Below are 57,193 nucleotides of genomic sequence, written 5' to 3'. Positions count from 1 at the left end.
GATGCACGTCATTCAGAAAATCTGTAACCGGGTCGCCGTCATGGAAGCCGGGAAAATCGTCGAACAAGGACCGGTCGCCGAAGTCTTCCGTCATCCGAAACAAGCGATGACAAAAGAGTTCGTGAAACAGTTGACGTCTTCGTCAGAAAACGAATTGACGTTTGCGAAATTACGGGAACGGTATCCGACCGGGAAAATCGTTCAGTTGACGTTTGTGGGTTCAACTGCTGAAAGCCCGATTCTTGCCGAAGTCATGAAAGATTCGACCTTATTATTTAATATCATTGGCGGGAACGTCGGACAGACGCAAGATGGCGCCCTTGGGACGCTGTTCATTCAGTTGATCGGTGCCGAACATGAAACACAAGCGGTCATCGCCAAACTTCAAGCGAGTGACGTTGAAGTGGAGGTGGATCACCGATGAGTACATTTTTTGCAGATGTGGATTGGGATATGGTCTGGGAAGCAACCGGTAGTACAGTCTATATGACGGCTGTTGCAGGGCTCGCGACGTTTATCCTCGGATTGGTTATCGGTCTATTGTTATACGCGACAAACGAAGAATTGTTATTCAAGAACCGAGCATTGTATTCTGTCCTCAGTTTTTTAGTCAATATCTTCCGTTCGATTCCGTTTATCATTTTATTAATCTTGTTGATCCCGATTACGAAAATCATTGTCGGATCATTTTTAGGACCGACCGCTGCGTTACCGGCGTTAATTCTGGGTGCAGCACCGTTTTACGGCCGGATGGTCGAACTCGCTCTTCGTGAAGTTGATAAAGGGGTCATTGAAGCTGCCGAATCGATGGGCGCAACGAAGTTCCAAATCATCTATAAAGTCTTGATTCCGGAAGCTCTTCCGGCAATCGTTTCAGGTATTACCGTAACACTCGTCGCACTCGTCGGTTACACGGCAATGGCCGGGTTAGCCGGTGGTGGTGGACTGGGCGACATGGCCTTCATCGAAGGCTTCCAGCGCTCACAAAATAACATCACCGTTATCGCGACACTGCTGATTCTCGTCATCGTCTTCATTATTCAGATTATTGGTGATTTGCTCGTCAAAGCAATCGATAAACGATAATACTAACTTTAATTCATTGGAGGAATCATTCATGAAACTTTGGAAAAAATTTGTCGGCACAGCAGCAGTATCGGTCTTAGCAGTCAGCCTTGCAGCATGTGGAGAAGAATCTTCATCAGGCAGCGGCGATTCAAAAACACTCGTCATCGGAGCATCAAACGTTCCCCATGCTGAAATCTTGGAGCACGTTCAAAAAGAATATGAAGCAAAAGGCTACAAACTCGAAATCAAGAAATTCCAAGATTACGTGTTACCGAACAAAGCACTTGCTGAAAAAGAAATCGACGCGAACTACTTCCAACACGTACCGTATCTTGAGCAACAAGAAAAAGAAAACAAAGACTATAAATTTGAAAGTGCCGGCGGCGTTCACGTTGAACCACTCGGTGTCTATTCTAAGAAGTACAAGTCACTTGACAAATTACCAACAGGCGCAACGATCTTAACGAGCTCAAACGTCGCAGAACGTGGACGCGTTTTGACATTCCTTCAAAACGAAGGACTCATCAAACTAAAAGACGGTAAAACAACAGATGCACAATTGAAAGATATCGTAGAAAATCCAAAGAAAATTAAATTTAAAACGAACATTGAAGCATCACTCTTGCCGCAAGCCTACAAAAACAACGAAGGCGATGCTGTCTTGATCAACACGAACTACGCGATCGACAATGGGTTGAACCCGCTTAAAGATACAATCGCGCTTGAAGACGAGTCTTCGCCATACGTCAACATCATCGTGACGCGTGACGGCGACGAGAAAGACAAACGTGTCACGACGCTCTTAGACATTCTTCATGAGAAAGAAACACAAGCTTGGATTAAAGAAAAATATAAAGGTGCTGTCGTTCCGGTCAGCAAATAATCTGCTCAATCGATGCATTCTTCCTATATAATGGAAGGATGCATTATTTTTTTGTTTAAAGGGGGGGATCTGCATGCAACGTTTGAAACAGCTTCATCCATTGACGATCGGGGTTTTGCTCGGCACGTTTTTCGCCCGGCTCGGGACATTCATCACGATGCCGTTTTTTGCGATTTACTTATCCGTCGTCTTAAAGTTCAGCCCGGTTGATGTCGGTTGGATTCTCAGTATCTCGGCCATCGCGAGTCTCGTCATGAGCTTCATCGGCGGAACGTTATCCGATCGGTATGGCCGGCGGACGATGATGCTGAGCGGAACCTTTGGATTTGTCCTCGTCTTCATCGGACTGGCACAAGTCGAGACGTTTTGGGCGTTTTTTGTCTTAAGTGCTCTGAACGGCGTGTTCCGGTCCGTCTTCGAACCGTCGGCGCGGGCGTTGATCAGTGATACGACGGAGGAAGAGAACCGGCTGTTCGTTTTTAACATCCGTTATACGTGCATCAACATCGCAGCCGCAATCGGACCGGGGATTGCGTTGTTGCTCAGTGCCGGAAATACAGCGATTACCTTCTATATTACAGCGTTCGTCTATCTCGGCTACGGCGTCGCCACTTTCATCCTGTTCAAGCGGTATCCGATCACAGAAAGTCATGGCGGGAAAAAAGTGTCGTTCGGCGCAACGGTCCGTCTGCTGAAGACGGACATCGCCTTTACGTTCGCGCTCGCCGGCATCATCTTCGGCGTCTTCGGGTACAGTCAGTTCAACTCGACGTTGCCGCAGTTTTTGACGACGACGACGTTATTGTCAGGCGGGACGAGTTTGTTTGCCTTATTGATTACGATTAACGCGATCACCGTGCTCGTCGTCCAGTACCCGATCATGAAGTTCGGCGTCAAGACGTCACCGCTCGTGTCGATCACGGTCGGCATTGCGACCGTCGCCGTCGGTTTGTTCGTCATGGGAACAGCCGGTACGGTCTGGTTGATGATCGGCGCGATGTTCATCTTCACATGCGGGGAAGTGATGATGTTCACGATGACAGATATCTTGACCGACAGCTTTGCGACGCCGGAATTACGGGGAAGTTATTTTGGCGCGATGGGCTTGACGTCAATCGGACAATCGGTCGGACCGGTCGTCGGCGGTCAATTGTTACTTTATTTTGGCGCAGATCGACCACTGCCGATTTTTGGTGCCTTAGCGCTCTTGACATTACTCGGTATCCCACTGCTCTTACTGTCACAGCGGGTTCACCGACAATCGAAAGTGGAAGAAGAGAAGGAAGTCGTCTCACTTTAAAGTCATTCTCAGTAAAGACGCTTGTTTTGAGAAAAAACCATGAGCGATGACGCTTGAATAATGTGGTATGATTCATTAAGATTAGAATGATACTAAATTAGTAACTCTCGTGAACTGAATCGTCAGACACGAAATGAATAGATGGAGGGATTCTACATGAAGGCTTCACACTTGAAGATTGAAGATCTACACGTCGCAATCGACGGCAAAGAAATCTTGAAAGGCGTCAACTTAGAAATCAAAGGCGGCGAAATCCACGCGGTCATGGGGCCAAACGGGACTGGTAAATCGACACTTGCATCAGCATTGATGGGTCACCCGACTTACGAAGTAACGTCTGGTTCAGTCACACTCGACGGCGAAGATGTCCTCGAGATGGAAGTCAACGAACGCGCACAAGCAGGTATGTTCCTCGCGATGCAATACCCAAGCGAAATCAGTGGTGTCACGAACTCAGACTTCTTGCGTTCAGCAATCAACTCACGCCGCGAAGAAGGCGATGAGATCTCACTCATGAAATTCATCCGTCAACTCGACGCACAAATGGGTCTTCTTGAAATGCCGGGCGAAATGGCACACCGTTACCTCAACGAAGGTTTCTCAGGCGGAGAGAAGAAACGGAATGAAATCCTCCAAATGACGATGTTGAAACCAGCCATCGCCATCCTTGACGAAATCGATTCAGGTCTTGATATCGATGCGCTTAAAGTCGTCGCAAAAGGTGTCAACGAAATGCGTTCACCTGAATTCGGCTGCTTGATCATCACGCACTATCAACGCCTCTTGAACTATATCGAGCCAGACTTCATCCACATCATGATGGGCGGAAAAATCGTCATGTCAGGTGGAAAAGAACTGGCACACCGTTTAGAAGCAGAAGGTTATGACTGGGTTAAAAAAGAACTCGGCATCGAAGAAGTCGAAATCGAAACAAAAGCGTAAGACGAGGGAGGAAGCATGATGACTGTAGAACTGAATCTTGCAGTAAATCGCGAGGCAGTGGCAGAACGTGCGACTCGCTTAGGGGAACCCGCTTGGATGATCTCTAAGCGTCAAGACGCACTGGATCTTGCCCCAACGCTCGCATTGCCAAAAGTAGAAAAAATCAAAATCGGTGGCTGGAACTTCACAGAGGGAACAGCAGATCTTGAGACAGTAACAGGTCTGACACCGGATATCGAAACATTGATCGGTGAAAACCGTGACCATATGCTGATCACGCGCAACGGACAACTCGTTCACGCGCAAAACAGCGAAGCGGCGAACGGTGTCATCTTCACGACACTCGAAGACGCAATGAAACATCACCCGGAACTGATCGAGAAATACTTCATGACAGAAGGCGTCAACGTCAATGAAGACCGTCTCGCAGCACTCAACGCGGCACTCATGAACGGCGGTACGTTCCTTTATGTACCAAAAGGCTTGAAGTTGACGGTTCCGATGCAAGCGATCTATACGCTGGAGCAAGCAGGCGGTGCACTTTACCATCACGCAATCATCGTTGCGGATGCGGACAGCGAACTGACGTATATCGAAAACTTCGTCTCTTACGGTGAAGAAGCACACAACGTCAACGTCGTCACGGAAGTGTTCGTCGAAGACAACGCCAAAGTCCTCTTCGGTGGTGTCGACACACTCAGCAAAGGTGCTGTCACCTATATGAACCGTCGCGGTGTCGTCAAACAAGGCGCGAAGCTCGAATGGGCACTCGGTCACATGAATGACGGAAACACGATCACAGAAACGAAAACACACCTCGTCGGTAACGATTCGTTCTCGGACACGAAGGCCGTAACGGTTGGTCGTGGCGATCAAAAACAAAACTTCAACGTCCGGACAGACCATTTTGGTAAAGGTTCGGAAGGTTTCATCTTGATTCACGGTGTTCAAAAAGATTCAGCAACATCGATCTTCAACGGAACATCAATGATTCACCATGGCGCTTCAAAATCAAACGGTGTGCAGACGGAACGTGTGCTCATGTTGTCTGAAAAGGCACGTGGTGACGCGAACCCGATCCTCTTGATTGATGAAGATGATGTCATGGCAGGACACGCGGCATCTGTCGGCCGTGTCGACGAACTCCAACTCTACTACTTGATGAGCCGTGGTTTATCACGTAAAGAAGCAGAACGTCTTGTCGTTCATGGTTTCTTACAACCGGTCGTTTCAGAACTCGCGATTGACTCTGTCAAAGAACGTCTCGTTCAAGTGATCGAAGGGAAAGTAAACTAATATGGGAATCGATGCATCCATCCGCAATCAGTTTCCGATTCTTGACCAACAGGTTAATGACCGGAAACTCGTCTATTTAGATAGTGCGGCTTCTTCACAAAAGCCGCTCGTCGTCATTGAGGCGATTGACAACTACTACAAGACGGTTCATTCGAATGTGCACCGTGGCGTCCATACGCTCGGAACACGAGCGACGGATGCGTACGAAGGTGCGCGTGAGAACGTACGTCGTTTCATCAAGGCGCAACACCATGAAGAGATTATCTTTACCCGCGGGACGACAACGGCGATCAATATCGTCGCGTCGAGTTACGGAATGGAGCATGTCGAAGAAGGGGACGAGATTGTCGTCACGTACCTGGAGCACCATGCGAACTTGATTCCGTGGCAACAAGTCGCGAAAAAGAAAAAAGCAAAACTGAAATATGTCGATTTGACAGCGGACGGTCGTGTGACGATCGAAGCGGTCAAAGCACAAATTTCTGATCGGACGAAGGTCGTCGCGATGGCGCATGTCTCGAACGTCCTCGGGACGATCAACCCGATCAAAGAAGTGACACAGCTGGCGCACGCAGTCGGGGCCGTCATGGTCGTCGACGCAGCGCAAAGTGCACCGCACCAACAAATCGATGTCACGGATCTCGATTGTGATTTCCTGGCGTTTTCGGCACATAAGATGTGCGGGCCAACCGGTATCGGCGTCCTGTACGGCAAAAAAGCATTACTCAATGCGATGGAGCCGGTCGAATTCGGAGGCGAGATGATTGACTACGTCGGGCTTGAAGAGTCGACGTTCAAACCATCACCGTATCGCTTCGAAGCAGGAACACCGATCATCGCAGGAGCTGTCGGCTTGTCGGCAGCAATCGATTTCCTGGAACAAATCGGACTCAGTAACATCGAAGCCCACGAACGTGAGCTTGCCCAGTACGCGATGGCACAAATGCGTGGCATCGAAGGACTGACGATTTACGGTCCGGAAGAACGGGTGGGTCTCGTCACCTTTAATCTCGGGGATGTCCACGCACATGATGTCGCGACCGTACTCGATATGCAAGGCATCGCCGTACGTGCCGGTCATCACTGTGCCCAACCACTGATGCGTTGGCTCGGAGCCAGTTCAACAGCACGAGCAAGCTTTTACCTGTATAATACAAAGGAAGAAGTAGACGCTCTGGTGACAGGACTTCACCAAACGAAGGAGTATTTCAGTCATGGATTTTAACAATCTCGATCACTTGTACCGTCAAGTGATCATGGACCACTATAAAACGCCCCGCAATCGTGGTGCGATTGACGGTGGTGTGACGATCGATATGAACAACCCGACTTGTGGCGACACAATCCGTCTGCAACTCGCGATCGAAGACGAGATCGTCAAAGATGCGAAGTTCGACGGCGAAGGGTGTTCGATCAGCATGGCGTCTGCGTCGATGATGACACAGGCCGTCAAAGGAAAAACAGTCGAAGAAGCATTACAACTCGCTCATGTCTTTTCTGAGATGGTTCAAGGAAAAGACTACGACGATGAGAAATTTGATCTGGGAGACGCGGAAGCACTGTCTGGTGTGACGAAATTCCCGGCACGAATCAAGTGTGCGACACTTGCCTGGAAGGCGCTCGAACGCGGCGTCGAAGAAGGGAAGTAAACTTCGGTCAGTAAGTAAGAGGAGGAAACGAACATGGCTAAGAACATGCCTGAAATTGGCGATTATAAATATGGTTTCCACGATCGCGATATCTCGATCTTCCGTTCTGGACGTGGCTTGACGACAGAAGTCGTCGAGACGATCTCGAAAATGAAGGAAGAACCGCAATGGATGCTTGATTTCCGTCTGAAATCACTCAAGATTTTCAACGAACAAGCAATGCCAGCATGGGGCGGCGATTTATCAGATCTTCGTTTTGATGACATCACGTATTATGTTAAACCATCAGAACGTGCTGAAAAATCATGGGATGAAGTACCGGAAGAAATCAAACGTACGTTTGACAAACTCGGAATCCCGGAAGCTGAGCAAAAATACCTCGCGGGTGTTTCGGCACAGTATGAATCAGAAGTCGTGTATCACAACATGAAGAGCGAACTGGAAGATCAAGGGATCGTCTTCAAAGATACAGATACAGCACTCAAAGAAAACGAAGATTTATTCCGTGAGTACTTCGGTAAATTGATTCCGCCGACGGATAACAAGTTCGCTGCCCTCAACACAGCGGTCTGGTCGGGTGGTTCATTCATCTACGTACCAAAAGGTATCAAGATGGATACGCCGCTTCAAGCCTATTTCCGGATCAACTCGGAAAACATGGGTCAATTCGAGCGGACGTTGATCATCGTTGACGAAGAAGCATCGGTTCATTACGTCGAAGGATGTACGGCACCGGTCTACACGACGAACTCGCTTCACTCAGCAGTCGTTGAGATCTTCATCAACAAAAACGCGTACTGCCGTTATACGACGATCCAAAACTGGGCGAACAACGTCTACAACCTCGTTACGAAACGTGCGATCTGTGAAGCCGGCGCGACGATGGAATGGGTCGATGGTAACATCGGTTCGAAATTGACGATGAAATACCCGGCCGTCATCCTTAAAGGTGAAGGTTCACGTGGTATGACATTATCAATCGCCATCGCAGGTAAAGGTCAACACCAAGATGCGGGCGCGAAGATGATTCACCTTGCACCGAACACATCGTCGACGATCGTCTCGAAGTCGATTTCAAAACACGGTGGGAAAGTAACGTATCGTGGGATCGTCCACTTTGGTCGTAAAGCGACAGGCGCACGTTCGAACATCGAATGTGACACGCTGATCATGGACAACCAATCGACATCAGATACAATTCCGTATAACGAAATTCTCAACGATAACATTTCGCTTGAACACGAAGCGAAGGTGTCGAAGGTCTCAGAAGAGCAATTGTTCTACCTGATGAGCCGCGGGATTTCACAAGAAGAAGCAACTGAAATGATCGTCATGGGCTTCATCGAGCCGTTCACAAAAGAATTGCCGATGGAATATGCGGTCGAAATGAACCGTCTCATCAAGTTCGAGATGGAAGGTTCAATCGGATAATTTTTCTACTCTCTCATCAACAGATGAGGGAGTTTTTTTCGTGAACAGCTAAAAACGGGTAAAGGATTGAAAAAGGAGGGAGTTATGATGCGTAAACTCATTTATTCTTTTCAAGTCTCGCTCGACGGGTACATCGAGGATGCGTCGGGCAGCATCGCGTTTGCGTCACCGGACGCTGAGCTGCATCAGTATTTTAATGACTACGAGACAGAATTTGATACCCATGTCTATGGACGTCGCCTGTACGAGATGATGCAGTACTGGGAGACGGCGGATCAAACGGACACCGATCCCATCATCGTAGCTTATGCGAAGACATGGCAAGCGCTTGAGAAAATCGTGTTCTCCGAGACGATGACAGCAGTCAAGGGCAATGCCCGACTTGCGACGAGACCACTGGCGGAGGAACTGGCAGCATTGAAGCAGGCACCCGGGAAGAAAATCGCGATCGGCGGGGCGACGCTTGCGGCAGAAGCCGTCCGCTTGGACTTAATCGATCAGTACCATGTCGTCATCTATCCCGTCTTACTCGGCGGCGGCAAGCGGATGTTTCCGTTGTTTGAGCAATCGTTGTCCTTGCGGCTCGTTGATCAGCAAACCTTTGCTTCCAGTTGCATCGCGTTGACGTATGAACGGGTCCGAACCGACTCCTTATGATCATCAATGAATCCACGAAACAAGCAGTCTTTTTCTCCTTATTTTTGAAGGAGTAGGAAGGATTTGCTTGTTTTTTATATGAAGAACACACGTCTTTTCGAAGACGAGTCTTGAAGAAGAAATTCCCGATTCCGCTATGCTATGATAAAAAATATGAAGCGCACATAGATGAGGAGGGGGAAGGATGATTTATGTCGGCGTGACCGGTTGGGGCGATCACGACAGCCTCTATCCGACACCACAAGACCGGAAAGAGAAGCTCGCTGCCTACGCGGGCCATTTTCCGGCAGTCGAGGTCGATTCAACGTATTATGCGATTCAACCGGAACGGAACTACCAAAAATGGGTCGCGGAAACACCGGATGCCTTCCGGTTCATCGTCAAGGTCCACCGGGCGATGAGTGGTCATGACCGGGAAAACAAGGATCCGCTTGGTCCAATCTTTGAACAATACCTCGCGTCGATTGAACCGATGCGACAGAGTGGGAAGATTGCAGCAATTCTCGTCCAGCTCCCGCCTTGGTTTGATGTCAGTAAAGTCCATCTCGAGTATCTTCGGACGATCCGGAAGTCGCTGGCCGGTCTTCCTGTCGCGATCGAGTTTCGGAATCCGTCCTGGTATTCGGAAGCTTACCAAGAGCGGACGCTGCGTTTTTTGGCGGAGCATCAGTTCATCCATACGATCTGTGATGAACCGCAGACGGAAGATGGGTCTGTGCCGTTTGTTCCCGTCGTGACACAGGAGACGGCATTTGTCCGTCTGCACGGCCGTAATATCAACGGATGGCTCAAGAAGCCCGGTCAAAGCAGTGAGGACTGGCGGAAGGTCCGTTGTCTGTACCGTTACTCGGAAGAAGAACTGCAAGGTTTGGCGACACACATCCGTTCACTTGCCGAACAGGCAAAAGACGTGTATGTTTTCTTTAACAACAACTCAGCAGGAGACGCCGTACCAAACGCCAAACGATTGATCGAGATTTTAGGTCTTGATTATGAATCGCTTGCGCCCCGGCAAATTTCCCTGTTTTAACACCTAGAGGAGGCTTGAGCGTGAAGTTACACGTCATTCATTATAACGATCTGCATTCACACTTTGATATGTGGCCTCGCTATATGTCGTTCATGAAAGAACACCGGACGTACGATTCCCTCGTCTTCGATTTAGGAGACCATGCGGACCGGGTCGCACCGGCGACGGAAGCGACGCAAGGTAAAATCAATACGCATCTATTAAATGAACTGTCCCCGACGGCCGTCACGATCGGAAACAATGAAGGCATTACGTTTCCGCATGATTGGTTGGCGGACTTATATACGGACGCGACGTTCCCGGTCCTCGTCTCGAACTTGGCGGCACCGTTTGCGAAAGCCGGGATGATTCAACACTTACCGACGGGAAAAGTCGGGATTTTTGGGCTGACGGCTCCCTATTACGAGCTGTATGCCTTACTCGGATGGACGATTGAAGATCCGTTGGAGGCGGCAGCACGTGAAATCGAAGCCTTGCGGGATCAAGTCGACGTCTTGATTTGTTTAAGTCATCTTGGGTTTTATCAGGATGAAGAACTGGCGGAACGTTTCCCGGAGCTCGATTTGATCATCGGAGCGCATACGCACCACGTCCTTGATGACGGGGTCGTCAAAAACGGGGTGTTGATTGCCCAGGCTGGAAAGTACGGTCAGTATGCAGGTGAAATCTACTTAAACACGGATACAGGAGAAAAAGAGGCTGTCCTGCATCCGCTTGAAGCTTATCCGGCAGACGAGGCGACATCGGTCTTACTCGATAAAGAACAGTATTTAGCGGAACGTCAGATGAAACAACCGATTGGACGGACATCAGGTCTGGCGAATGACTGGTTCAATCCGTCCCCGTTTACACAACTGCTCGCGGATACGATGCGCGACTGGTGTCAGGCGGACCTCGCCTGTGTGCCGGCCGGCATGTTGCTTGGCTCCTTGTCCCCGGGACCGGTCTCATCGTTTGATCTGCACCGGCTTTGTCCGCATCCGATCAATCCGTGTAAGGTGACGATGACCGGTGTCGAATTAAAAGCGTTTATCGACGAAGTCGAAACCGAACGCTTCGAACAATTAAAGGTTCGTGGTCTCGGTTTCCGTGGTAAATTGATGGGCAAAATGCATTATGCTGGAAATCATCAACACATTGACAATACAAAGACCTATACCGTCGTTCTCCCGGACATGTTTACATTTGGTCCTTTATTCCCGGAAATTAAAGAAATGCCGAAAGAATATTTCATGCCGGAACTCTTGCGGGATCTGTTGTTCAATCGCTTATCGGAGAAGTCAGAATTTGGTGAATTACCCGTCCGCAAACACTGAATATTTGTTATACTGTAACAGAAATCAGGTCAGCTTTTACGGATAAAGGGGGAAACCGATTCATGGGACGCGGAGAGATACAACGTAAACCAGAGTGGTTGAAAATCAAGTTGAACACGAATGAGACATACACAGAACTCAAAAGTATGATGCGCGAGAAAAAGCTCCACACGGTATGTGAGGAAGCGAAATGTCCGAACATTCATGAATGTTGGGCCGTGCGCCGGACGGCAACGTTCATGATTCTTGGAAGCATCTGTACACGGGCTTGTCGTTTTTGTGCCGTCACGACGGGTCGACCAAACGAACTCGACTTAGAAGAACCGAAACGAGTGGCGGAATCCGTTCGTCTGATGAATCTGAAACATGCGGTCATCACAGCAGTTGCCCGTGATGATTTAAATGACTTCGGGGCCGGTGTTTACGCGGAGACGGTGCGTGAAGTGCGTCGTATGAATCCGGAGACATCGATTGAAGTCTTACCGTCCGACATGGGTGGGAACTTTGACGCGTTACAGACGCTGATCGAAGCCAAGCCGGACATCATGAACCACAACATCGAGACGGTACGCCGCCTCACACCGACGGTCCGGGCGAAAGCAACGTACGACCGGACACTTGAATTCCTGCGTCGTTCAAAAGAACTCGCACCGGAAATTCCGACGAAATCGAGTCTGATGCTCGGACTTGGGGAAACGTGGGACGAAATCTTACAGACGATGGACGACCTGCGTGCGAACGACGTCGACATCATGACGATTGGTCAGTATCTCCAACCGACGAAAAAGCACTTGGATGTCATCAAGTACTACACGCCACAAGAATTTGCTGAATTAAAACAGATTGCGCTCGGAAAAGGCTTCTCGCATTGTGAGGCCGGTCCGCTTGTCCGTTCGTCGTACCATGCTGACGAACAAGTCAACGCTGCGAAAAAAAATAAAGCGGCTCTACCAATTGATTGATGATCCAGGACCGTCCACGCTGCGTGCGAGGACGGTTTTCTGCTGTCTGACGATTCGTTTTCAAGTATGATTATGGTAAGATAAAGGAAGCAGGGGGTGGAAAAATGATACAAGTCAATCGTGAAAGATATGAAATCGTCGAAGAAAAACGAGAAGGATTCAACGAAGAAGCATTCATCGGCCGGTTTAGTGATGTGCTCGAAAAATACGACTACATCGTCGGAGATTGGGGACACGGGCAATTGCGCCTCCGTGGATTCTATGAAGACAACCATGAAAAAGCAACGTTTGATACAAAAATCTCCCACGTGGCGGATTATTTGTACGAATACTGCAATTTCGGCTGTGCGTATTTTATCGTCAAACGGATGGAATTCGTAGAAGGAGAAGAAGCACCACCTCGCTTCGACGGATCTTCAGCGAATACGTTAAAACTGAAACGGAAGTTTTCGGCGGAAAAAGAAGAAGTAAACGAAGTCAAAAGCGAACAGTAATCAAAATGACATTTGAAAGGATGTTTCCGATTAGGTGTTTTCGGCTAATAGTATAGTATTACGCACCTATAGGGGGAACTATCCATGAGAATCGTCGGAATCTACCATTCAGTACCAGAAGTCGTCAGTGCTGTTCATGATTTACGTGTCGCAGGAGTTGTTTCAACAGATTTAAAAGTCATTGCCCATGATCGATATGATCTGGAACAGATCGAAGAATTGGCAGATCTGAACAATCAACAAACATCGACGCGTCTGTCGCAGGAAGACCATATGAATCTCTGGCAAGAGATCAAAGGCATCTTTAAAAAGGACAGTGCCGGATCTTCTTCACACAGCGATGTGCTTGAAGCGAGCGGATTGACGAAAGAGGATGTCAACCGTGCCAACAAAGCAGCGGAAGAGGGACAATTCGTCTTACTCGTCGGCGATGAAGCAGATCAACATTCTGAGCGGAAAGCCCACGATGAATCGGATAATACGAACGTTTTCAGTGGTCCAAACACGCTCAATGAGCGGAACGACCGGTTACTGTAACAGCAAAACAGCCAACTCCTTTGGGAGCTGGCTGTTTTTTTATAGTCCGATGTAGTCGCGCAGGTAGCCCTCGAGCTCGTCTGCCGCCTCATCTTCTAAATCAAAGGCATGAGCGATGTAGCCCGGCTCGTCAAAGTCGTCCGGACCGATGATCGCAAACCGGTTCGACAACAGGTTCAGCACCAAAATCTTGCCGAAGAAGTGCTCGGAGTGGGTGATGGCCAAATCGAAGCGGCTCGTCTCGCCAATCCAACAAACGAACCGGGTTTTGGTTTGTTCGACTTCATCATATAAAAAATCACGTTCTTGCATCATCTGTCAGTTCCCTCATTTCCTTCATCTCTGCTTAGATTAAAGGGTTTGGGGAACTTTTTGCAAGTACGGTTTACGCGAAAGGCTATGTTCTGCGATGACCTTTCGGATCGTCCGTGTTTTTGAACGCATCACGAGTGACGTCGTTTCGACGATATCGTCCGTCAAGAAGCGGACGCCGTCGAGCATCTCCCCTGTCGTCACGCCGGTTGCAGCAAAGATGCAGTCATCACTCTTGATCAGATCGTCGAGCGTCAACAATTGCAGCGGATCGGCAAGTCCCATTCGGATGACACGCGCCGTTTCTTCTTCATTCATCGGATGCAGACGGGCCTGCATGTCGCCGCCCATTGCCTTGACGGCAGCTGCTGTGATGACGCCTTCCGGTGCGCCACCCGTTCCGATGAAGATGTCGATTCCGGTTGAAGGAGAGAGCGGGGCGATTCCTGCCGAAACGTCTCCATCCTCAAAGAGACGGACACGAGCGCCGACGCGCATCGCTGCTTCCCGGAAATGATCATGACGCGGACGATCCTGCATGATGACGGTGACGTCTTCGATTCGTTTTTGATTCAGTTCCGCTGCTTTTTGAATGATGACTTCGAGTGGATCGTCGAGTGAGACATGTCCTTTTAAGTTCGGTCCGACGGTCAGTTTATCCATGTACATATCTGGTGCGTGGAGCAGGGCACCTTCATCCGCGACCGCAATGACGACCATGGCGTTACCGAGACCTTTGGCGACGATGTTCGTCCCTTCAAGCGGATCGACGGCGATATCGACGACCGGTCCGTTGGCAGTTCCGACTTTTTCACCGATGAATAACATCGGTGCTTCGTCGAGTTCCCCTTCGCCAATGACGACGGTTCCCGCCATGTTGACGGTATTTAAGACTTCGCGCATGGCAGTCGTTGCCGCATCATCGGCTTCGTTCTTTTTCCCACGACCAATCCACTTGGCGGATGCTAGTGCTGCTGCTTCTGTTGCTCGGACGATTTCTAATGCTAATTCCCGTTCCATCTATGAATAACCTCCAAGTCACCTAATGTGACATACTATTTTCGTAAAAATCTAAATTGAGGATAACACATTGAGGAATGTGATGCAAACAGCCTTTCTGCTTTTCATGTCCCGCGGATAGAGCTAAAATGAAGGATGTGAGGGGGAATGCTGGATGTATTTCGTAAATCGTGAAAAAATTGAACAAACGGTGGTTTGTTTTGAAACCGCGCTGCGTCAAAGCAAGGAATTAACAGGGGATGCGTTGACGGTTTCACTGGCGTGGGAACGGATCGGATTTTTGGTGATCGAAAGTATCATCGATGTGGGGAACAGTATGATTGATGGTTTCATCATGCGTGATCCGGGAAGTTATGAAGATATCGTCATGATTTTAGAAGATGAACGGGTCGTGGATGCGCCGCTGGCGACGAGTCTGAAACGGATCGTCGCCCTGCGGACACGGATTGTCCGTGAATTTACGACATCGAGCACAGCAGAGATCCGGGATGTTCTTTTGGAAGAAGAAACGCAGTTGCGTCGTTTTCCGGAAGCCGTCCGACACTATTTAGAAACAGAACTCGGACCGGTCTCTGCATTTTTACCAAATGAGGAGTGAGCCAGGATGAAAGCAAAAGGATATTTGTTTGATTTGGATGGAACGATGTATAACGGGACAGAACCTGTCAAAGAAGCGGTTGATTTCGTAAATCGTCTGCAAGAGCAAGGGGTGCCATATCTGTTCGTTACGAACAATGCCTCGATGACGGCGGAAGCGGTCGCTGAAAAATTACGTGGCATGGGTGTCCATTCGAACGCGGAGCACGTCTTGACGAGTGCGATGGCGACAGGTCGCTACATCGCAGAACTCGATCCGGGTGCGAAGGTCTATGCGATTGGAGAAGGTGGATTGATTGATTCCCTCGAGCGTCAAGGCCTACAGGTCGTCGCAGACGAGCATGCCGATTATGTCGTCATCGGTCTCGACCGTCAAATTACGTATGAGAAGTTAGCAATCGGAGCACTGGCAATTCGTGCAGGAGCCCGCTTCATCTCGACGAACGGAGATATCGCGATTCCGACCGAGCGTGGCTTTTTACCGGGGAATGGTGCGTTGACGTCCGTCTTACGGGTAACGACGGAAAAAGAACCGTTTTATATCGGGAAACCGGAACCGGTGATGATTAATATCGCAGCTGAGATGATTGGTCTCGCGAAAGAAGACCTCATCATGATCGGTGATAACTACCATACGGACATTCTGTTCGGCATCAATGGTGGTATCCGGACGATGCATGTCAACTCCGGTGTCCATACGCCGGTCTTCATTCAAGGGCAGGATGCTCAACCGACGTATATGGTCGATACATTGGCGGAATGGATCTTGTGAACAAAAAAATCCCCATTGACAGATGTCAGTGGGGATTTTACCGATTTAGAAGACTTGTTCGACTTCAACGACGCCGGCTACTTCTTCAAGTAGGGCACGTTCGATACCAGCCTTCAGTGTGATTGTTGAACTTGGGCAGCTGCCGCAAGCTCCCATCAAACGGAGTTTGACGATACCGTCTTCTACATCTACGAGTTCAACGTCTCCTCCGTCACGAAGAAGGAACGGACGCAATTTTTCGAGTACTTCGTTTACTTGATCAAACATTTCCATGCGTAAACACATCCTTTCTTATAGCATCATTGTAACAGGGTTGAAAAATGTTCTCAATCTGGAAAACTTGTATACTAAAAAAGAAGTGCAACAGGAAGAGGGGGACAAGTGATGGAAATCAAAGTATATGGCGCCGCACAGACGTGTCCGAGCTGCGTCGGGGCACCAAGTTCGGAAGAGACCTACAGTTGGCTGCAGGCCGTTCTCGGACGGAAATATGAGACGGCATTGACGTTTGAATATGTCGATTTCGAAGCCGCGCCAGTTGAAGATGACTGGATTCTGGCTTTAAAAGACGATGTCTATTTTTATCCGCTCGTCCTGCTTGACGGTGAGATGATCGACGAAGGGTACGTCCAATTGAAAAAAATCACCCAGGCAATCGATACGAGACTTGAAAAAACGGCCCCGGAATGACCGGCGCCGTTTTCTTATTTGATTTTTTTGTGTTTCCAGAGCACGCCGGACTTCAACAGGCGTGGAACTTTTCCAGTCAGCGCCTGTTTCCCCATGACGATTCCGAATCCGTCTGATTTCCCGAGTGATCCGAGCATCCCGCGTAACTTGATTTCCGGCAGTTTCGGCAACTTCTTGCCGGCCCATTTTGCCTGCAGGACATCGACGACTTGATCGGCTTGATGTTCCGCGAGCTGACCGCTTGGAGCATACGGCAAACTGGCACAGTCCCCGATGACGAAGACATTTTCATGTTCCGGCACATGGTGGTGTTCCGTCAGCTTGATCCGTCCACCGCTGTCTGCTTCAAACCCAAGATCGCGCACGACTTTGACCGGTTGCGTGCCGGCCGTCCAAATCGTCAAGTTCGACGGATAGGCGTCATCCCCGTTTTGGACGTCATCCGCCGTGACGAACGTGACGTTGGAATTGTTGATGACTTCGACGTCGTGCTCTTCGAACCATTCCTGGACGTACGTCGATACTTTATCCGAGAGGAAGGACAAGACGGACGGACCGCGGTCGAATAACCGGATTTTTAAATCTTTCCGGCTTTCATGCAGTTCACTGGCCAGTTCGACACCGGAGAGACCGGCTCCGACGATCGAAACGATGGCCCCCGGAGAAAGTCCGCAGATCGCCTGTTGTGTTTTCCGTGATTCCTCAAGTGTCTGGATGCTGTACGTAAACTCTTGTGCGCCCGGTATGTTATGGTATTTGTCTTCACACCCTAAAGCGATGACTAAATCATCATAAAAAAGTTCCGTACCGTCTTGCAGATGGACGGAGTTCGTCTCGGGTGAAATCTGGACGACGTGACCATATTTATATGTGAGGTGTTCTCCTTCCGGAAATGCGATTCGGACATCCCGATCCGACAATGTTCCGGCAGCCAGTGCGTAATATTCTGTTTTTAAGGCATGATACGGTAAACGATCGACGAGTGTCACAGCGACCTCTTCATCCTTGAATCGTTCACAAATCCGCATCCCACCGTATCCACCACCTAAAACAACCAGTTGCTTCATAACTTAAAATCCCCCTTAGTTCCCCTAAATCAGTCTGACCTTGTATAATACGACATGAGGAAAGATAATTCCTGCTTGAAGGAGGAAAAAAAGTGAATCCGATTATTGAATTTTGTATCAGTAACTTAGCGACAGGGACCCAGGTCGTCATGCAACAACTCGAACGGGACCCGAATGTCGATGTCGTCGAATATGGTTGCCTTGGATATTGCGGGATCTGCTCACTCGATCATTTTTGTCTGGTCGATGGCGAAACCGTTGTCGGAGAGACACCGGAAGAACTGCTTGAAAAAATTTATCAGAAAATCGAAGAAAACGAGCTCTAAAAAAATCCCCGTGTCTCAGATGAGACCGGGGATTTGTGTCTGTCAGCGGGCGCGGCTTCGGACTTAGAAGGACTGTTGGCGACGCATCATCCATGGTTTGAGTTTCAAGAACAGCGGAATAAAGAGTGCTGAGATGAACATCGCCTTGATGATGTTAAACGGCAGGATACCGGCCGTGATTGTCGTCCATTTGACGGCTGGATCCAACATGTAATCCATTCCGAAGAACCAAGCATACGCTGGAAGAATTAAGATATAATTGAGGATTGCAAGACCAAGTGCCATCGTGATCGTACCTGCGACGAGCCCGGTTGCAAGACCTTTGGTAGATTTCTTTTTATGGTAGAACCAACTGACCGGAAGAATGAAGGCGATACCGGCAGCAAAGTTTGCAAGCTCTCCGACCGGAACACCGCTTCCGCGGAAGATGTAGTACAGGACGTTTTTGAGTGCTTCGACGATGACACCTGCAATCGGTGAGAACATGATGGCAGCGATCAAAGCGGGAACGTCACTGAAGTCGATCTTCAGATAGTTCGGTAAAAACGGCAGTGGAAAGTTGAGTAACATGAGAACAAACGAAATTGAACCTAACATGGATAACGTGACCATCTTTTGTGTGCGTTTCATACGAGTATAATCTCCTTTTGCTCGTTCCTCTCGATGAAGTATTGGCATGGCTGCGTCCAAAATAAACCCCCATCGAAAAATGTTCGATAGGGGAGAAGTCCGCAGTAAACTAAGCCTGAACGATTTTTGCAAAAAATCGGTTCAAGAAATAGAAACATGCCGCCATCTTCTCCCATCCAGACTATACTGTCGGCTCCTGAGTCACACAGAATCAGCAAATAGCGCCCTATTCGCTCGCGGGCTTCAGACGAATCGTCTGTTTACCGCCGGTCGGGAATTTCACCCTGCCCTGAAGATGGAACGATTTAATTTTTTTTGATACAACTCCTTTATACAACGAATTCAAGATAGTTTCAAGCAACTAGGTTTCGATTCCCTCTGAAATTGCGTATACTGATAAAAAAGGGAAGGTGATGACATGATTCATTTAACAGAAGCGGCCGCACTCCAAGTCAAAGAGATGATGTTGCAGGCGCCGAACGATGAACAGAATCTGCGGATGCTCGTTCAAGGTGGCGGATGCAGTGGTCTCTCCTACGGTATGGGCTTTGACAGCCAAAAGGAGACTGACTTAACCTTTGAGCAACATGGGGTGAAGGTCATCGTCGATCAAAAAGATTATCCGGTCGTCAAAGGACTGGAAGTAGATTATAAACAATCGATGCTCGGCGGTGGATTCACGATCACGAATCCGAACGCCATTGCGACATGTGGATGCGGGACGTCGTTCCGGACCGCAACAAATGCCGGTACACCCGGCGGATGTTAATCTAATCCGTTTCACCGCAGACGATGCCGTCTGCGGTTTTTTTGTTTTCAAAGCGAGAGGAACAGGACTTCACGGTGTACATGGAGAAGGACTAACAAGAACGTTAGAACGCCATGACGAGGGAGGACTATCGATGCGAAAAGTACTGATTTTTGGTGGAACACGTTACTTTGGTCGACGATTGGCACTACGGCTTGCGGAATCGGGGGATGATGTGACGATTGTCACGCGCGGCGAGCATACACCGCCGGTCGCGAAAGGCTTGACATTTTTTAAAGGGGACCGGACGTCAAGCAGTACGATGAAGGATCTTGGAAGTCAGAACTGGGACATCATCTATGACAATATCTGCTTTAATCCGTATCAGGCGAAGCTTGCGGTGGATGCTTTTGAAGGGAAAGTCGGACGCTATATCCTAACGTCGACGATGTCCGTTTATGAGCAGGGCGGAACGAACATCTCAGAGCGGACCTACAATCCGTTTCCCGGGAAATATGACTTGGAAAAAGAACATGATTACGGGGAAGGAAAACGTCAGGCGGAAAGTTACTTTTTCCAACGGGCGACTTTCCCCGTAATCGCCGTTCGCTTCCCTGTCGTCTTAGGGCCGGACGATTATACGGAACGACTGGTGTTCCATATTAAACGGGCCTTGGCGGATCAACCGATTGTTGCTGAAAATTTATATGCGAAGATGGGCTATATCTCGAGTTACGAAGCGGCATCCTTCCTCGAATGGTGCGGACGTTCGACGATGACCGGACCGATCAATGCAGCAAGTGACGGCGTGTTATCGATTCAGGACCTGATGGATAAAATTGACCGCGTGGCGAAGACGACATCCCGGTTTGAAACGAAGGGAGACGATCCGTCCCCACTGGCACCGGATCACGACTTTTATATGGATACGACAGCCGCAAAACAAGCGGGGTATTTATTCCAACATGTCGACGACTGGCTCGATCGACTCATTGAAGAGGAGGTTCGCAATCACAAATGATTACGTTAATCAAACCGTCCGTGCAACTTGAAGTCGAATACCTCGATTTTCTGACAGAGTGGCAACAGTCCGGTGAAGCCATCGTCCCAAGTGTTGTCAGCAAAACTTTTTTACCGTTAGCGGATTTTTTAGAGGCGCAGCAAGAAGAAGAACAGGTGGCCCCGAAAAACTGGGTCACCCACTCGACTTATTGGTTGTACGACGGACAACGAATTGTCGGTGCGGTCAATTTCCGGCATGACTTAAACGACCAACTGCAACAAATCGGCGGTCATATCGGTTATGGAATTCGTCCGAGTGCTCGGCAGAACGGATATGCGACAGAAGGGTTGCGTCAAGCGCTCGCCGTCGCGCGAGAGCGGGGGCTTGCCTCTGTCTTGATCACCTGCAGTGCGGACAATATCGCATCCGGCCGCGTCATCCTGGCGAACGGCGGTCAGGAGATTGCATCGTACGTCAAAGAGGACGGCGGACGTGTCCGACGTTTCATCATTCCGCTAGGAGAATGAGCACCGTGAACATTCGATTAGCCGTTCCGGGAGACGCCGACCGCATTGCGCAAGTGCATATCGTCTCTTGGCGGGAAACGTATCACGGCATCATTCCGACGATGTATCTGGAGCAGTTGTCGCACGACAAGCGGAAACACGGCTGGCGGAAAAGTCTGACGGAAGGTCCGGTCTTCGTTGCGCTTGATCAGACAAACGAAGTCATCGGATTTGCGAACGGTGGACCAAGCAGGGGGAGCAAAGGGACGGAAGGAGAGTTGTACGCGCTCTATCTTTTAAAAACCCATCAAGGACAAGGGATAGGGAAGCGGTTGTTTGATCATGTCCTAGAAGAGTTGCGACAGCAAGGCTTCTCGTCTTGCGTCGTCCACGTGTTGGCGGATAATCCTTCCCGTTTCTTTTATGAACGCTTCGGCGGACGTCTCGTTTTTGAACAACGGATCGAGCGGGGTGGGAAACAACTGATGGAGTACACGTATCGAATTATGCTCTGACCATCATCCAATCTATAAGCCCAAAAAAGCAGCGTCACTTCGATCTGGAAATCGAGGTGACGCTGCTGTTGGGTCATACTTAATGGTTTTTGACTTTTTCAAAAAGACTTGTGGAGTGTTGCGGATGACGGGCTGATGGGTCAACAAGCAACTTCGCTTGGTTGACGGCAATCGGAGCTTCTCCGAAACCGGTCGCAATCAATTTGACACGACCGTCGTAAGTCGCGATATCCCCGCAAGCAAAGACGCCGGGAATCGCTGTTTCCATCTTCGAGTTAACGCGGATGGAATTGCGTTCGAACTCGACTTCCCACTCCTTGAGCGGTCCGAGCGAGGAGACGAAACCGAAGTTACAGACGACATCATCTGCGCCGACGACGATGACTTCATCCGTTTCGGCATGTTTAAACGTCAGCGTCTCGATGCTGTCATCCCCTGTGACCGATTCGAGCGTATACGGTGTCATGACATTGACGGACGAATTATGCAACAATTCGACCGTATGTTCATGGGCACGGAATTTATCACGACGGTGGACGAGCGTGACAGATTTTGCGATCGGCTCAAGCATCAAGGACCAGTCGACGGCGGAATCGCCGCCGCCGAGTAAGACGACTTGACGATCTTTGAAGCGGTCCATCTCGTTGACGAAGTAATGCAGGTTGCTGGTCTCAAACCGTTCTGCATCGGCAACGCCGAGCGGGCGGGCAGCAAACGAGCCGTTTCCGGCCGTCAGAATAACGGTTTTCGTGTAATGTTCTCCTTTATTCGTCACGAGGCGAATCAGTCCGTCATCGAGACGTTCGTAGGCAAGCACGGTCTCGCCGAGGACATAGGTCGGATCAAATTCGTTTGCCTGTTCGAGCAGACGATCGACTAAATCCTGTGCTTTGACTTTCGGGAAGCCGGCAATATCGTATATATATTTTTCAGGATAAAGCGTCGCCAGTTGTCCACCGAGTTGTGGCAGACTTTCGATGACTTTCGTCTTCATCTGACGCATGCCTGAGTAAAAAGCGGTGAACAGTCCGACTGGACCACCGCCGATAATCGTTACATCATATGGTTGGTGCATCTGAGTCCCTCCTAAAGTTGGATACTCCTATTATATAGGAAGATGGGTTCCCTGTGGCAAGTGCGGGACATCTCACATTTTTTTCAGGGATTGCATATTTTTACTTTGCAATCTATGATAGAAAATGGTTCAATGAACGTATAGACGTGTGAACATTATTTGAACAAAGTTTTTGAGCATTTATCTGCAATTGAATGTGAAGAAAATCACAACAAAACTATTAATCGTAAGGGGTATCAGAACATGAACACACCAAACATTGTTATTCTTGGAGCCGGCTACGGTGGATTGATCACAGCAGTCAACCTTCAGAAAAAACTTGGCGTCGACCAAGCAAACATCACTTTAATCAACAAACACGATTATCATTACCAAACAACGTGGTTACACGAACCAGCAGCGGGAACAATGTCTGCTGAACAAGCGCGTATCTACATCAATGATGTCATCAATCCTTCACGTGTCAAACTCGTCAAAGGGATCGTCGAGAAAGTCGATACGGCAAGCAATACAGTGAAGCTCGTCGACGGTGGAACAGTCCCTTACGATTATGTCGTCGTGGCGCTTGGTGGCGTTCCTGAAACATTCGGCATTAAAGGGTTGAAAGAGAACGCTCTAACGATCAGTTCATTGAACAGTGTACGAAAAATCAAGGAACACATCGACTATTCATTCGCAGAGTACAAAACGACGGGTTCAACAAACCGTTCGCTCTTGACGATTGTCGTCGGTGGTGCTGGATTTACGGGTATTGAGTTCATGGGTGAACTCGTCAACCGGATTCCGGAACTTTGCAAACAATATGATATCCCACGCGAACTCGTTCGTGTCGTCAATATCGAAGCGGCTCCAACGGTCCTTCCTGGATTTGATGCGGATCTCGTCAACTACGCGCACAAATGGCTTGAGCGCCAAGGCATCGAGTTCAAACTCGGTAACGGCATCAAGGAATGTGGACCGGGCAGCGTGACATTCGGACCGCTCCAAGGTGAAACAATAGAAACAATCGAAGCGAACACAATCATCTGGACAGGTGGCGTCAGTGGTAACCCGGTTGTTGCAGCATCTGGCTTTGAAGCGATGCGTAACCGTGTCGTCGTCGCAGAAGACCTCCGTGTTCCTGGACATGAAAATGTCTTCATGATCGGTGACTGTTCAGCTGTTATGGATCCGGCTTCAAACCGTCCGTACCCGCCGACGGCTCAGATCGCGACACAACAAGCACACAAAGTGGCTGAGAACATTTCGGCACTGATCGGTGGACGTCAAACATCGACATTCACATATGAGAACAAAGGAACGGTCGCTTCACTTGGTCATAAAGATGGTATCGGCATGGTCTTCGGTAAGAAGATTTACGGTCGCAATGCATCATTCATGAAAAAAGTCATCGACAACAAGCATTTCCTTGAGCTCAAAAAGATTGGTCTTGCCATCAAAAAAGGTAAATTCTAAGTTCACGTTTTAGGCAAATGTACACTCGTGCATTTGCCTTTTTTGTCGGTTATACTAAAAGAGATTCAAAGGGGGAACAGTATGCATATCATTCAAGCCGTGATCGGGAGTGTTCTTTATCTCGTCATGTTCTTTAGTATCGGTTTTATCTTAAACATGTTGTTACGCAGTACGTGGATCATGCTTGTGTTGTATCCATTGATCATCATCATGATGATTGATAATCAATCGACGCTCGATTATTTCACGAATGCACGCGAAGCGATTCCGAATCTGGGTGAACGGATTATGGGTCTGCAGACGGCAGATATCACGATGTTTGTAGCCGGTCTTGCCGGAATTATCATCGCCGGGATGTCCATTCGCTTCCTGCGTAAAAGTGGTTACCAAATGTTTTAAAGTCTACTTGAGTAAGTAGACTTTTTTAGTGCGTTAAAACACGTTATAATAAAAACAGTGTCTTTTAAAAAAATGTGTAAGAGCAGATAGGGTTGAGAGCGAATGGATAAACAAATGTACCACGTTATCAAGGTCTTGAATAATAATGTCGTCATTTGTTCGACTGGTGCGAATCAGGAAGTCATTATCCTCGCGAAAGGGATTGGCTTCGGTCGGAAGCCAGGCGATCAACTAACGGATCTTGAAAAATTAGAAAAAGTGTATACGTTAAAAGATAAAGACGAGCAGGCACAGTACAAAGCACTTGTCGGCCATCTCGATGAAAACTTCATCGCCTTGATGAACGAAATCGTATCCATGATTGAGACGCGGTTTGGAAAACGGGTCGATGAACATATTCACATCGGTTTGACGGATCACTTGACGTTTACTTTCAAACGGCTGGAACAAGGGATGGAAGTGACGAATCCGTTTCTCGCGGAAACGGAAGCGTTGTATCCGGAAGAATATGCGCTCGCTGAAGAAATCGTCGAATTCATCAGTGCGGAGATGAATTTTTATTTACCGCCGGCCGAGACCGGATTTATCGCACTTCACATTCATTCGGCGACGAACTTCAAAGATGTCCTCGAAGTCAACCGGCATCATCAATTGGTCGGATTGATTGCCAGTCACATCGAACAACGGTTGCAAATCAAAATCGACCGGAAATCACTGGATTACAAGCGTTTGATCCGACACTTGCGTTCGGCGATTGAAAGGGTTTCCAATGGGGAGTATCTAGAGGCGCCAGAAAAAGTAGAAAAGCTATTGCGTGAAGAATATCCGCTGTGCTATGATACTGCTTGGGAGCTGATGTCCATCATGGAACGCCAGCTGAAGAAAGCGGTACCGCGCGGTGAAGCGACGTATCTTACGATGCATCTGCAACGCTTAGTGCAGTACGATTTAGGTAAATGACCGCACGGACTACGTGTTACTGATACGATCAGGCATGAGTGGGATGTCGGGCAAAATGGTTTATTTCCGTTAGATTTTTTTCGCGGGATAAGTGTATTTTGTCTACAATCCGCTTGTGCCTGATTTTTTTCTGTAAAAATCGGTCGGATGTCTGACTTTTTTCAACCCGTCATTGGTATTATTCATTATTTTTAGTTTTTACATCAAAAGGAGGAAACACACATGTTCAAACAGATTTTTGCTGTTCTTCAACGTGTTGGTAAAGCGTTGATGCTTCCTGTTGCGATTTTGCCTGCTGCCGGGATCTTACTCGGATTCGGTAACGCGATGCAAAATCCGAACTTGACGTCAAAACTCGAGTTCTTAAAAAATGATGCAATCATCAAGGTTGCAAAATTGATGGAAGCAGCCGGAGATATCATCTTCGGTAACTTAGCACTCTTATTCGCGGTCGGTGTCGCGATTGGATTAGCAGGAGACGGCGCAGCCGGGCTTGCTGCCATCGTCGGATTCCTGATCATGAACAAAACAATGAGCGTTTGGCTCGGCGTTACACCAGAAATGGTCGCTAACGGACAAGGATACGCAAACGTACTTGGTATTCCAACGCTTCAAACAGGTGTTTTCGGTGGTATCATCATCGGTTTAATCGCCGCCTGGGCCTACGGGAAGTATCATAATCTCGAATTGCCGCAGTTCCTCGGATTCTTCGCAGGAAAACGTTTTGTTCCAATCGTTACAGCAGTTGTTTCACTGTTCGCAGGTCTTGTACTTGTTTTCGTTTGGCCGTTCGCTCAAGACGGGTTGAACACATTCTCCCACTTCATGATGGAGAAAAACCCGACGCTTGCCGCTTTCGTCTTTGGTCTCATTGAACGTTCATTGATTCCATTTGGTCTTCACCATATCTTCTATGCACCATTCTGGTTCGAATTTGGTTCGTACACGAATGCAGCAGGAGACGTTGTTCGTGGTGACCAAGCAATCTTCTTCGCTCAGTTAAAAGATAACGTTGAATTAACAGCTGGTACGTTCATGACTGGTAAATTCCCGTTCATGATGTTCGGTCTTCCAGCAGCAGCACTTGCCATGTACCACGAAGCACGCCCAGAGCGTCGCGCAATCGTTGGTGGTCTTCTTGGATCAGCAGCACTTACAGCTTTCTTAACAGGTATCACAGAGCCAATCGAATTCGCATTCTTATTCGTTGCTCCAATCTTGTTCGCAGTTCACGCGGTCTTCGCAGGTCTTTCGTTCATGACAATGCAACTCTTGAACGTTAAAATCGGGATGACATTCTCAGGTGGATTGATTGACTTCCTTCTCTTCGGTGTCCTTCCAGGACGTACGCAGTGGTGGCTCGTCATCGTCGTCGGTCTTGTTCTCGCAGTTGTTTACTACGTTGGATTCCGTTTCGCAATCCGCAAGTTCAACTTGAAAACACCAGGTCGTGAAGACGAAGTACAAGAAACGTCAATGGCTCAAGGATCTGAGCTCGCAGCAGGTATTCTCGATGCACTCGGTTCTGAATCAAACATCAAACACCTTGACGCATGTATCACACGTCTTCGTGTTGAAGTTCTTGATAAATCTAAAGTTGATAAAAACGAATTGAAAAAATTAGGTGCGGCAGGTGTTCTTGAGGTTGGTAACAACGTTCAAGCGATCTACGGACCAAAATCAGATAACATTAAATCTGAAATTCAAGCGGTCATCAACTCACGTAAACAAGAAAAATCAGTATAATTCGCTAAAGGACCTTTCCGATTCGGAAAGGTTCTTTTTTTCTGGAAATAAATATGAAACAAATAGTTTTGCCCGAGAAACATTAAGGGTATGAATTAAGTAGTCTGGTCAAAAAAGGAGGGAAATCACTGATGTGGAAAAATGTGTTCGGTGTGTTGCAACGGATCGGTAAAGCGTTAATGTTACCGGTTGCGATCCTACCGGCAGCGGGGCTTCTCCTGGCGTTTGGTACGGCATTTCAAAACCCGAATCTGACGCAGTATCTTCCGTTTCTCGAAAATGACGCACTGGTCGTCATTTGGCGGGTTATGCAGGATGCGGGGGATATCATCTTTGCCAATCTAGGATTATTGTTTGCCGTCGGGGTCGCGATTGGTCTTGCGAATGGTGAAGGGGTCGCAGGGTTAGCCGCGATTGTTGGATTCTTGATCATGAACAAGGTCATCAGCTCGTTTTTACAGATTACACCGGAAAAGATTACAGAAGCACAAAAGTCGAGTGATTTATCGTATGCCACCGTGTTAGGAATACCGACCCTGCAAATGGGGGTATTCGGAGGGATCATCGCCGGATTGATAGCGGCGTACAGCTATAATAAATTCTTTAAAATTAAATTGCCGGATTTCCTTGGATTCTTTGCCGGTAAACGGTTTGTCCCGATTGCTACAGCGCTATTCAGTTTAGTCGCTGGTTTTGCGTTGTCTTACATCTGGCCACCGATCGGAACGGGAATCAATACGTTCTCGAAAACGATCATTGAATCAAATGAAACGTTATCTGCCTTCATCTTTGGATTAGTTGAACGTTCTCTCATTCCGTTTGGTTTGCACCATATTTGGTATTCGAGTTTTTGGTTCCAGTTTGGCGAATATACGGATAAAGCCGGTACGATCGTCAATGGGGATCAGCGGATTTTCTTCGCCCAGTTGAAAGACGGGGTTCCGTTCACAGCCGGGACGTACATGACCGGGAAATATCCGTTCATGATGTTTGGACTTCCGGCCGCCTGTCTTGCGATGTACCATACCGTCGCCAAAGATCGCCGGAAAGCAGTTGAAGGATTATATTTCTCTGCTGCCCTGACATCGTTTTTGACAGGGATCACTGAACCTGTTGAGTTCTCATTCGTATTCGTTGCACCATTGTTGTTTGCAGTTCATGCTGTTTTTGCCGGATTATCATTCATGATTATGGACATCTTGAACGTCAAGATCGGGATGACCTTCTCCGGGGGATTAATTGATTACACGTTATTTGGTATTTTACCGAACAGGACCTCCTGGTGGCTCGTCATCCCGGTTGGTCTCGTCTTCGCCGTTATTTATTACTTCGGTTTCCGCTTCGTCATTAATAAGTTCGATTTAAAGATTCCTGGACGCGAAGCGATTCAAGAAGGGGCTGCCACATCTACGACGACTGCTGGCGAATTGCCGTATGAAATTCTTCAAGCCTTTGGCGGCGCCTCGAACATCAAACACTTGGATGCCTGTATCACGCGGCTCCGGATTACCGTCAATGATAAATCAGGCGTCAACAAAGAGCGGTTGAAACAGTTGGGTGCCGCGGGTGTCCTTGAAGTCGGGGACAACGTACAAGCAATCTTTGGTCCGAAGTCAGATGGCATCAAGACCGAGATGGCAGAAATCATGAACGATCCGAACTACAAACCACCGGTCAAACCGGAAGCGGATCCGATTCCACAAGTGCCGACGGGAGCGGAAGCACGGACTGATGACCGGTCGGGCTTAGCCGGAACAGATGGTGCTTACGTACCGAGTGACGGTTATGTTTCTCCACTGAGCGGTGTAATTCGTTCGCTCGATGACGTACCGGATCAAGTTTTCTCCGGACGGATGATGGGTGACGGTTATGCGATTGAGCCGACAGAAGGGTATGTCGTTTCTCCTGTTTCCGGTGAAATCACGACCTTCTTCCCGACGAAACATGCGATTGGTATTCTTGCTGATAATGGAGATGAAATCTTGATTCATATCGGTATTGATACCGTCTCGCTTGAAGGAAAAGGATTTGAAGCTCTGGCAAAAGCGGGCGATCGGGTCGAACCAGGTTCGCCGTTGTTAAGCGTCGATCTGGAACAAATCCGACCACTCGTTCCGTCACTCTTGACACCAATCATCGTTACAAACAGCGGCGACCGGAAAGTCTCGGTCGATGTTGGGAAAACAGTCGAAGCCGGCGAAAAAATGTCATATGATATCAAGTGATTGCGGTAAGGCACGATCTCTGCTTTGGGAGAGATCGTGTCTTTTTAATGTGTTATACATTCAGTAATGAGAATCTGCACATATGATGATACAATGAATAAGCTATTATGAAGATTAGCTATTTTTTTCAAGAGAGAGGTGAGTCGATGGCTACGACTTCGACAAAAACACGTTATGTCGTGTTAGGTTTATTGATCGGGATTTTAGTGGCGGCGATGGACAATACCATCGTTGCGACGGCGATGCCGACGATTGTCAGTGAATTAAACGGGTTTGATCAATATGCGTGGGTGACTTCCGCTTATATGATTGCGACCGTCGCCGGTATGCCGATTTTCGGTAAGTTGAGCGATATGTATGGTCGAAAACGATTTTTCCTGTTCGGGATGTTACTCTTTATCGCCGGCAGTGTACTATGCGGAATGGCAGACTCGATCATTGAATTATCCATTTATCGCGCCGTTCAAGGTCTTGGCGGCGGTGCTTTGATGCCGATCGCATTTACGATCATTTTTGATATTTTCCCACCGGAAAAGCGTGGGAAGGTCAGCGGATTATTTGGTGCCGTCTTCGGAATTTCAAGTATTTTCGGACCGTTGCTTGGTGCGGTCTTGACCGATGCCATCAACTGGCGCTGGGTGTTTTACATCAATATTCCACTTGGGATTTTGGCATTGACACTCGTCTCGCTGTTCTACAAGGAATCACCGATTCACCGGACGCAAAAAATCGATTATGCCGGAGCGGTGACGTTAGTCGCAGGTTTGGTCCTGTTCTTATTGGCACTTGAGATGGGCGGAAAAGAGTACGCCTGGAGTTCACCGCAAATCTTAGGATTATTCGGCGCGGCACTTGTTGCCTTTATCGTCTTTGGTTTCATCGAACGTCGGGCGGCGGATCCCGTCATTACGTTCAGTTTATTTAGACGGCAACTGTTTGCGGCGACACAAGGGGTGGCATTCTTTTACGGCTTCGTCTTCATCTCTGCCAGTGTCTTCATCCCGATTTTTGTTCAAGGCGTGTTTGGTGGAAGTGCGACCAACTCCGGTTTGATCTTGATGCCGATGCTGATTGCATCAGTTGTCTCGGCACAACTCGGCGGACGTTTGCCGAATAAATACGGATTCAGAAACGTCATGCTCGTTTCGGCCGTCTTCTTCTTGTTAGGGGTCTATCTGTTAAGCACGATGTCCCTCGAAACATCAAGAACAGCTATCACAATCTACATGATCATTTTAGGTTTTGGTGTCGGGTTCAGTTTCTCGTTACTCAACTTGGCGAGTATCAACGGAATTGAGATGCAACGTCGGGGAGCTGCCACTTCGATGGGGTCAACGTTCCGGACGATTGGGATGACGCTCGGGGTGACGGTACTTGGAATCATCCAATCCCGGACGTTCTCATCGACAATCAGTGAACAGTTACCAAACGGGAACGCGCCGGATGGCGGACAATTCCCGACCGCTTCGGCCCTTGCGAAGATGCCGCCGGAAGTAGCGAATGCCATCAAGTCGTCACTTGCGGAATCGATTTCGTCCGTCTATCTGTGGGCATTGATTCCAGCTGTGCTTGGTGTCGTCTTTGTGTTCTTGATGGGGAATGAACGCCCCACGTTAAAAGAAGGACAAGGCGAACGACCGAAAACAAAGCAAGCATAATGTGTGGGTAAAACTATTTAAATAAGCATTAACAGAATAGAGGAAAGTGGATGTAGAATCCGCTTTCCTCTATTTGTTGTTCGAAATCATTCGATGCACGAGACTCTTACAGGAAAAAGCACAAGTGTAAACTGCGCTGTCAGAGACAAACAAGACCCGCTTTTCTGCCCACACGGGGCAGGAAAACTGGCTTGTGTCTCGCCTGAGGAAAGCGAGTGCAGAGAAGAATGATTTCGACGTAGGTTAATCCGATTTCCGGCACAAAGTATAAGGAAAAGAAGATACTTTGTTAACGCGACAAAAAAACACGCCCCAAGATGGGACGTGTCCGAAAAAACTTATTTTTTGATATCGAATGTCGTGCTGAGGAAGTTGACGACATCTTCCGCTGTGTCCATATCGAGTACTTGTTCGACGATTGCTTCACACTCTGCTTTGTTCAAGCGAGTCATCAAGCTGCGTGCGCGAAGGACAGAAGAAGCTGACATCGAGAATTCGTCGAGTCCGAGTCCAAGGAGGATTGGGAGAGCGAGTTCTTCTCCAGCCATCTCACCACACATGCCGACCCATTTGCCTGCTTTGTGTGCTTCTGTAATGACGTTGTTCAACAGGTTCAAGATTGCTGGGTTGAATGGTTGGTAGAGATACGAAACTTTTTCATTCATCCGGTCAGCTGCCATCGTGTATTGAATCAAGTCGTTTGTTCCGACTGAGAAGAAGTCGACTTCTTTCGCGAATTGTTTCGCCATGACAGCCGTTGATGGAATCTCGACCATCATTCCGACTTCGATCTCTTCTGAAACCGTCACACCTTCTGCTTGAAGGTTTGCTTTTTCTTCCAAGAGAAGTGCTTTTGCTGCACGGAATTCTTCGAGTGTCGCGATCATTGGGAACATGACAGCAAGTTTTCCGTATGCACTTGCGCGGAGAAGGGCGCGAAGTTGTGTCCGGAAGAGATCTGTTTGATCCAAGCAAAGACGGATCGCACGGTATCCGAGGAACGGGTTCATCTCATGCGGGAGATCGAGGTAAGACAATTCTTTGTCGCCGCCGATATCAAGTGTCCGGATGACAACTTTTTTATCGCCCATTGATTCAAGAACCGTTTTGTAGGCCGTGAACTGCTCATCTTCCGTCGGGAACGTTTCAGCGTCCATGTAGAGGAACTCTGTCCGGTATAATCCGACTGCTTCCGCACCGTTCTCGAGAACACCTTTGACATCATTTGGTGTTCCGATGTTCGCTGCGAGCTCGACGTGATGTCCGTCTGCTGTAACTGTTTTTTCGTTTTTAAGTTTTTTCCACTCTTCTTTTTGAGCGATGTACGCTGAACGTTTTTCTTCATATTCTGCGATTTGTTCGCTTGAAGGGTTGACGATGACGTCTCCTTCTGCTCCGTCAAGAATCAAGAAATCACCGTGTTTGACTTCCGTCAAGACGACTTTTGTTCCGACGACAGCCGGAATTTCAAGAGAACGGGACATGATCGCCGAGTGCGAAGTCCGTCCGCCGATGTTCGTAGCAAATCCTTTTGCATACTTCCGGTTGAGTTGTGCTGTATCTGAAGGCGTTAAATCTTCTGCAATGATGATGACTTCTTCATTGATCTGAGCCGGCGTGACGAATGTGATGCCGAGCAAGTGGGCCATCGTCCGTTTTGTGACGTCACGGACATCCGCTGCACGCTCACGCATGTATTCGTTGTCCATCGACTCAAAGATCATGACCATCATCTGTGACACTTCATCGAGTGCTTGAGCGGCGTTTGTTTTCTCATCTTCGATCTTTGCGTTGACTTGGCTGACGATTTCCGGGTCTTCCAAGATTAAGAGGTGAGCGGAAAAGATTTCTGCTTTGTCCGCGCCGAGCTCTTTTAATGTGTTCTCACGGATGATTTCAAGTTCACCCTTCGATTTAACGATAGCGGCTTGGAAACGTTCCTTTTCTGCTGCTGAATCCTCGATTTTATGCGTTGGAATGTCAAAGACAGGTGTTTCCATTACGAATGCTTTCGCAATCGCAATCCCTGCAGAAGCGCCAATTCCTTTGATGTGCTGTGCCATGTGCATTACCCTCTTTTCAGTAAGTTTTTTCGCCGCAGCGACGTCATTTCTTTGCTATCTATAGATACCCATAAACGCATCTCTCTTAACGGGTCGCTTGCGGACTCTCCCTTTGAATGAAAACGTAGACATTTCTGTCGTTGCCAAATGACCGTTTGCTAGAAGTGCCTGCCCTTTTCACCTGTTTAATCCTATCACATTGTGAAACGGGCAACAATTGTTTGAAACGCTCCAAATCGACAAATTAGAGAACGACTTTTGTGAGAGCGGTTTCATTGTTCCCGGGGGCTATCAGTTGGAAAATAAGGTCAAACGCTTCATACTAATACCTATCACTAAAGGGGGAATGAAACATGCGATGGAATCAAGTAAATCAGCAAGCACATGTCGAAGTACTCGTTGTCGGTATTTCCGGGAACAAGCCGGTCGATGAACGGATTCGTGCCTTATATCCGGATCGATTGGACGAATGGGTGCGCCGGGGAGACATCTCAACGAAACAAGGAGAACTGCGTTTACTGCCGACACTGACGGGAACGGTTGAACGTGTCTTATTCGTCGGACTCGGAAAGTCAGAAAGCCTGACAACGGACGTGCTTCGCCGGTTACTCGGAAAAGCGGCTCAATTCTTAAAAACACGCCATCTGTCAAAAGCGACAGTAGATGCGACGACGTTTCCGGACCAACCGGTTGAATTGATTGCCGAGACATTTGGCCTCGCTACATACGAAGTCAAACATTACAAAACAGGCGCACGAAAAGCGTATGAGCTGGATTTAACGATTTGGTCAGACGCGGGAGAACAAGAAGTCGAGCGCGGAGCAGCGCTCGCAGAAGCGACGAATCTCGCCCGTCGCCTCGTGACGATGCCCGGTAATTTATTGACGGCACCGGCTTTGGCGGATGAAGCCCGCTTTATTGCCGAACGTCACGGACACGATTTGAAGATTCTTGAGAAAACAGACATGGAAGCACTCGGGATGGGAGCATTGCTCGCCGTCAACCAAGGATCGACCATTCCACCAAAATTGATTGTCCTTGAATATAAAGGGGCAGGAGACGATGCACCGATTGCGGTTGTCGGAAAAGGTGTGACGTTTGATACAGGCGGCTATTCGATTAAACCAAAAGACGGCATCGTCGGCATGAAAGGCGATATGGGAGGAGCAGCCGCTGTTCTCGGATTATTTGAAGCGCTCGGGCAACTGAAGCCGAATGTGAATGTGCTGGGAGTCATTCCGGCGACAGACAACATGATTTCCGGCGATGCCTTTAAACCGGATGATGTCATTACGTCGATGGCAGGGAAAACGATTGAAATCCTGAACACGGATGCTGAAGGGCGACTTGTACTGGCAGATGCCGTCACGTATGCGAAAGAATACAAACCGAAGATGATTATCGATCTTGCAACGTTGACGGGCGGAGTTTTGGTGGCACTTGGTACAGAAATTACAGGTGCGTTGACGAACGATGCCGCATTATATGAACGGTTCGAAGCCGTGACGCAAGAAACAAACGAGATGGTCTGGCAGATGCCGTACGTCGATCAATTCATCAAACAAGTCCGTCGCTCGGACGTCGCGGACTTAAACAACTCACCGGGACGGATGGGACACATGATCTTTGGTGGTGCCTTCGTCGGAGAATTTGTCGGCGACACACCGTGGCTCCATCTTGATATCGCGGGAACATCCGAGCAAAAAGCGCCGTCGGAACTTGGTCCAAAAGGTGCGACCGGTGTCATGGTCCGGAGTCTGTATCGTTTCGTCGAACAAGAAAAATGATGCGGCTTAACAGTGTCCTCGTCCTTTTGACCGTCATCAGCATCGTCTGGTACCTCGATTCACGTGATCAACTGGCCTTAGCCGCGGCGACCTTTTTAGGGGTTTTCACTATTTTGTCGCTCTTAAAAATGATACGGGAGAAGTCCGATGAACGTCACCGGGATTGATGCGGCGAAAGCCGGTTGGGTGGCGGTGTCGATTAAAGACGGTCAGTTTTCTTGGACAGTTGGATCGTCCCTTTCGGAAATCGAGCTCGGGACCACTATCTATATTGATATGCCGATTGGGTTGGAAGAAGACAAACGCCGGATGGTCGATCAGTTGCTACGAGCGGAATTGAAGCCCGGTCGTACGAGCAGTGTCTTTAACGCCCCATTGCGTGCGGCGTTGGAGCAACCGGATTATCCAACAGCAAACGAGTATTCGAAGCATCACGCGGGATTTGGTTTATCGAAACAAGCGTGGTATCTATTGCCGAAAATTCAACAGGTGCGCACCCATTACCGGGTGGGCTTAATCGAATCCCATCCGGAAGCCTGTTTCGCCCGACTGACGGGGCATCCGGCACGGTACAATAAACGGACGACCGAGGGAGCAGCGGAACGGATAGAACTGTTGCAACGGTATAACTGTCCGGCTTACTGGGAATTGAACGTGCGCGGTGTCGCAACAGACGACTGGATCGATGCGTGTTTGCTTGCCGTCGCTGCTACCTTTCCAGCTAGTTATCTGCCGGACACGTGTCCACTGGATTCAACAGGACGACCACTATACGCTGCTTTACCAAAAAAGATCACCTTCACCGAAACGGTGTAGGTGATCCTTTAATAAAGTCCCAAAGGTAATGAAAAATTTGGGCATTGTGCAAGGCTTTGATGATAACCGCAATCAGTGGACCTAAGATCAGTCCGAAGACACCAAAAAATTGAATACCGACGAATAAGGCGATCAAGGCGGTGATGGGTTGAATACCGATGTTATCCCCGACGATTTTAGGTTCCATGATATTGCGTTGTAAGATAACGATCCCATAGAGAACCGCCAGACCAATCGCCAGACCTGTATTTCCCGTAATAAGAGAATAGGCAATCCAAGGCAAGAAGACAGAGCCGGTTCCAAGATACGGCAGGATATCAAAGAAGGCGGCGATGAAGGCGATCGCAAACGGATGCTCGACTCCGATGATCAAAAGTCCGATCAGGACGATAAAAAATGTAATCGTAATCAAGGTCAACTGTGCTTTGATATAGCCGAACAGCGCGGATCGGAGACTTGTGACAACAGACTCGGCACGGGCGAACCACGGTAACATTTCATATTGTTTCAACCGGAGCTCATACCGGTGCCAATCTTTTGAAATGAAGAACCAGGCAAGCAGGACGATGACTAGAATCAAGGCGATTGAAGGCAACGTGGCTAAGATGGTCTGCAACATTCCGGCGATATTTTTTGAGCCTTCTCCGATCGCACTGGCAAGGGAGCTGCCGAGTGATTGAATACTGTTTTGGACCGTATTTTGTTGTGAGGGCTCAAGCGACTGCAGAGCTTCAGAGGCATCATTCCAAATCGGTGCTAATTTTTCATTGTAGAGCTTTTGGAAATAAAGGCTCAACTCTTGGATTTGTGCGGGAAGTTGATTGGCGACAAAAACAAGTCCGCGAATCAACTGCATGATGATCAAGACAAGTGAGCCGATCAACAGACCGCTCATTAAAATGATGGAGAGCAGGGCACCCCACCCCCGATTAATCCGAAGACGCTTTTGGAAAAAGTCGACAAGCGGTCGGCTGAACAGGGCGAGTAAAAACGCAAAGACGAACGGATACAGAATCGAAGATAAGCGGACAAGCAGCCAACCGGTAAAAAAGATGGCAAGGATGACACCAAAGAAACGAGCTAATTGCCAAAGACGTTCAGTCGACACGAGCAACACCTCTTACTATGTATGTATTGCCAACATCATATCATGTTTGTTCAAAGAACGTATCACTCAAACGAGGAGGAATTTAGATGAAACGCAGAGAAGCAGGGTTACTTGTCTCACTCGCTGTCGCGAGTGGACTGGCTGTACGTGAATGGCGTAAGAATCAACAGTTCGCTAAACAAGTGAAGAAACAATCGGAAGACCGGCTTGTGAAGGGAATAACGGAGGTGCAGGACGATGCAGGAGATGTTTCTTCTTCAACAAAAGGTTGATGCGACGATCCGGTCGCTTGGAGGATACTTTCGTCCGTTATCTGGATTAGCCCGCTTGATTGAGGAGGTCGGTGAAGTGGGGGAAGCACTCGAAGTCGGAGATGAATCGTCACTTAAATCGGAATTAGTGGATGTCTTGATGATTTCGACATGTCTTGCAAATCAATATGTAACGGATTTAGCGCAGCAGCATCAACAGCTTGAGACGACGAAAGACCAGGCACAAGGTTCTTTTTATCGACTTGTTCATGAAGCAGGTCAGGTGGCTCGTGTCATGAACGGATATGAAGGTGACAAACCGCCGAAAAAGACAGAAGATGTCACCCCGATCGGGACGTCACTCGCTCGTCTCCAGCTTGAATTATTTCGATTGGCACGACCACTTCAGCTAGATTTGTTGCAAGAAATCGACCGGACAAACGAAAAAAACTTAAATCGTGACCGAACACGATTTGCTTTGACACGTGATCCGGTGACGGAAGCCACCATCGAGCATTTCCGGAGCGCGACAGGCAACGCGGAACGACTGTGGGGAGCGCCTGTCCACGAAACAGGTATGACATTCGAGACGCATATTCATTCTGCCCTGCCCTCTTTACGCCGCTTCCTGCGTTGTGCCCGGATCGAAGGGATTGAAGGTTTCGTCATCGAAATGCCGATTGAGAGAAGCGACAGTCTGTTGCATGTTAAAGAGCAGGCAGACACGGCCGGCCGGATCATTAAAGAACAAACACCGTTGTCGTTTAAAGAGTCGCCTTACCGGATTGACGTCTATGCCCCTCAACTTGGTCCGGTATCACCGTATCATGCCGAGGATGAACACCGTATGTTTTTGGTGTTGCATGTAGATGAATGAATCAGCTTTAAAATCATGCTGGATCAAAAGTAGAGCCAATTCAAAAATATAGAAAAGGAAACTAACAAGAAATGTTTAAACGAAACAGGTTCAACATTGATTTCGATGTGACTAAGGAGACTCCTTATTTTCAAGTGGATACGCAACATCGGATTAGATTTGCGATGGAAGATATAAACGTCCCTCTATTGAAAGATGTTCTAAATACGGTTTTTCAGGAAAATCAAAATCTTAGTCTTATATTCGCTTCGGAATATATCGTCAATAACGTACGTCGTTCTTCAAAAGCGAAGTTAGGGAAATATCTTACAATCCGTAATTGGAAAGAGCATGTTGTTCAAAACGAAATGTCAGGAGAAGGTACGGTTTACATCCAGGTCAATCATTTGGATAAAGACGAAGTGATGAAATATTGTATTCAAGTGTATAGGGGACATCCTCAATCATATATAGCATTTTTTAATCATGATTTTCTGGTGTATGTCAGCACGGATGTGATTGATATTATCTCTGACGACAGTGAAAAGGTTAAAAAGTTGAAAGAAAGATATCACGAAACATATAATAAGTTTTATGAGGAATAAGTTAACGTGTCTATCAGTTTTGGTCTAATTACGAATGAAAAAATCGGAGTTTTGTATCTAACTTTTTTGTAGCAGTTCAATTCAGAAAAAGATGTTCTGTGCTGTCGGATTGCATCTGAAATTCTTATTTCAAAAAGATGAAATGAAGATTTGCTGTATGCGAATTTAACAAAAAAAGTAGTAGCTTTTCTTGTGTAAGAAAAGCTACTACGTTTTATTTGATCTGAAGGAGGAGTGGATACTACATCCACCTTCTTTTTTTTGTACATACAGATTTTTAAATCAAGTTCATCTTGATTGATTGGAAAGTTCAACTTGTTGTTGCTTCAAGTGTTGCATAAACCGGTTGATTCGGTGAATGGCCTGTTGAAGCTGTTCAATCGAGCTGGCGTAGCTGGCACGGACATAGCCTTCACCGCTTGCTCCGAATACGGAGCCGGGAACGACTGCGACACGTTCAGCCAACAACAGTTGTTCTGCGAACTCTTCGCTTGTCAAACCGGTTCCACCGATATACGGAAAGGCATAGAAGGCGCCGCCCGGTGAATGTGTCGGCAGTCCGGCATCATTCAACGCTTTAACGAAATAATTGCGCCGCTGCCGGTAACTGCGGACCATGTCCGGAACCGTTTTATGACGGGAACGTAAGGCTTCGATGCCGGCAAACTGGACAAGCGTTGGTGCACACATCATACCGTATTGATGGACTTTGAGCATGGCCTGACTGATGGCGGGCGGAGCACATGTAAAGCCAAGCCGCCAACCGGTCATGGCAAAAGCTTTTGAGAAACCGTTAATGACAATCGTCCGCTCTCTCATATCCGGCAAGGTCGCGAAGCACGTCGGCTCTTCTTCGTAGGATAGTTCAGCATAGATTTCGTCACTGATGACATAAAGATCATGTTTTTTTGCAAGTAACGCAAGATCAGCCAATTGATCCCGTGACATGACGGAACCGGTTGGATTGGACGGGAAACAAAAGATAATGGCTTTTGTCCGATTCGTGATGACTGCCTCGATCGTGTCCGGTTGAATCGTAAAGCCGTCTTCGGCCTGACAAGCAGCCGCAACAGGGATGCCTCCGGCGAGTTCAATCAACGGTGCATACGAGACGAATGCGGGTTCGACAACAATCACCTCGTCTCCGGGGTTGATCAATGTCCGGAAAGCTAGATCAAGTCCTTCCGAAGCGCCGGTCGTGACGATGATTTCGTCTTCCACCCGGTAGTCCATCGAAAATTTTTCTTGCATATACAGACGGATTTCCTGTCGTAATTCGACTAATCCAGCATTGGCGCTGTATGCCGTGTAACCTTGCTCGAGAGCGGCGAAGCTGGCTTCCCGGACATTCCACGGGGTAACAAAATCAGGTTCACCGACGCCGAGGGAGATGACGTCTTCCATCGAACCGGCCAAGTCAAAAAAACGTCGGATGCCGGACGGAGCCAACCGTTCGACGCGTTCTGATAACTGCTTCATGGAGACACCTTCAATCGTTTATCCTCGTCATCCTGACTGAATAAGACGCCATCATGCTTATATGTTTTGAGGCGGAAGTGAGTCGTCGTCGAAATGACGGAGTCGAGAGTCGATAACTTTTCTGAAACAAATTGAGAAACTTCTTGCAGAGACTTCCCGTCGAGGACGACTTGCAAGTCGTAGGCGCCGGACATCAGATACAGCGACGTCACTTCGGGGAAACGATGAATTCGCTCCGCGACTTCATCAAAGCCGCGACCGCGTTTTGGTGTCACTTTGACATCGATAAAAGCCGTCACACCATGATGGGCGTGAATTTTTTGCCAATCGATGACGGCTGTGTAGCCGAGCAGGACGCCGTCTTCTTTGAATGCCGCAAGCGACGACAAGACTTCCTCTTCCGTCAGATCGAGCATCTGAGCAGCAAGGGCGTGATCGATCGGTCCATTCTGGGTCAATAATTCAAGTAATTCCAATTGTTTATCTGTATACACGATAATCACTCACTTTCTGTCAAATGGCCGCTGAACGTCCGCCGTGTCTCACGGAGACGGGAGCGGCGTTCTTCTTGGACGATATGAAAATTTTTCATTTCCGTCGTCGGCAGTTCATGTTTTTCCACAAGACGGTCAAAATAGACGCGACGTGAGGCATCCTGTTTGGCGGATTCATGATTGCCGGACGGATTAAAGGCATACAGCACTGTAGCGCGGGCCGGATGCAAAATCAGGTGATCTTGTCCGACGCGTAAAATCCAGTCCCAGTCCCAATAGTTGAAGACCTCTTCATCAAATAAACCAAGTTCTTCATGAAGGGATTTGCGATAGAGCGAACCGGATGGAATATAGGTCGAGTCTTCTTTCATTGCTTCGCGGTCGTATGGATACGCGAACGTTTCCGTCGTTTTGACGATTCGGTGGTCGTGTTGCCAGTCATAAGTGAACAGTTCGGCATCAGCATACGTTAAGTCGGCGCCTGCTTCCAAATCGCCTACGGCTTCTTCTATGTGTGAAGGCAGCAATAAGTCATCATCGTCATGAAGCAGAATGTATCGTCCTCGTGCAAGCGAAACTCCATGATTACGGGCACGGACATGGTGATTTTCCGGCAACTCGATATAAGTGAGTGGTAAACGGTCTTCAAAATCAGCGATGACTGTTGTCAAAGGCTCACCGTTATTGTTTAAGATAATGACCTCAAAATCTTTGTACTGTTGCCGGGTCAGGGCGTGTAAAGCCTCCCGCAATTCACGGGGGCGGTTATATGTGGGGATGATGACTGAAACCGTCGGCATAAAAGTCGTCTCCTTAGCACAAAGACACCCATGGCATTCAGGTGTCTGTGTGTAGTATTTACATTTTTTCTTCGATCAGTGGAAGCAGTGTGTTCCAGTCGGCAGCAGGTTCTTTTGTCACGGTGATAAAGTCACCGTAAGCAAATAAGTTATCAATGCCGTCTACTGTGATGAGTGACGCGAGCAATGCATCTTCCGGCGTCTCACCTTGTTTGACGCTCGTGCTTTTCGCGCCGAAACGATCACCCTCGAGTGTGATTTTTACGGAGTTTGGGTTTGGTGTGTAATCAACTTGCATAATAAGTCTCCTTTCAAAGTTCACACGAATCTTCACATAAAAGTAAGTTCGTTGCGAGTAAAGTCAGTTCCTGCTGATCCGGTCGTGCATCAAACGATTCTTCAAAAACAGAACCAATTGCTTCTGCAAGCGGGCTTATTTGATCATGAACCGTCAGTAACACTAGTATAGCAGACATTTCCGTCGGATATTTTCCTTCTCCTAGGTGAAATGGATCATATTTTTTTAAAAGTTCTTCTGACCTCATAAATGATTGAACTCCTTATCTCAATATATCTCAAAAGGCGGTAGTCCGCCTTTTCAAATTTGTTTGACCTGATTTTCAATGCAAGGGGTTATTTTTTAAGCATTCAGTGATAACCTATATCTTGTAGATAAATAGGTTTAAAAATGCCTGAAACGTCTATATATAGAATGAAGCATGAATTAATCTTTCTATATGTAGGGCGTCTTTTTTTAGTTTAGCGCATTTTTTACGGCAACGGAACCTATTTTAAAGTTAGAGAATGGGAGTGGTTCATAGTGGCATCTCCACTGAATACAGCACGCATCTATCAAGGTGCAATGACAATAGAAGATGTATATACGGTAATCCGTCAGATTACGGCATCATACTCGGAGCTCGACGTCGAGCGTTATACAGAACGGGCGATTCGGGCACTCGAAGGAAAGACGTTACAGGCGGATCAAGTCTATGAACTGTTAACAATGCATGCGCTGGATATGTTAAAAGCAGAAGAACCGAACTGGACATTTGTTGCGACAGCAACGTATTTAAACCGATTGTATCTGGAAGCGAGTGAGAACCGCGGCTACGCAGCGGACGAACGGTACGGCTCACTTTATTCCTTGATTGAAAAATTAACGGAGATTGGCATCTTCACGCCGCATCTCTTAGAAACGTATACGAAAGAAGAAGTCGAGGAACTGGCGGCATCGATCGACCCGTCACGTGACCACCTGTTCACGTACATCGGACTTCGGACGTTATCTGATCGTTACTTAGCGCGCGATCACGTCAAAAAACTATACGAATTGCCGCAGGAACGCTTTATGATCATTGCGATGACACTGATGCAGACAGAACCAAAAGAACGCCGGATCGAGCTTGTCAAAGAGTCGTACTGGGCGCTTTCGAACCTGTACATGACCGTTGCGACACCGACATTGTCGAATGCCGGTAAATCGTACGGTCAACTCTCGTCATGTTTCATCGATACGGTCGATGACTCACTACGGGGCATCTATGACTCGAATACGGATGTCGCGACCTTGTCAAAAGGCGGCGGCGGAATCGGTGTCTACATGGGGAAAATTCGTTCGCGCGGATCAGACATCAAAGGATTTAAAGGGGTTTCAAGCGGTGTCATACCGTGGATGAAACAGTTGAACAATACAGCGGTCAGCGTCGATCAGCTCGGCATGCGTCAAGGATCAATCGCCGTTTATCTGGATATCTGGCACAAGGATATCCTCGAGTTCCTCGATGCGAAGTTAAATAACGGGGACGAACGGTTGCGGACACATGATTTATTCACAGGCGTCAGCCTACCGGATCATTTCATGCGGACGGTCGAAGCACGAGGCGACTGGTATTTGTTTGATCCACATGAAATCCGGACGGTGATGGGCTTCAGTCTGGAAGATTCGTTTGATGAAACGGAGCAAGGCGGCAGCTTCACGGAGAAATATGAAGCATGTGTCAATGAACCACGCCTGAGCCGGACGAAAGTACCGGCGATTGATCTCGTCAAACGTTACATGCGGTCACAGCTTGAAACCGGTACACCATACATGTTCTTCCGCGATGCGGTAAACCGTGCCAACCCAAACAAACATGCGGGCATGATTTACTCGTCGAACCTCTGTTCAGAAATCATGCAAAACATGAGTCCGACGACAGTGAAGGAAGAGTACACGGAAGACGGCAAGATCATCATCACCAAAACACCAGGCGATTTCGTCGTCTGTAACTTATCTTCAATCGCACTGGCACGTGCTGTCCGTGAAAATGTGTTGGAACGGTTGATTCCGATTCAAATGCGGATGCTTGATAACGTCATCGATCTCAACACGATTGATGTGCCGCAAGCGCAGATTACAAATCAAAAATATCGCGCAGTTGGTCTCGGAACATTCGGTTGGCATCATCTGCTCGCACTCGAAGGCATCCGTTGGGAGTCGGTCGAGGCCGTTCAGTACGCTGATCGTCTCTATGAAAAAATTGCTTATTTGACGATTGATGCATCGATGCAACTGGCGAAAGAAAAAGGCGCCTACCGTCTCTTCGAAGGATCGGAGTGGCAAACAGGGGAGTACATCGCCCGCCGTCACTACAAAACGACTGCTGAACTCGATTGGGATCGCCTGCAAGCCGACATCACGGCACACGGAATGCGAAATGCCTACCTGATGGCGGTCGCACCGAACTCGTCGACGGCAATCATCGCCGGCAGTACGGCTTCGATTGATCCGATCTACAAGAAAGTGTACGCGGAAGAAAAGAAAAACTATAAGATTCCAGTCACCGTTCCTGATTTGACACCGGAGACGAACTGGTTCTATAAATCAGCGTTTGAGATTGATCAACTGTGGAGCATCCGTCAAAATGCGTCACGTCAACGCCACATTGACCAGGCGATCAGTTTTAACCTCTACGTTAAGAACAGCGTCAAAGCAAAAGAGTTACTTGAGATGCACATGGAAGCATGGCAGCTGGGGATGAAGACGATTTACTATACACGTTCGACGACTGTTGAAATCGATGAATGTGAGTCGTGTTCGTCATAAGAGAAGGAGGACGGTATCATGAAGGCAGCAATCGTATATGCGTCAATGAGCGGAAATACAGAGGAGGTTGCGGAACTGATCGCAAAAGCATGTTCCGAAATGCAGGTCGAACCGACGATGATCTTTGCCGATGACGTAACGACGTATCAGCTGGTCCCTTATGATATCGTCTATTTTGGTTCGTACACTTGGGGAGACGGACAATTACCGGATGAGATGCGGGATTGCCTGAAGTTAGTCTTAAAGGAAAGCTCGCACGCGATTCCGCAGGCAGCTGTCTTTGGGACGGGTGATAAAATGTTCGTCAAATATTGCCGTGCCGTCGATGAGATGGCGTATCATCTTTCGAAGTTCGGAGTTCCGCTCGCAGGTGAACTACTCAAAATCGAACAATCGCCGCGAAACCGACCGCATACGGTCAAAGAGTGGACACGTCGAACGTTATTGCAACTACAGCAAGAGGGAGCCAAACAACATGGAACAACTACAAAAAATCAAACTGCTTGATGCCCGTCATCCAAACCGGGCAACCGCGATCATTGGCGGAGAGACAAGCTCGATCGTCAACTGGAACGACATCGCATATCCTCAGTTTTATTCGATTTATAAACAGTTGCTATCGAACTTCTGGATTCCGGATGAGATTTCGATGTCAAAAGATATGCAACAATGGAATCAATTGAGCGAACGGGAACAGGATGCATTCAAGCGCATTATCGGTTTGTTGTCGATTCTCGACTCGGTCCAGACTCGCTATATTCTCGAGTCGGCAATGTTCACATCCGATGCTTCAATTCATGCGATTCTCGCGATTGTGGCACAACAGGAAGTCGTGCATAACCAATCGTACAGCTACGTGCTGTCGAGTCTTGTGCCGTTGTCGGAACAAAACCGGATCTTCGATATCGCAAAAGACGACGACATGGTCATGAAGCGGAATGCCTTCATTCTAGATTTGTATGAAGATTTCCAAAACGACCGGACACCGGAAAACTTTGCGAAGTCACTGGTTGCTTCGATCGTTCTTGAAGGGATTAACTTCTATTCTGGATTTGCCTTCTTCTATAATTTAGCGCGCCATCAAAAAATGGTCGGTACCTCGACGATGATCAGTTACATCCAACGCGATGAGCTGCAACACTCGTACTTTATCAGTCAATTGTTGCGTGCCGTTCTGACGGAACATCCAACCATCGACGCCGACGGTTCATTCACGAAGTTCGTTTATGCAACATTCGAGCGTGCCGTTGATCTTGAGATCGAGTGGAGTGAATACGTGTTACGTGACTTGGACGGACTTGACGTCAGCGAGATGCGTGACTACGTCAAATACCTTGCCAACAAACGTCTTCGTGTCATCGGACTTGACGACCTGTATGAAGGACATGATGAAGACGTCATGCCATGGATTCGGGCGTATTCCGATGACTCGATGAATGCGACGAAATCCGATTTCTTCGAGCAAAAATCACGGTCGTATGCGAAAGTGACAGATGCAAACGGATTTGACGATTTGTAAGTCGTCAACTACTCTTTAAATTTTTATTGCTTCACTGTGAAATTTCATATACTCTAGGACAGGTGAGGTCCTGCTCGACTCCTGCAGAAAAACAAGCCAATCATGACCCTGGAAGATGCACCGCATCTGAAGCGGCATGGTGGCTTGTCCGCGGAAAGCGAGCAGACCGGATCTGTCCTTTTTACATGTCTTTTTTCTTTGTTTTTAGGTCAATCGAAAATTAGACGAAAAAAGGGCCGGACTCGAAAAGTCCGGCAGAATCAGGGGGAATACTTGAAGTCTTGCTACTAATTTGTTCCCTTGTAAAATAAAAAATAAACAATTTGAAAAATATTTTTTACCATCCGTAAAAAGTATGTTATTATAAGTTGATGAATTTAGTTAGGGAGTGTATAAACTATGGCAAACTTTGAAAAAGACCAAGTTGTTACTGGTAAAGTAACTGGTATTCAAAACTTTGGTGCTTTCGTAGCACTTGACGAGCAAACACAAGGTCTCGTCCACATCTCAGAAATCTCACACGATTACGTAAAAGACATCAACGATTACGTAAAAGTTGGCGATGAAGTAACTGTTAAAGTTCTCGACATCGACGAAGCTAACAAAAAAATGAAGCTTTCGATCAAAGCAACACAAGAAGCTCCAAAACGCGAAGCACGCGCTAAAGGCCCACGCAAAAACGCTGGCCGTCGCGATGCAGGTCCTGCTTTCAAACAAGAAGAAGCTCCTGGCTTCAACGTGTTAAAAGGCAAATTGGAAGAATGGATTGAAAAATCAAACTTCCAAAAATAAGTTTTTAAAAGGGAATCGACATCGGTCGGTTCTCTTTTTTTTGCGTTATAAGCATTAAAATAGATGCAAAAGGGGAATGTGTGGATAATGTAAGGTGTTCATTACTTATTAAGGGGGCAACACACAATGGAAAACTTTGAATATCGTAATCCAACGAAACTTATTTTTGGTGACGGTCAAGTCAGCAAGATTAAAGACGAACTGAAAATATTAAATGTGAAAAAAGTCATGCTCGTATTCGGCGGCGGAAGCATCAAGCGCAACGGCGTGTATGATGACGTGACGCGTGAATTAAACGAAGCAGGAATCGAATACGTCGAATGCGACGGCGTCGAACCAAATCCGCGTATTGAAACAGCGGAACGCGGCATCAAAATCGCTCGTGAAGCAGGCGTTGATGCATTGCTCGCTCTTGGCGGCGGTTCTGTCATCGACTGCACGAAATTGATTGCTGCCGGTATCCCGTACGAGGGCGAAGCATGGGATCTCGTCATTGGGAAAGCAACACCAAAAACCGTCATCCCGTTCGGAACAGTTTTGACGCTCGCTGCGACAGGTTCAGAAATGAACTCAGGTTCTGTCATCACGAACTGGAAGACACAAGAAAAATACGGTTGGGGCAGCCCGTTGACGTTCCCTACATTCTCGGTCCTTGATCCAAAATACACAGTTAGTGTACCGAAAGATCAAACGATTTATGGAATTGTCGATATGATGAGCCATTGCCTCGAGCAATACTTCCACACGGCGCATGCACCGGTTCAAGAGCGGATGACAGAAGGCGTTATGAAAGCAGTCATCGAAGCAGCACCGAAACTCGTCAACGATCTTGAAAACGTTGAACTGCGCGGTACGATTCTCTTCGCAGGTACGATGGCACTCAACGGTGTCCTGCAAATGGGCGCACGCGGTGACTGGGCTTCTCATAATATCGAACACGCGGTTTCAGCGGTTCATGACATCCCGCACGCAGGTGGTTTAGCGATTCTCTTCCCGAACTGGATGCGTCACGTTCTCGATGAGTCAAATGCACACCGTTTCGTCACACTCGGTGAAAACGTCTTTGACGTCGATACGACAGGTAAATCAGAAATGGAAGCAGCACACGCTACAATCGATGCCATCAGTGCGTTCTGGACATCACTTGGTGCACCGAACCGTCTTGCGGATTATGACATCAAAGAAGATACAGTCGATTCAATCGTGAAGTCAGCGATGACACGTGGCGACTTCGGTAACTTCAAATCACTCGGTAACGAAGATGTCCGTCAAATCGTCACGGCTGCATTGTAAGCGTCATAACATTTGCTAATCTTTTCACAAAAGACTTGAACGACCTTCCTTCTTGCGTTTTAATGAAAAGGAAGGTCGCATTTGTTTGCGAATGAATAAGGAGGACGAGTGAATGACAACGGTACGTTTTGATTATTCAAAAGCCCTACAATTCGTAGGACAACATGAAGTAGACTACATGGCGGATACGGTAAAAACATTACACGGAGCAATCCACAACGGTACAGGAGCCGGCAGTGATTTCTTAGGATGGGTCGATTTACCGACGAACTACGACAAAGCAGAATTTGAAAAGATTCAAGCGGCGGCGGAAAAAATCAAGTCGGATTCAGACGTGTTGTTAGTCGTCGGAATCGGCGGATCGTATCTCGGCGCACGTGCGGCGATTGAAATGCTCGGTCATTCGTTCCACAACTTGTTATCAAAAGAAGAACGGAAAGCACCACAAATCATCTATGCCGGACATAACATTTCTTCGACATACTTACATGATTTGTTCCAAGTCCTCGAAGGAAAAGATGTTTCGGTCAACATCATCTCGAAATCGGGTACGACAACAGAGCCGGCGATTTCGTTCCGCCTGTTGAAAACGTTCATGGAAGACAAGTACGGCAAAGCTGGCGCGAAAGACCGGATTTACGCAACGACGGATAAAGCGCGTGGTGCCTTGAAGACTCTTGCAGATTCAGAAGGGTACCAAACGTTTGTCATTCCGGATGATGTCGGAGGACGTTTCTCGGTCTTGACGCCGGTCGGACTGTTACCGATCGCAGCGGCAGGCATCTCGATTGAAGAATTAATGGCAGGCGCACGTGACGCTCAAGTTCAGTTCTCAAACGAAAACTTGGCGGAAAACGAAGCCTATCAGTATGCAGTCGTCCGGAACGCGTTATACGCGAAAGGGAAAACCATCGAACTCCTCGTCAACTACGAACCAGCTTTACACTATGTGTCGGAGTGGTGGAAACAGTTGTACGGAGAGTCAGAAGGAAAAGACTTCAAAGGGATTTTCCCGGCCGCAGTCGACTTCTCAACGGATCTCCACTCGATGGGTCAATACGTGCAAGAAGGACGCCGTGACTTGTTTGAGACAGTCATTAAAGTCGGACAAGCACGTCATGCTTTGACGATCGAAAAGGATGCGCAAGACTTGGACGGTCTGAACTTCCTTGAAGGAAAATCGATTCAATTTGTTAATGACAAAGCCGCTGAAGGAACGTTACTTGCCCACACGGATGGACAAGTCCCGAACTTGACGGTTGAATTGCCGGAGATGACGCCGTATCATCTCGGATTCTTGTTCTACTTCTTCGAAAAGGCGTGTGCAATGAGTGGATACCTGCTTGGTGTGAACCCATTTGATCAGCCGGGTGTTGAAGCGTACAAGAAAAACATGTTTGCCTTACTCGGTAAACCTGGATTTGAAGCAGAAAAAGCAGAGCTTGAAGCTCGCTTGAAATAAGAACCCAGACATCTCTCGATTCAGAGGGATGTCTTTTTTGTCATTCTGGCAAATTCCTACGCACTTTCACTTTTAGAATGCTTTCGAAACAGGTAAAGTGAAGAGAGAAGAAGAAATGGGGTGCACGCACGTGATTACGTTTTTGGATTATTATCAAAATCGGGTCGAACTGAGTTTTGAGGACCATCCGTTCTCGGTTCATCCGCTTCATGTCTGGGTCATTGCCGTGTACGAGGGGAAATGGTTACTGACGCATCATAAACAACGGGGGTACGAATTTCCCGGGGGAAAAGTCGAACCCGGTGAAACGGCTGAAGAAGCAGCATACCGAGAAGTGATGGAAGAAACGGGTGGACAGATTGAACGCCTTCAGTACATCGGACAATATCGTGTCGAAGGACGAGGGGATACAATCATCAAGAACATCTACTTCGCCGAGATAAAATCACTTGTCCCTCACCTGGCTGTCGATGAGACGGACGGGGCATACTTATTGGACGATATCCCACCTCGTCTCGATACGAACCGCCAATACAGCTTCATGATGAAGGACCGTGTCCTTCCGGAGACTCTTCGTGTACTCGCCGAACGCCGATTGGTTTGAACTGCCGAGACAAGGTCCGTTTCGATCGTTTCGGATGTTTTATGAGACATCTGACGGTGAACGGGTGGGTGCCTATGTCATTTTTCCCGTTCAAGCGAATGGACAAGGTCTTTTGTATTTACGTGGTGGGACACGTCACATCGGGATGGTCCGACCGACACGTCTGATGCAGTTTGCGCAAGCGGGTTATTTAGTCATGGCGCCCTTTTATCGTGGAAACTTAGGCGGAACCGGTAAAGAGGACTTTGGAAATCAGGATATTTTGGACGCCATCAGTGCATTTGACTGGTTGGATCAGCGTGTGGAGCGGACGTCGGTCTTCGGCTTCTCACGCGGCGGTCAGATGGCGTTATTGCTTGCCCATCATCGCCCTGTCAAACGGACGGTTTCTTGGGCGGGGGTAACGAATCTGGTCTGGACGTATGAGGAACAACGAACGATGCAAAAGATGCTTCGACGTTTTACAGGCGGTACACCGGACCAACAGCAAAAAGCCTATCATGTTCGATCTCCCTTGTACTATAGACCACAGGGAGAGGTGTTACTGATTCACGGGTTGTATGATCAAAATGTCAAATTGCGTCATGCCACGAATTATGCCGCCCGTTATCCGAGACAGACCCACTTGAAAATCTATCAATATGCCCATCAATTTCCGGTGCATCAAAAGATGGAAGTGACGGATGACGTGATGAAATGGATGATGACGTAACAGGATTCGAAAGGTCACTTCAATGTAGGATGTTGAAGTGATTTTTTTTGATTTAGTGGAACATTGATATTATTTGAAAAACTGTTTTTTTAGAGAAAAGGATGTTTGGTATACTAGAACATATAAAATAATCCTAATTAATGGATTTTAAAGGGGAACATGAGATGGAAATCTTACTTGCACGCCAACCGATTGTTGACCGGTTAGGTTCGATCGATGCTTTCGAATTACTCTATCGTTCCGTTGAAGCTCCAGCAGTTTTTGATGGAGAACTGGCGACGATGGATGTATTGACCAATACATTGATTCATCTCGGAGTAGATCGTGTTGCGGAAGGGAAACGACTGTTTATTAATTTTACGGGAGAACTGTTGCAATCTGAGCTGATTGATCACTTAGACCCGACCCGCTTCGTTATTGAAGTGTTGGAAACCGTTCACATCGATGAAAATATGCTGTTAACACTAAAAAAGTGGAAAGAAGCAGGATTCATGTTGGCCCTCGATGATTTTGTGACCGATCTATTGCGCCATCACGGGGCGGAGTTGTTTGATTTAATTGATTTGATAAAAATCGATATTGAAGCAATCAATCCTCGTGAACAAAGTGCGATTTTACATATCTTAAAACGAAATTATCCGCATATGCGTTTTCTGGCCGAACGGGTGGAAACCCACGAAGATCATATACGCAGCTTGGAAATGGGATATGACTGGTTCCAAGGATATTTTTACGCCAAGCCGATGCTGATGAAAGGGAAGGCTGTACCCCCTCAGTTACCCGTTTTGCTGAAGATGTTGAAGTGGTTGGAGACAGATGAATACTACGATGAAGTGATCGATGAGATTGAAGGAAATCCTTATATCAGTGTTCAAGTGTTGCAATTGATCAATTCCCCTGGGATCGGTCTTCGGAACACCGTCAGTTCCGTCCGGCAAGCAATTTCCTTATTAGGCTTCTCACAATTAAAAAGTTGGATTTCGTTGATCGTCTTGCGTGAAATGAAACTCGCCAGTCCGTACCGGTGGTCAGGTGAACTATTACGTTCTTCTTTACATTGTGCAAAGTTATGTGAATTATTTGCAACGGAAACGAAGACACTGAAGGCGGAAAGTGCTTATATGATCGGTTTACTATCGCACATCGATGCATTATTGTCCGTCGATATTAGCGAAATCATCGATCAATTGCCGATTGAACCTGCATTGAAACATGTACTACAGGGGGAGGATCATCCGTTTCGGGACTGTTTGTTACTTGCAATCAGTGCAGATCGAGGCGAATTTGCACAGTTTGAGATGCTCAGCCAACGTTTTGGGATTTCGAAAAAACGTGCATACGAACTGTTAAAAGAAAGTCAAGAATGGCTGGGTCAAAAAGAAGGCCATTTACAAGAAGAAACGGATTCGATTGTCTGAGTAAACAAAAAGGTTGAGCTTCCGCTAAGGAGCTCAACCTTTTTGTGATCACCACTCCTTGTTAAACGCGAGGACCAGCTGATTTGATCGCATCCGTCGCACTGACGAAGCGGGTGAAGTTCTGCTTAAATTTATGTGCGAGAGCTGTTGCTTGCTCTGTATAAGCAGCTGAATCTGCCCACACTTTGACCGGATTGAGTAAATCGGTCGGAACACCGGGTACTTCGATTGGCATATGAAGTCCGAAAATCGGATGCTCCTCTGTCGGAATGTCCGTAAGCAGACCGTTGACAGCGGCATTGACCATCGTCCGTGTATACGCCAGCTTCATCCGGCTGCCTGTTCCGTAAGCGCCGCCGGTCCAACCCGTGTTGACGAGATAAACCGTCACGCCGTGGCGATCAATCAACTCACCGAGCATCGTCGCATATTTTTCAGGGATCAACGGTAGGAACGGTGAGCCGAAGCAGGTCGAGAACGTCGCTTCCGGTTCCGTGACACCGCGTTCTGTCCCAGCCAGTTTCGACGTGTAGCCGGACAGGAAGTGATACATGGCTTGCTCTTTTGTTAATTTACTGATGGGAGGTAACACACCGTACGCATCAGCCGTCAAGAAAACGATCGTTTTCGGATGACCGGCACGTGACGGGATGGCAATGTTATCGATGGCTGTGATCGGATAAGCCGCACGCGTATTTTCAGTCAGCGACGTATCATCATAGTCCGGAGTCCGGGTGTCATCGAGGACAACGTTCTCAAGAACGGTTCCGAAGCGGATCGCGTCAAAGATTTGTGGTTCTTTTTCGCGCGACAAGTTCACCGTCTTCGCATAGCAGCCGCCTTCGATATTGAAGACACCGTCATGAGACCAGCCGTGCTCATCGTCACCGATCAATTGACGGCTGTCGTCAGCTGACAGGGTGGTCTTACCAGTCCCTGATAGACCAAAGAATAAGGCAACATCACCGTCGTGTCCAACGTTTGCGGAGCAGTGCATCGATAATACTTCTTGTTGCGGCAACAGGTAGTTCATGACGGAGAAAATTGATTTTTTAATTTCCCCAGCATACTCCGTCCCACCAATCAAAACGATCCGGTGTTCAAATGACATCGCGATGAATGTTTCTGAGTTGGTTCCATCGACCGTAGGATCGGCTTTAAAATGTGGTGCGTAGACGACCGTAAATGGTTCAAAGGCCGCTACCTTAGGATATTCACGTAAAAACAACTGCTTCGCAAACAAATTATGCCAAGCATATTCGGTCACAACGCGCACTGGAAGGGTGAAATGTGTATCGGCACCAGCAGCAGCTTCTGTATAGTAGAGTTGATCCGCTTCGTTCATGTAACGAAGAACTTTCTGTAACAGCTGTTCGAATTTATCCGATTCCATCGGTTGATTGACGTGACCCCAATCGATGTGCATCTCACATGAGTCATCGCGGACGATGAACTTGTCTTTCGGTGAACGACCTGTAAATTTCCCCGTTTCTACAGACAAAGCACCATTTTCTGCAAGAACTCCTTCGTTGTTGCGAATCGCATGTTCGACTAGTTCGGCAACGGATAGTTGCTTGAACACATGCTCCTTCTTGAGTAGTTCTTCGATATTCAGGACCGTCATCGGCATCCTGACCCCACCTTTCCCCTACGTTGGTTTTGGCTCCATCAATAGTATGACACATTCATTATATATGACATACTAAAGATAGGGCAATCATTTTCATGCGCTGATTTCTATTTATCTGGAAACGCTTTCAGCATTAACAGTTTAACATCTCTTTCGAAATTTTTCGACTAGAAATTAAAACGTTGCTTGACAGAGTGGGCACAAGTTTATATCATGTAATTCGTAACGGATACTCTTATTCTGAGCAGGTGGAGGGAACAAGGCCCGAAGAAACCCGGCAACCGTCTTATATTAATTTCATCATTAATGTAGGAAAAGGTGCTCTCCTGAAGCGAAGTAAACACTTCGAACGATAAGAGGGTAAAGGAAGAACGCACAACCTTTCCCTGACCATTTTTGGACATGGAAAGGTTTTTTTCATTTTACCGTCCCACTCAACTAGGGGAAATGAGTACACCGTCAAATTCTTTTTTGGGAGGGTCAAACATGACAAACCTTAATCGCCGACTATTTACGTCGGAATCAGTAACTGAAGGTCACCCGGATAAAATCTGTGACCAGATTTCGGATTCAATTTTGGATGCGATTCTTGCAGCGGATCCAAACGCACGTGTTGCGGCAGAAACTTCTGTCACGACAGGACTTGTTTTAGTCGCAGGAGAAATTACGACATCGACTTACGTGGATATCCCGAAAGTCGTTCGTGAGACCATTCGCGAAATCGGCTATACACGCGCTAAATACGGTTTCGATGCAGACACATGTGCTGTATTGACTTCAATCGATGAGCAGTCAGCAGACATCGCTCTTGGTGTCGACCAGGCGCTTGAAGCACGCGAAGGAAACATGTCAGATGAAGAAATCGATGCAATCGGAGCAGGAGACCAAGGTCTGATGTTCGGTTACGCAACGAAAGAAACACCTGAACTGATGCCACTTCCGATTTCACTTTCACACAAACTGGCACGTCGTCTTGCAGAAGTCCGCAAGACAGGACAACTCGATTACCTCCGTCCGGATGGTAAAACGCAAGTTACGGTTGAATACAACGAGAACAACGAGCCTGTTCGCGTCGATACAATCGTCATCTCGACACAACATGCAGAAGAAGTAACGCTTGAGCAAATTCAAGCGGATCTGAAAGAACACGTCATCGCTCCGGTCATCCCGACGGAATACATTGACGCTGAAACAAAATTCTTCATCAACCCGACTGGTCGTTTCGTCATCGGCGGACCACAAGGTGATGCTGGATTAACAGGTCGTAAAATCATCGTTGATACGTACGGCGGTTACGCACGCCACGGCGGTGGTGCATTCTCTGGTAAAGATCCAACCAAAGTCGACCGTTCTGCTGCCTATGCAGCACGTTACGTCGCGAAAAACCTCGTCGCATCTGGTCTTGCGGAAAAAGCAGAAGTTCAACTTGCTTACGCAATCGGTGTTGCGCACCCGGTTTCAATCGCTGTCGATACGTTCGGAACAGGTAAGCTTCCAGAAGCACAACTCGTCGAATTGATCGCAGAAAACTTTGATCTTCGTCCAGCAGGCATCATCAAGATGCTTGATCTCCGCCGTCCGATTTACCGTCAGACAGCAGCATATGGTCACTTCGGTCGTACAGACATCGAATTGCCATGGGAGCAAACAGATAAAGCCGCTGCACTTGAAGAGCAGGCAAAACGTTTCGCATAATCCAAAGTTCAGGAACTCCTTTTTGAAGGAAGTTTCTGAACTTTTTTTGTTTCTCCGGAACTTTGCAGGGATACGACTGAAATTTCTAGAAAAGGGTAAAAGAACATGAGTCTGTAAAAGGAAAAGGGGGATTTCGGTATGGAGATACGCGAAGCAGTTCCTGCTGATGCAGCACGTATTCATGATATAGCGCTCACATCTTGGATGGATACGTACGAGGAGATCTATTCAGAGCGCTCGAAAGCCCATTTCGTCCAAGAAGCGTATCCACAGGAAGAAGTGGTTCGGGCGATTCGAACGGCTGAAGAAGCCCGTGGAGAATACTTTAACGTAGGACTGATTGAAGGGGAAATCGTGGGATTTATTCATGCAATCGATGTGGAAGGAACGTGGGAAATCGTCCGCTTGTATGTCCTGCCGAAATACCAACAGAACGGAATCGGGCGGCGACTGATTCGGGAACTCGAGCGCCAAGGTGCTTCTCCAATCGAAGTGTACGTCGAATCCCGTAATTATAAAGCCCGTCACTTTTTGACCGCGTATGGATTTAAGGAAATCAGCGAGACGACGGAAGAAGTGTTTGGACAGGTGGAACCTGTGACGCGGTTGCAACGTATATACGAATAAGGGAAAAGAAATCCGACTTGAGGCGGTTTTGCCGAAGTCGGATTTGTTGCATACTAAATGGATATCTGATGAAGAGGTGAGCTTGTGGTAGAACAACCAACCGGAGTGATTGTCCTTGTATATCCACTCCAATTACGTGCCCGGCCGAGCGAAGCATTGATTCGCGTCTTGGAACGGGAATATGAAGTACTTATAGTCGATGCGCCGCGTCGTGTATCGTTTGAAGAACACCAGCAATTATTAAAAGAAGCCTTACGAGAAGCCGGTAAACGAAAACTGCCGATCCACATCATCGCCTGCAGCATGGGAGCACTCGTCGTCAACCGGTTATTGCAAGAATATGAATTACCGGTAGGGAGTCTGACATTTATTTCTCCTTTGTTTGATTGGCATAACTCGAAACAACTGGGCGGCGTCAAACAAGTGTTTGCCAGTGCCTTCGACCGGTTCCGTCCGGATGCCCCGCTTGGAACGTTACCGTTTGGACAAAACAATGAAGATGCTGCCCGTCTCGGTGAGTTGACCTATGCCGAGTACCGGGAAATTGAAGAAGAAATCGTCATCCATGACGAAGAACGGAAAAAATTACCGCGTGTCCAGCTCGCTTGTTTCTACGCGCCAGATGATCAATTTGCCGATGTGAAGCTGACGCTTGAAGTGTGCCGGAAAATGGGCGGCGATCAGATTTATCTGCAACGTCTGCACGGTTTCCCGCACTTTAGTTTCGAACGTTTGAACACACGGTTTGCTGAAAAACTAATGTTGTTCCTGAAGCTTGTCGAAGAGTAAGAAGAGAATTTAAAAGGAGGATGCCGTCGTGCGCGA

61 protein-coding genes and 2 riboswitches (1 of these 63 cut by a window edge) are annotated in these 57,193 nt (G+C 47.8%); of the genes, 47 read left to right on the top strand and 14 right to left on the bottom strand.

Annotated elements, in window-relative coordinates; genetic code table 11:
- From ACHA8N_RS13200 to ACHA8N_RS13130, 15 genes are all read left to right on the top strand, one after another.
- Positions 1-424 carry the 3' portion of a methionine ABC transporter ATP-binding protein gene (locus tag ACHA8N_RS13200; RefSeq protein WP_026832220.1) on the top strand. The gene continues 599 nt to the left of window position 1, outside the view, so the window shows 424 of its 1,023 coding nt (coding positions 600-1,023); its start codon lies beyond the left edge, outside the window; the stop codon is at positions 422-424.
- Positions 421-1,086 carry a methionine ABC transporter permease gene (locus ACHA8N_RS13195; RefSeq protein ID WP_147510514.1) on the top strand — a complete coding sequence of 222 codons (666 nt, stop codon included), beginning with the start codon at positions 421-423 and terminating at the stop codon, positions 1,084-1,086. Before ACHA8N_RS13200 ends, ACHA8N_RS13195 begins: the two co-directional genes overlap by 4 nt.
- Positions 1,087-1,117: 31 nt before the next feature.
- On the top strand, positions 1,118-1,951 hold the full coding sequence (locus ACHA8N_RS13190) for a MetQ/NlpA family ABC transporter substrate-binding protein (protein WP_147510515.1): 834 nt from the start codon (positions 1,118-1,120) through the stop codon (positions 1,949-1,951).
- A 73-nt stretch (positions 1,952-2,024) separates the two neighbouring features.
- Positions 2,025-3,251, top strand: a complete 1,227-nt coding sequence (locus ACHA8N_RS13185; RefSeq protein WP_147510516.1) for an MDR family MFS transporter — start codon at positions 2,025-2,027, stop codon at positions 3,249-3,251.
- A 156-nt stretch (positions 3,252-3,407) separates the two neighbouring features.
- The gene (gene sufC / locus ACHA8N_RS13180) at positions 3,408-4,193 is read left to right on the top strand and encodes a Fe-S cluster assembly ATPase SufC (protein ID WP_012371204.1); all 786 of its coding nucleotides are present in this window, start codon (positions 3,408-3,410) and stop codon (positions 4,191-4,193) included.
- Between the two features lie 18 nt (positions 4,194-4,211).
- Positions 4,212-5,489, top strand: coding sequence for a Fe-S cluster assembly protein SufD (gene sufD / locus ACHA8N_RS13175; protein ID WP_026832224.1), 1,278 nt, complete (start codon positions 4,212-4,214; stop codon positions 5,487-5,489).
- Between the two features lies 1 nt (position 5,490).
- Entirely contained in the window at positions 5,491-6,714 is a 1,224-nt protein-coding gene (locus tag ACHA8N_RS13170) for a cysteine desulfurase (RefSeq protein ID WP_026832225.1), read from the top strand.
- Complete coding sequence (gene sufU / locus ACHA8N_RS13165; RefSeq protein ID WP_026832226.1) at positions 6,704-7,138, top strand: Fe-S cluster assembly sulfur transfer protein SufU; 435 nt, start codon at positions 6,704-6,706, stop codon at positions 7,136-7,138. The genes ACHA8N_RS13170 and sufU overlap by 11 nt, the downstream gene beginning before the upstream one ends.
- A 33-nt stretch (positions 7,139-7,171) precedes the next feature.
- On the top strand, positions 7,172-8,569 hold the full coding sequence (gene sufB, locus ACHA8N_RS13160; protein ID WP_026832227.1) for a Fe-S cluster assembly protein SufB: 1,398 nt from the start codon (positions 7,172-7,174) through the stop codon (positions 8,567-8,569).
- Between the two features lie 87 nt (positions 8,570-8,656).
- On the top strand, positions 8,657-9,226 hold the full coding sequence (locus tag ACHA8N_RS13155) for a dihydrofolate reductase family protein (RefSeq protein WP_393965978.1): 570 nt from the start codon (positions 8,657-8,659) through the stop codon (positions 9,224-9,226).
- 184 nt (positions 9,227-9,410) lie between these two features.
- Positions 9,411-10,256 carry a DUF72 domain-containing protein gene (locus tag ACHA8N_RS13150; protein ID WP_147510519.1) on the top strand — a complete coding sequence of 282 codons (846 nt, stop codon included), beginning with the start codon at positions 9,411-9,413 and terminating at the stop codon, positions 10,254-10,256.
- Between the two features lie 20 nt (positions 10,257-10,276).
- On the top strand, positions 10,277-11,572 hold the full coding sequence (locus ACHA8N_RS13145; protein WP_147510520.1) for a bifunctional metallophosphatase/5'-nucleotidase: 1,296 nt from the start codon (positions 10,277-10,279) through the stop codon (positions 11,570-11,572).
- A 23-nt stretch (positions 11,573-11,595) separates the two neighbouring features.
- The gene (gene lipA, locus ACHA8N_RS13140) at positions 11,596-12,534 is read left to right on the top strand and encodes a lipoyl synthase (protein WP_393966127.1); all 939 of its coding nucleotides are present in this window, start codon (positions 11,596-11,598) and stop codon (positions 12,532-12,534) included.
- 104 nt (positions 12,535-12,638) lie between these two features.
- Positions 12,639-13,028, top strand: a complete 390-nt coding sequence (locus ACHA8N_RS13135; RefSeq protein ID WP_147510521.1) for a YutD family protein — start codon at positions 12,639-12,641, stop codon at positions 13,026-13,028.
- Between the two features lie 84 nt (positions 13,029-13,112).
- Positions 13,113-13,565: a general stress protein gene (locus tag ACHA8N_RS13130; RefSeq protein ID WP_147510522.1), complete on the top strand. Its 453-nt coding sequence runs from the start codon at positions 13,113-13,115 to the stop codon at positions 13,563-13,565.
- A gap of 39 nt (positions 13,566-13,604) precedes the next feature.
- Here ACHA8N_RS13130 and ACHA8N_RS13125 read toward each other — a convergent pair whose 3' ends face one another.
- Both ACHA8N_RS13125 and glpX read right to left on the bottom strand, forming a co-directional pair.
- Entirely contained in the window at positions 13,605-13,880 is a 276-nt protein-coding gene (locus ACHA8N_RS13125) for a DUF3055 domain-containing protein (RefSeq protein ID WP_035387577.1), read from the bottom strand.
- A 36-nt stretch (positions 13,881-13,916) separates the two neighbouring features.
- Positions 13,917-14,897, bottom strand: coding sequence for a class II fructose-bisphosphatase (glpX, locus tag ACHA8N_RS13120; protein WP_147510524.1), 981 nt, complete (start codon positions 14,895-14,897; stop codon positions 13,917-13,919).
- 154 nt (positions 14,898-15,051) lie between these two features.
- On the opposite strand from glpX, the gene ACHA8N_RS13115 reads away from it, so the two are divergent.
- On the top strand, positions 15,052-15,495 hold the full coding sequence (locus ACHA8N_RS13115) for a DUF86 domain-containing protein (RefSeq protein ID WP_147510525.1): 444 nt from the start codon (positions 15,052-15,054) through the stop codon (positions 15,493-15,495).
- Positions 15,496-15,501: 6 nt separating this feature from the next.
- Entirely contained in the window at positions 15,502-16,266 is a 765-nt protein-coding gene (locus ACHA8N_RS13110; protein ID WP_147510526.1) for a TIGR01457 family HAD-type hydrolase, read from the top strand.
- A 45-nt stretch (positions 16,267-16,311) separates the two neighbouring features.
- Here ACHA8N_RS13110 and ACHA8N_RS13105 read toward each other — a convergent pair whose 3' ends face one another.
- A complete protein-coding gene (locus tag ACHA8N_RS13105; protein WP_012371190.1) occupies positions 16,312-16,539 on the bottom strand; it encodes a NifU family protein in 228 nt (75 codons plus the stop codon).
- A gap of 111 nt (positions 16,540-16,650) precedes the next feature.
- Between ACHA8N_RS13105 and ACHA8N_RS13100 the strand changes: the two genes are divergently transcribed.
- Positions 16,651-16,956 (top strand): DUF1462 family protein, encoded by a 306-nt coding sequence (locus ACHA8N_RS13100; protein ID WP_393965977.1) that lies wholly within the window; start codon positions 16,651-16,653, stop codon positions 16,954-16,956.
- Positions 16,957-16,970: 14 nt separating this feature from the next.
- Here the strand turns inward: ACHA8N_RS13100 and ACHA8N_RS13095 are convergent, their stop codons facing one another.
- Positions 16,971-18,023 (bottom strand): NAD(P)/FAD-dependent oxidoreductase, encoded by a 1,053-nt coding sequence (locus ACHA8N_RS13095; RefSeq protein ID WP_026832240.1) that lies wholly within the window; start codon positions 18,021-18,023, stop codon positions 16,971-16,973.
- A 92-nt stretch (positions 18,024-18,115) separates the two neighbouring features.
- Here ACHA8N_RS13095 and ACHA8N_RS13090 point away from each other — a divergent pair, with 92 nt between their 5' ends.
- A complete protein-coding gene (locus tag ACHA8N_RS13090) occupies positions 18,116-18,349 on the top strand; it encodes a YuzB family protein (protein ID WP_012371187.1) in 234 nt (77 codons plus the stop codon).
- Positions 18,350-18,412: 63 nt separating this feature from the next.
- Here the strand turns inward: ACHA8N_RS13090 and ACHA8N_RS13085 are convergent, their stop codons facing one another.
- The gene (locus tag ACHA8N_RS13085) at positions 18,413-18,979 is read right to left on the bottom strand and encodes an ECF transporter S component (RefSeq protein ID WP_147510528.1); all 567 of its coding nucleotides are present in this window, start codon (positions 18,977-18,979) and stop codon (positions 18,413-18,415) included.
- A gap of 160 nt (positions 18,980-19,139) precedes the next feature.
- Positions 19,140-19,280: riboswitch (FMN riboswitch) on the bottom strand.
- Between the two features lie 117 nt (positions 19,281-19,397).
- Between ACHA8N_RS13085 and ACHA8N_RS13080 the strand changes: the two genes are divergently transcribed.
- The 4 genes from ACHA8N_RS13080 to ACHA8N_RS13065 all read left to right on the top strand — a co-directional run bounded on the left by ACHA8N_RS13080 (position 19,398) and on the right by ACHA8N_RS13065 (position 21,751).
- The gene (locus ACHA8N_RS13080) at positions 19,398-19,748 is read left to right on the top strand and encodes a HesB/IscA family protein (protein ID WP_026832242.1); all 351 of its coding nucleotides are present in this window, start codon (positions 19,398-19,400) and stop codon (positions 19,746-19,748) included.
- Between the two features lie 133 nt (positions 19,749-19,881).
- On the top strand, positions 19,882-20,748 hold the full coding sequence (locus ACHA8N_RS13075; protein ID WP_393965976.1) for an NAD-dependent epimerase/dehydratase family protein: 867 nt from the start codon (positions 19,882-19,884) through the stop codon (positions 20,746-20,748).
- Complete coding sequence (locus tag ACHA8N_RS13070; protein WP_393965975.1) at positions 20,745-21,257, top strand: GNAT family N-acetyltransferase; 513 nt, start codon at positions 20,745-20,747, stop codon at positions 21,255-21,257. Before ACHA8N_RS13075 ends, ACHA8N_RS13070 begins: the two co-directional genes overlap by 4 nt.
- Before the next feature lie 5 nt (positions 21,258-21,262).
- A complete protein-coding gene (locus ACHA8N_RS13065; protein WP_393965974.1) occupies positions 21,263-21,751 on the top strand; it encodes a GNAT family N-acetyltransferase in 489 nt (162 codons plus the stop codon).
- 79 nt (positions 21,752-21,830) lie between these two features.
- On the opposite strand, the gene ACHA8N_RS13060 is transcribed toward ACHA8N_RS13065, so the two are convergent.
- Complete coding sequence (locus tag ACHA8N_RS13060) at positions 21,831-22,826, bottom strand: NAD(P)/FAD-dependent oxidoreductase (RefSeq protein ID WP_026832246.1); 996 nt, start codon at positions 22,824-22,826, stop codon at positions 21,831-21,833.
- A gap of 243 nt (positions 22,827-23,069) precedes the next feature.
- Between ACHA8N_RS13060 and ACHA8N_RS13055 the strand changes: the two genes are divergently transcribed.
- The 6 genes from ACHA8N_RS13055 (at position 23,070) to ACHA8N_RS13030 (ending at position 31,269) form a co-directional block, all read left to right on the top strand.
- Entirely contained in the window at positions 23,070-24,281 is a 1,212-nt protein-coding gene (locus ACHA8N_RS13055; protein ID WP_393965973.1) for an NAD(P)/FAD-dependent oxidoreductase, read from the top strand.
- Positions 24,282-24,362: 81 nt separating this feature from the next.
- Positions 24,363-24,680: a YuiB family protein gene (locus ACHA8N_RS13050; protein ID WP_147510535.1), complete on the top strand. Its 318-nt coding sequence runs from the start codon at positions 24,363-24,365 to the stop codon at positions 24,678-24,680.
- 102 nt (positions 24,681-24,782) lie between these two features.
- Positions 24,783-25,640: a glucose PTS transporter transcription antiterminator GlcT gene (gene glcT, locus ACHA8N_RS13045; protein WP_026827654.1), complete on the top strand. Its 858-nt coding sequence runs from the start codon at positions 24,783-24,785 to the stop codon at positions 25,638-25,640.
- A 222-nt stretch (positions 25,641-25,862) separates the two neighbouring features.
- Positions 25,863-27,386 carry a glucose-specific PTS transporter subunit IIBC gene (ptsG, locus tag ACHA8N_RS13040; RefSeq protein ID WP_147510536.1) on the top strand — a complete coding sequence of 508 codons (1,524 nt, stop codon included), beginning with the start codon at positions 25,863-25,865 and terminating at the stop codon, positions 27,384-27,386.
- Positions 27,387-27,517: 131 nt separating this feature from the next.
- Entirely contained in the window at positions 27,518-29,611 is a 2,094-nt protein-coding gene (gene ptsG, locus ACHA8N_RS13035; RefSeq protein ID WP_147510537.1) for a glucose-specific PTS transporter subunit IIBC, read from the top strand.
- A gap of 146 nt (positions 29,612-29,757) precedes the next feature.
- Positions 29,758-31,269: an MDR family MFS transporter gene (locus ACHA8N_RS13030; RefSeq protein WP_147510538.1), complete on the top strand. Its 1,512-nt coding sequence runs from the start codon at positions 29,758-29,760 to the stop codon at positions 31,267-31,269.
- Positions 31,270-31,607: 338 nt separating this feature from the next.
- Here ACHA8N_RS13030 and ptsP read toward each other — a convergent pair whose 3' ends face one another.
- Positions 31,608-33,332 (bottom strand): phosphoenolpyruvate--protein phosphotransferase, encoded by a 1,725-nt coding sequence (gene ptsP, locus ACHA8N_RS13025; protein WP_393965972.1) that lies wholly within the window; start codon positions 33,330-33,332, stop codon positions 31,608-31,610.
- Positions 33,333-33,685: 353 nt separating this feature from the next.
- On the opposite strand from ptsP, the gene ACHA8N_RS13020 reads away from it, so the two are divergent.
- Genes ACHA8N_RS13020 through ACHA8N_RS13010 form a run of 3 tightly spaced genes read left to right on the top strand, consistent with a single transcriptional unit; the run spans position 33,686 to position 35,935 of the window.
- On the top strand, positions 33,686-35,119 hold the full coding sequence (locus ACHA8N_RS13020) for a leucyl aminopeptidase (RefSeq protein ID WP_393965971.1): 1,434 nt from the start codon (positions 33,686-33,688) through the stop codon (positions 35,117-35,119).
- Positions 35,119-35,286: a hypothetical protein gene (locus ACHA8N_RS13015; RefSeq protein ID WP_167498326.1), complete on the top strand. Its 168-nt coding sequence runs from the start codon at positions 35,119-35,121 to the stop codon at positions 35,284-35,286. Before ACHA8N_RS13020 ends, ACHA8N_RS13015 begins: the two co-directional genes overlap by 1 nt.
- Positions 35,267-35,935, top strand: coding sequence for a DUF429 domain-containing protein (locus ACHA8N_RS13010; RefSeq protein ID WP_393965970.1), 669 nt, complete (start codon positions 35,267-35,269; stop codon positions 35,933-35,935). Before ACHA8N_RS13015 ends, ACHA8N_RS13010 begins: the two co-directional genes overlap by 20 nt.
- Here the strand turns inward: ACHA8N_RS13010 and ytvI are convergent.
- Positions 35,919-37,043: a sporulation integral membrane protein YtvI gene (gene ytvI / locus ACHA8N_RS13005; RefSeq protein ID WP_147510542.1), complete on the bottom strand. Its 1,125-nt coding sequence runs from the start codon at positions 37,041-37,043 to the stop codon at positions 35,919-35,921. The two genes, ACHA8N_RS13010 and ytvI, sit on opposite strands and share 17 nt — an antisense overlap.
- 86 nt (positions 37,044-37,129) lie before the next feature.
- Between ytvI and ACHA8N_RS13000 the strand changes: the two genes are divergently transcribed.
- The 3 genes from ACHA8N_RS13000 (at position 37,130) to ACHA8N_RS12990 (ending at position 38,755) form a co-directional block, all read left to right on the top strand.
- Positions 37,130-37,315, top strand: coding sequence for a hypothetical protein (locus ACHA8N_RS13000; protein ID WP_393965969.1), 186 nt, complete (start codon positions 37,130-37,132; stop codon positions 37,313-37,315).
- A complete protein-coding gene (locus ACHA8N_RS12995) occupies positions 37,281-38,171 on the top strand; it encodes a MazG nucleotide pyrophosphohydrolase domain-containing protein (RefSeq protein ID WP_393965968.1) in 891 nt (296 codons plus the stop codon). Before ACHA8N_RS13000 ends, ACHA8N_RS12995 begins: the two co-directional genes overlap by 35 nt.
- Before the next feature lie 71 nt (positions 38,172-38,242).
- Positions 38,243-38,755, top strand: coding sequence for a hypothetical protein (locus tag ACHA8N_RS12990; protein WP_393965967.1), 513 nt, complete (start codon positions 38,243-38,245; stop codon positions 38,753-38,755).
- Positions 38,756-39,043: 288 nt separating this feature from the next.
- Here ACHA8N_RS12990 and ACHA8N_RS12985 read toward each other — a convergent pair whose 3' ends face one another.
- From ACHA8N_RS12985 to ACHA8N_RS12965, 5 genes are read right to left on the bottom strand one after another with little or no spacing between them, the layout of a single operon-like run.
- Entirely contained in the window at positions 39,044-40,234 is a 1,191-nt protein-coding gene (locus tag ACHA8N_RS12985; RefSeq protein ID WP_393965966.1) for an aminotransferase, read from the bottom strand.
- A complete protein-coding gene (locus ACHA8N_RS12980) occupies positions 40,231-40,731 on the bottom strand; it encodes an Lrp/AsnC family transcriptional regulator (RefSeq protein WP_393966126.1) in 501 nt (166 codons plus the stop codon). Before ACHA8N_RS12980 ends, ACHA8N_RS12985 begins: the two co-directional genes overlap by 4 nt.
- A gap of 2 nt (positions 40,732-40,733) precedes the next feature.
- Entirely contained in the window at positions 40,734-41,528 is a 795-nt protein-coding gene (locus tag ACHA8N_RS12975) for a glycosyltransferase family 2 protein (RefSeq protein ID WP_393965965.1), read from the bottom strand.
- 58 nt (positions 41,529-41,586) lie between these two features.
- Positions 41,587-41,826: a NifU N-terminal domain-containing protein gene (locus ACHA8N_RS12970; RefSeq protein WP_393965964.1), complete on the bottom strand. Its 240-nt coding sequence runs from the start codon at positions 41,824-41,826 to the stop codon at positions 41,587-41,589.
- Positions 41,827-41,839: 13 nt separating this feature from the next.
- The gene (locus ACHA8N_RS12965) at positions 41,840-42,073 is read right to left on the bottom strand and encodes a DUF1871 family protein (RefSeq protein ID WP_393965963.1); all 234 of its coding nucleotides are present in this window, start codon (positions 42,071-42,073) and stop codon (positions 41,840-41,842) included.
- Positions 42,074-42,348: 275 nt separating this feature from the next.
- Here ACHA8N_RS12965 and ACHA8N_RS12960 point away from each other — a divergent pair, with 275 nt between their 5' ends.
- From ACHA8N_RS12960 to ACHA8N_RS12920, 9 genes are all read left to right on the top strand, one after another.
- Positions 42,349-44,616, top strand: a complete 2,268-nt coding sequence (locus ACHA8N_RS12960; RefSeq protein ID WP_393965962.1) for a ribonucleoside-diphosphate reductase subunit alpha — start codon at positions 42,349-42,351, stop codon at positions 44,614-44,616.
- An 18-nt stretch (positions 44,617-44,634) separates the two neighbouring features.
- Positions 44,635-45,123: a flavodoxin domain-containing protein gene (locus ACHA8N_RS12955; protein ID WP_147510549.1), complete on the top strand. Its 489-nt coding sequence runs from the start codon at positions 44,635-44,637 to the stop codon at positions 45,121-45,123.
- Complete coding sequence (locus ACHA8N_RS12950) at positions 45,092-46,135, top strand: ribonucleotide-diphosphate reductase subunit beta (protein WP_147510550.1); 1,044 nt, start codon at positions 45,092-45,094, stop codon at positions 46,133-46,135. The genes ACHA8N_RS12955 and ACHA8N_RS12950 overlap by 32 nt, the downstream gene beginning before the upstream one ends.
- 399 nt (positions 46,136-46,534) lie before the next feature.
- Complete coding sequence (gene yugI, locus ACHA8N_RS12945) at positions 46,535-46,927, top strand: S1 domain-containing post-transcriptional regulator GSP13 (RefSeq protein ID WP_012371159.1); 393 nt, start codon at positions 46,535-46,537, stop codon at positions 46,925-46,927.
- Between the two features lie 126 nt (positions 46,928-47,053).
- A complete protein-coding gene (locus ACHA8N_RS12940; protein ID WP_393965961.1) occupies positions 47,054-48,220 on the top strand; it encodes an iron-containing alcohol dehydrogenase in 1,167 nt (388 codons plus the stop codon).
- 112 nt (positions 48,221-48,332) lie between these two features.
- Entirely contained in the window at positions 48,333-49,682 is a 1,350-nt protein-coding gene (locus tag ACHA8N_RS12935) for a glucose-6-phosphate isomerase (protein ID WP_012371157.1), read from the top strand.
- 130 nt (positions 49,683-49,812) lie between these two features.
- Complete coding sequence (gene ytkD, locus ACHA8N_RS12930; protein WP_147510552.1) at positions 49,813-50,286, top strand: RNA deprotection pyrophosphohydrolase; 474 nt, start codon at positions 49,813-49,815, stop codon at positions 50,284-50,286.
- A complete protein-coding gene (locus tag ACHA8N_RS12925; protein WP_393965960.1) occupies positions 50,258-50,998 on the top strand; it encodes an alpha/beta hydrolase family protein in 741 nt (246 codons plus the stop codon). Before ytkD ends, ACHA8N_RS12925 begins: the two co-directional genes overlap by 29 nt.
- Before the next feature lie 164 nt (positions 50,999-51,162).
- The gene (locus ACHA8N_RS12920; protein ID WP_393965959.1) at positions 51,163-52,416 is read left to right on the top strand and encodes an EAL and HDOD domain-containing protein; all 1,254 of its coding nucleotides are present in this window, start codon (positions 51,163-51,165) and stop codon (positions 52,414-52,416) included.
- 61 nt (positions 52,417-52,477) lie between these two features.
- Here ACHA8N_RS12920 and pckA read toward each other — a convergent pair whose 3' ends face one another.
- A complete protein-coding gene (gene pckA, locus ACHA8N_RS12915) occupies positions 52,478-54,046 on the bottom strand; it encodes a phosphoenolpyruvate carboxykinase (ATP) (protein ID WP_393965958.1) in 1,569 nt (522 codons plus the stop codon).
- Positions 54,047-54,278: 232 nt separating this feature from the next.
- Positions 54,279-54,405: riboswitch (SAM riboswitch) on the top strand.
- 127 nt (positions 54,406-54,532) lie between these two features.
- On the opposite strand from pckA, the gene metK reads away from it, so the two are divergent.
- The 3 genes from metK (at position 54,533) to ACHA8N_RS12900 (ending at position 57,157) form a co-directional block, all read left to right on the top strand.
- Positions 54,533-55,741, top strand: a complete 1,209-nt coding sequence (metK, locus tag ACHA8N_RS12910; protein WP_119923333.1) for a methionine adenosyltransferase — start codon at positions 54,533-54,535, stop codon at positions 55,739-55,741.
- 138 nt (positions 55,742-55,879) lie between these two features.
- Positions 55,880-56,368, top strand: coding sequence for a GNAT family N-acetyltransferase (locus ACHA8N_RS12905; protein WP_147510555.1), 489 nt, complete (start codon positions 55,880-55,882; stop codon positions 56,366-56,368).
- Positions 56,369-56,452: 84 nt separating this feature from the next.
- Positions 56,453-57,157 (top strand): alpha/beta hydrolase, encoded by a 705-nt coding sequence (locus ACHA8N_RS12900; protein ID WP_147510556.1) that lies wholly within the window; start codon positions 56,453-56,455, stop codon positions 57,155-57,157.
- The last annotated feature ends 36 nt before the right edge of the window (positions 57,158-57,193 follow it).

The organism is Exiguobacterium sp. S22-S28 (assembly GCF_043359615.1).
GTDB lineage: Bacteria > Bacillota > Bacilli > Exiguobacteriales > Exiguobacteriaceae > Exiguobacterium_A.
The sequence above is the reverse complement of the archived record's forward strand: the minus strand, read 5'-3'. Positions and strand labels throughout refer to the sequence as shown.

Excerpts from the sequence above, each read along its gene's own strand:
- ACHA8N_RS13190 (WP_147510515.1), top strand. The coding sequence starts at position 1,118 with ATGAAACTTTGGAAAAAATTTGTCGGCACAGCAGCAGTATCGGTCTTA.
- ptsG (WP_147510537.1), top strand. The coding sequence starts at position 27,518 with ATGTGGAAAAATGTGTTCGGTGTGTTGCAACGGATCGGTAAAGCGTTA.
- pckA (WP_393965958.1), bottom strand. The coding sequence starts at position 54,046 with ATGCCGATGACGGTCCTGAATATCGAAGAACTACTCAAGAAGGAGCAT.
- sufD (WP_026832224.1), top strand. The coding sequence starts at position 4,212 with ATGACTGTAGAACTGAATCTTGCAGTAAATCGCGAGGCAGTGGCAGAA.
- ACHA8N_RS12940 (WP_393965961.1), top strand. The coding sequence starts at position 47,054 with ATGGAAAACTTTGAATATCGTAATCCAACGAAACTTATTTTTGGTGAC.
- yugI (WP_012371159.1), top strand. The coding sequence starts at position 46,535 with ATGGCAAACTTTGAAAAAGACCAAGTTGTTACTGGTAAAGTAACTGGT.
- ACHA8N_RS13015 (WP_167498326.1), top strand. The coding sequence starts at position 35,119 with ATGCGGCTTAACAGTGTCCTCGTCCTTTTGACCGTCATCAGCATCGTC.
- ACHA8N_RS12985 (WP_393965966.1), bottom strand. The coding sequence starts at position 40,234 with ATGAAGCAGTTATCAGAACGCGTCGAACGGTTGGCTCCGTCCGGCATC.
- ACHA8N_RS13150 (WP_147510519.1), top strand. The coding sequence starts at position 9,411 with ATGATTTATGTCGGCGTGACCGGTTGGGGCGATCACGACAGCCTCTAT.
- metK (WP_119923333.1), top strand. The coding sequence starts at position 54,533 with ATGACAAACCTTAATCGCCGACTATTTACGTCGGAATCAGTAACTGAA.
- ACHA8N_RS13070 (WP_393965975.1), top strand. The coding sequence starts at position 20,745 with ATGATTACGTTAATCAAACCGTCCGTGCAACTTGAAGTCGAATACCTC.
- ACHA8N_RS12950 (WP_147510550.1), top strand. The coding sequence starts at position 45,092 with ATGGAACAACTACAAAAAATCAAACTGCTTGATGCCCGTCATCCAAAC.
- ACHA8N_RS13060 (WP_026832246.1), bottom strand. The coding sequence starts at position 22,826 with ATGCACCAACCATATGATGTAACGATTATCGGCGGTGGTCCAGTCGGA.
- ACHA8N_RS13130 (WP_147510522.1), top strand. The coding sequence starts at position 13,113 with ATGAGAATCGTCGGAATCTACCATTCAGTACCAGAAGTCGTCAGTGCT.
- ACHA8N_RS13020 (WP_393965971.1), top strand. The coding sequence starts at position 33,686 with ATGCGATGGAATCAAGTAAATCAGCAAGCACATGTCGAAGTACTCGTT.
- ACHA8N_RS12970 (WP_393965964.1), bottom strand. The coding sequence starts at position 41,826 with ATGCAAGTTGATTACACACCAAACCCAAACTCCGTAAAAATCACACTC.
- ACHA8N_RS13100 (WP_393965977.1), top strand. The coding sequence starts at position 16,651 with ATGGAAATCAAAGTATATGGCGCCGCACAGACGTGTCCGAGCTGCGTC.
- ACHA8N_RS13010 (WP_393965970.1), top strand. The coding sequence starts at position 35,267 with ATGAACGTCACCGGGATTGATGCGGCGAAAGCCGGTTGGGTGGCGGTG.
- ACHA8N_RS13185 (WP_147510516.1), top strand. The coding sequence starts at position 2,025 with ATGCAACGTTTGAAACAGCTTCATCCATTGACGATCGGGGTTTTGCTC.
- ACHA8N_RS12990 (WP_393965967.1), top strand. The coding sequence starts at position 38,243 with ATGTTTAAACGAAACAGGTTCAACATTGATTTCGATGTGACTAAGGAG.
- ACHA8N_RS13055 (WP_393965973.1), top strand. The coding sequence starts at position 23,070 with ATGAACACACCAAACATTGTTATTCTTGGAGCCGGCTACGGTGGATTG.
- ACHA8N_RS13030 (WP_147510538.1), top strand. The coding sequence starts at position 29,758 with ATGGCTACGACTTCGACAAAAACACGTTATGTCGTGTTAGGTTTATTG.
- sufU (WP_026832226.1), top strand. The coding sequence starts at position 6,704 with ATGGATTTTAACAATCTCGATCACTTGTACCGTCAAGTGATCATGGAC.
- ACHA8N_RS13135 (WP_147510521.1), top strand. The coding sequence starts at position 12,639 with ATGATACAAGTCAATCGTGAAAGATATGAAATCGTCGAAGAAAAACGA.
- ptsP (WP_393965972.1), bottom strand. The coding sequence starts at position 33,332 with ATGGCACAGCACATCAAAGGAATTGGCGCTTCTGCAGGGATTGCGATT.
- ACHA8N_RS13125 (WP_035387577.1), bottom strand. The coding sequence starts at position 13,880 with ATGATGCAAGAACGTGATTTTTTATATGATGAAGTCGAACAAACCAAA.
- glpX (WP_147510524.1), bottom strand. The coding sequence starts at position 14,897 with ATGGAACGGGAATTAGCATTAGAAATCGTCCGAGCAACAGAAGCAGCA.
- ACHA8N_RS12955 (WP_147510549.1), top strand. The coding sequence starts at position 44,635 with ATGAAGGCAGCAATCGTATATGCGTCAATGAGCGGAAATACAGAGGAG.
- ACHA8N_RS13155 (WP_393965978.1), top strand. The coding sequence starts at position 8,657 with ATGCGTAAACTCATTTATTCTTTTCAAGTCTCGCTCGACGGGTACATC.
- ACHA8N_RS13050 (WP_147510535.1), top strand. The coding sequence starts at position 24,363 with ATGCATATCATTCAAGCCGTGATCGGGAGTGTTCTTTATCTCGTCATG.
- ACHA8N_RS12920 (WP_393965959.1), top strand. The coding sequence starts at position 51,163 with ATGGAAATCTTACTTGCACGCCAACCGATTGTTGACCGGTTAGGTTCG.
- ACHA8N_RS12935 (WP_012371157.1), top strand. The coding sequence starts at position 48,333 with ATGACAACGGTACGTTTTGATTATTCAAAAGCCCTACAATTCGTAGGA.
- glcT (WP_026827654.1), top strand. The coding sequence starts at position 24,783 with ATGGATAAACAAATGTACCACGTTATCAAGGTCTTGAATAATAATGTC.
- ACHA8N_RS12965 (WP_393965963.1), bottom strand. The coding sequence starts at position 42,073 with ATGAGGTCAGAAGAACTTTTAAAAAAATATGATCCATTTCACCTAGGA.
- ACHA8N_RS13105 (WP_012371190.1), bottom strand. The coding sequence starts at position 16,539 with ATGGAAATGTTTGATCAAGTAAACGAAGTACTCGAAAAATTGCGTCCG.
- ACHA8N_RS13075 (WP_393965976.1), top strand. The coding sequence starts at position 19,882 with ATGCGAAAAGTACTGATTTTTGGTGGAACACGTTACTTTGGTCGACGA.
- ACHA8N_RS12975 (WP_393965965.1), bottom strand. The coding sequence starts at position 41,528 with ATGCCGACGGTTTCAGTCATCATCCCCACATATAACCGCCCCCGTGAA.
- ACHA8N_RS13115 (WP_147510525.1), top strand. The coding sequence starts at position 15,052 with ATGTATTTCGTAAATCGTGAAAAAATTGAACAAACGGTGGTTTGTTTT.
- ACHA8N_RS13085 (WP_147510528.1), bottom strand. The coding sequence starts at position 18,979 with ATGAAACGCACACAAAAGATGGTCACGTTATCCATGTTAGGTTCAATT.
- ACHA8N_RS13170 (WP_026832225.1), top strand. The coding sequence starts at position 5,491 with ATGGGAATCGATGCATCCATCCGCAATCAGTTTCCGATTCTTGACCAA.
- sufB (WP_026832227.1), top strand. The coding sequence starts at position 7,172 with ATGGCTAAGAACATGCCTGAAATTGGCGATTATAAATATGGTTTCCAC.
- ACHA8N_RS13095 (WP_026832240.1), bottom strand. The coding sequence starts at position 18,023 with ATGAAGCAACTGGTTGTTTTAGGTGGTGGATACGGTGGGATGCGGATT.
- ACHA8N_RS13195 (WP_147510514.1), top strand. The coding sequence starts at position 421 with ATGAGTACATTTTTTGCAGATGTGGATTGGGATATGGTCTGGGAAGCA.
- ACHA8N_RS12905 (WP_147510555.1), top strand. The coding sequence starts at position 55,880 with ATGGAGATACGCGAAGCAGTTCCTGCTGATGCAGCACGTATTCATGAT.
- ACHA8N_RS13080 (WP_026832242.1), top strand. The coding sequence starts at position 19,398 with ATGATTCATTTAACAGAAGCGGCCGCACTCCAAGTCAAAGAGATGATG.
- ACHA8N_RS13000 (WP_393965969.1), top strand. The coding sequence starts at position 37,130 with ATGAAACGCAGAGAAGCAGGGTTACTTGTCTCACTCGCTGTCGCGAGT.
- sufC (WP_012371204.1), top strand. The coding sequence starts at position 3,408 with ATGAAGGCTTCACACTTGAAGATTGAAGATCTACACGTCGCAATCGAC.
- ACHA8N_RS12995 (WP_393965968.1), top strand. The coding sequence starts at position 37,281 with ATGCAGGAGATGTTTCTTCTTCAACAAAAGGTTGATGCGACGATCCGG.
- ACHA8N_RS13110 (WP_147510526.1), top strand. The coding sequence starts at position 15,502 with ATGAAAGCAAAAGGATATTTGTTTGATTTGGATGGAACGATGTATAAC.
- ptsG (WP_147510536.1), top strand. The coding sequence starts at position 25,863 with ATGTTCAAACAGATTTTTGCTGTTCTTCAACGTGTTGGTAAAGCGTTG.